Genomic DNA, 57,671 nt, shown 5'->3' with positions numbered 1-57,671 from the left:
ACCCATAGGCATTCCGATTTGAAGGGCAGGATCATAGGTTTGACGAGCAGGCTGCTGTTCTGACCCTGATTTAGCACCTACATATCTTACAGCTATGGCGCTTAATCTTGGATCATTGCTGTTTTTAAGGAAATTCACAAAAGGCTCTGTCATATAGAAGTTGGCTGCTTCTGTGGCATTTAAAGTATTTCCGGCAGGATTGACATAGTTTGCATCGTGAACAATGACAGCATTATCATTGTTTGTAAGGATAACTCCTCCCGCAAAGGCCTTGGCTACAGTCTGTTGTGCAAGTGTTGGATTTGCATTACTCAATCTCATGCCTGCCCTAAGAAGTAGGGAATAACCGAATTTTTTCCACTTGGCAATATTTCCTGCATAAAGGATATCAGCAGTTTCCACTCTTCCACTTGCATTAAGTGCTGCAGAGGCCTCTTCCAATTCTTTGATAAGATCTGCATAAATAGACTCCTGTGTATCATATTTGGGATAGAAGACTTGATTGCTATATCCCACACCTGCTTCTGTGTAAGGAATAGAACCATAAGAATCAGTCAGAATCATAAAACCATAAGCCTGGATAATCCTTGTCATCTGCAGAAGATTACTTCTGGTTGGATCATCCTCAATTCTTGAGATGATATCTTTTGTGTTTTTGATTACGTTCCTGTAATACTTCTGCCAGTTGTCTTGTGTAGAAGCCCTGTTGTCCTGATTAAAATTAGCACCTGTCAAAACCCCCGAGTTAGGAGAAATGATTTGCTGAACAATACCCATTTCGTAAACCAACATTCCAAATGAATTTGGCGAAGCATTTACTGTAGCATTGTTTAATTGAAAAGCAGGATCAATTGAAGTAGCGGCAACTTTGTTGGTATTAAGCTCATCAAAGTTTTGATCACATGATGTGCTGTAGCCTAGCATCAGCACAAGGAGGATAAAATTATATATCTTTTTCATGGTAGCTCTGATTAAAATTTAACATTAAGATTGAAGCCGAGACCTCTTGTAGTAGGAAGTCCTGTAGATTCCATTCCGACAAGGTTATCTGAGGTATACCCAAATGATTCTGGGTCAATGTTATCCACCCACTTTTTGATCATGAAAACGTTGTTGGCTACAAGATTAAGTCTGACAGCGCTAACCGGGAAGTTTTTAGGGATGAATTTGGTAAAATCGTAACCCATTGTGATTTGTCTCAGTTTCCAGAATCCAGAATTGTAGATAACTGGTTCAACCAATGCCTGAGACCTTACAATTTCCCAATAAGACTGAACCGGCGCAGCGACAGTGTTTGTTTCACCTGCAAGGTTGACACCATCTCCTACGACTCCGCCTTCACGACCTTCTAGGGTCATTTTGTGCAAACCGTGTCTTACAGCGTTGAAGTTGGTCCCTGAAAGCATTTTTCCACCCAATCTAAAGTCTATGAGGAATGAAAGCGATACTCCTTTATAATTAAAGGAGTTGTTGATACCTCCAATCCATTTTGGGAGGGCACTGCCAAAATTTACAAGATCAAGGGTTCTCAATGGCAAACCATTACCCCCGAAAATCTGTCTTCCCTGTTCGTCCCTTCTGTAGCCGAATCCTGCTATCTGTCCCATTTCTTCTCCTACGATCTGTCTCAGTTCACCATTGAAAACGTGGGTACCTACAGTGATTCTTTCACCAGGAGTGTCAGTCAATAAGCTCAATACTTTGGTCTTGTTGTAGGCACCGTTGAAGGAAGCTTCCCAAGTAAAGTTTTCATTTTCTACAGGGACAACAGTCAAGAGCATTTCAATACCTTTATTTGAACTTTGGCCACTATTGATAGAGGTGTTTACAAAACCAGATGCATCAGAAATCTGGGCACTTACTATCTGATCACTTGTGATTTTGCTGTAAGCAGCAAGATCTAAAGAAACCCTTCCCTGGAACATCTTCGTTTCTAATCCAATTTCAGTTTCTGCTACACGCATTGGCTTCAAATTTGGGTTCGGAAGAGTTCCGCCTAGAGGACCACCGACAGGTTGGTTATTAAACAAGTTAGCATTGACACCATAGAACAATACGTTGGAATATGGTCCCACATCTGAATCAGAACCAACTTCAGCATATGCTACTCTTAACTTTCCAAAATTAAACCAATCAGATGTACCTGTATTTTCTGTAAAAATCCAACTGGTAGAAATAGAAGGATAAAGAATACTTCTGTTTTCAGGAGAAAGGGTCGAGAACCAGTCGTTTCTGATGGTACCATTGATAAACAGAAACTTTTTATAAGAAAACTCTGCAAATGCAAATAATGAATTCACAGCTCTTTCATACCTGTCAAAAATCGGATCTTTAACCCTTCCGTTTTGGACGGTATAAAGATCTCTCACTACAAAATCCCTGGCTTGAACACTGTTGACATCAGAAGTCCTGTACATATGGTTTCCACCTATATTTGCATTGATGCCATAATCACCAAATTCTTTGGTAGCAGACAATATGAAATCAGCATTGACTTCTCTAAATCTCCTTGATTCCTGTGTATAAAGTCCGTTTACAAATCCTGCAGGTGCAGCGGCTAATGAAGCCTGACCTGTAGGGAAGTTGTTGTAATCTTGATCTCTTGACCAATAATCCTGACCTATACGTCCTTGGATATACAACCAAGGAGTGAGATCATATTTTACTGCTACGTTTCCAAAGATCCTGTCTCTTTTGATATTTTGAAACTGCTGAGAAAGCGTAAAGTATGGATTTGTTCTGTTTCTAAATCTTGAATAAACAGCCTCGTTGCCATTAGCATCAAATTTATTTTCATCAAGCACACTTAATGGCATGGAGTTGGCCATATTATAAAGGGCTGTTGGAATAGAGTTGTCTTGGTTGGCAACGTTTGGTGGGTTTTTGTTGTCTTCAACAGAGTAATTGATATTTCCTTTGAAGTTTAATCTTTTACTAAGTTGGTAGCCAAATCCTAAATAAATTGTCTTTCTGTTGAAAGAGTTGTTTGGAACAATACCCTTACTATTAAGGTCGGAGAAAGAAAAGCTCAATCCACCTTTATCGCTTGAGGTAGAAACCATAATGGAATTGGTCACATTCTGTCCATTCCTGAAGAAGTCATTGATGATTCCTCTTTGCGGAACGTAGGGTACAGTCACGCCATTAAATAAGACTTGGGTCATACCGGGTGCGAATTTTTCACCAAATGACCACTGTCCCGAAGTTGGGTTTGGAGTTGTAGGCCTCACACCTTGTTCACCCTGACCGTATTCATACTGATAATCCGTAAAATCTAATGGTGCTTCGTTGGTGTAATTCAGGTTATAAGTCACGCCTATTCCTTTTGATTCACCTCTTGATTTGGTGTTGATCATGATGACTCCATCTTTGGCTCTTGATCCATAAAGTGCAGATGCTGCAGCACCTTTTAGGACGGTCATGCTTTCGATATCGTCGGGGTTGATACTGCTGAGACCATCACCACCATCTGATGTCACACCACCACCTCTTACTCCTATGGAGTTGTCAGCACCGCTATTTCCTGGATTAGTACCAAAGTTGGTATTGTCAATTGGGATACCGTTAACAACTATGAGTGGGTTGTTTTGACCGGAAATGGAAGATTGACCCCTGATCCTGATTTTGGTTGTTCCGCCCGGACCGGTTCCCATTGGAGAGATAGCCACACCTGCAATTTTTCCCTGCAAGGCATTCATGAAATTAGGCGTTCTGTTGATGGTTACTTCATCTGAACCAACATTTGTAGCTGCATATCCAATACTTCTTGAAGTCTTTTGGATGCCCAAAGCTGCAATGACCACTTCTTCAAGTGCTCTGGCCTCTTGAGCCAAGACTACGTCGATGACGGATTGGTTTCCGATTTCGATTCTTTGGGTAGCAAATCCAATATAAGAAAACACAAGGGTAGAACCCTCAGGCACGGAGATTTTGTACTTTCCATCGATATCAGACACCGTTCCCAAAGTGGTGCCGGATATTGAAATGGCTACACCCGGAAGTGTCTCTCCTGATTCACTTGTAATGGTTCCTGAAATTTCCACATCTCGATCTTCAATTTCAATAACAATTTTCTTTGAAGAAATATCAGGCGAAAGAGATTTCACACTGATGACATTGTTGACTTGCTTAAAGTGAAGTTGCTTTTTATTTGCAATCTCTGTAAGAACATCAGCCACAGTACCATTTGAAGTGGATAGCTCAATGTTGGAGTTGTTTTTTAAATTCTTTTCAGTGTAAAAAAAGCTGTAATCTGTTTTGCTTTCGATTGCGTTAAGGATGTTTTCCAAACTTCCTTTCCTGATATCAAGTTTGATGTAAACTTCATCAATACTTTTAATCTGGTCCAATTTGCTGTTGGCAAAGACGGCATTAAGTGCTATGGTCATGAGAAACGTACTCAGAATAGCACGCTTGAAGACCATAATCGTTGTTTTTTGTAGTGATTGTGACATATTTTGGGTTGTGTTAGTGTCAATCATTGAATTATCATTCTGATTTATCCTAAAATCCAATTCAGATTGGATCGGAAGCAATCTCCTTTATTTTTAAAGGAAAATTGTATGGTGTTCTCTGTTTTTTTGTTTCATAGGCTTGTTTAATTGAATTCAAGAGTTACTTCATTTCCACTAATTTTATATTCAAATTCCACTGAATAGCTAAGTACTTTCAAGACATTGGATAAGTATTCATGTGGCTTGAATGTACCGGAACATTTGTATTCAGGTAATTTTTTGTCTCCCGTGACTTTTATTTCTACACCGTACCATCTTTCCAAATCTTCGATGATCAAGTTGAAGGGGGTTTTTTCAAATTGGAGAATACCTTCCTTCCAGCTCAATACGTGGGAAAGGTTTACATTTTGTTTTTCAAAAGTATTGCTGTCCTCTGAGTAATAAACAGCCTCTCCGGGGGTGATTTCAAGAAGGTTTTGGTCAATGTTATTTTCTACCTTGACCTTGCCGGAGGCCAGGCTTATTTGGATATTTGGATTGCCTTCATATGCCCTGATGTTGAAACTGGTTCCCAAAGCTGTCGTAGCGATGTTATCAGTGATCACTTTAAATGGATGTTCCTCATCTCTGACGACATCAAAAAATCCCTCACCTTCTAAGGTGATGGTTCTATTTTGGATAAAATCACTTGCGTAGGTCAATTTGCTGTCTGCATTTAGGACCACGGTAGAACCGTCAGGAAGGGTGATTATTTTCTTATTTCCTTTTGGAGTAAATCTTTCTATTGTTTTGACCTCCAAGAAGGCAGTCCGCTCTTCAGTTTTATGAGATGGGGAATCAAAATAAAAAATATAGCTGGCTGACAAGAGAAGAACCAAAGTGGCAGCTAATCCTGTCAAAGTCCAAATTGTCTTTGATTTATATTTTGAGTTTTTAACGGGCGAAGAAGAAATGTTTTTTGACTGATTTTCTTTCTTTGAAAAAACAAAAATGTGTGGGTCAGCTTTCTCGGGAGCTTCATCGGTGTTTTTTAATTCATCTGACCACGCATCCTCAATAATGGCATTGTATGTAGATTCACCGGCAGGAGAGTCCAGCCAGTTCAAAAAATCCTTGGCCTCTTTCTTTGAAAGTTTTCCGTCAAAAAATCTATCAATATCTCTTTTGCTGTAACTCATTAAATATCTCTTTCCTACATATAGCAATATCGGAAAGGATTTACTTAGTCAATAATCGAAAATATTTCAATTATTTTCAAAATCAGGAAATATTAAGCGGGATATCCCAATAAGGATGGTTAAAAAAAATAATATATCATCCCTATTGCCAAAGATTTGATGGCAATTAAGTATTTTTTTTGAAGTTTGTTTTTGATTGATTTGGTTGCAACGTAAATATGGCTTTCTACGGTTCTTTTCGAAATCCCTAATTTTTCGGCGATTTCTCCTGAATGAAGGTTTTCATAATTTTTCATTTTGAAAATCTCCTTTTGTGTTTTGGGTAATTTTTCGATTTCTGAAATAGAAATCCTCTCAAATTCTGAATATTCAATCTGTGTTTCAGTTTCGTTGCTTTCAATTTCTTGAGTCGAAAGGGTGTAGACTTCATAGGCTATCCTTCTGGCTTCTTTCTTAGATTTCTTAATGATTAGGGATTTGAGGATGGTAAGAAGGTATGCGTTGAAAGATAATTCCGAGTTGAGGTTTTGTCTGTTTTTCCAGATTATCAAAAAAACTTCCTGTACGATTTCTTCGGCATCTTCAGTGGACAAATTCATTTTTTTTGAAGTGAAAAAAACCTTAGACCTAAAAAAATCATACAATATTGAAAAAGCTTTTTCATCACCTTCCCGGAGCCTAGAGACTGCTGAAGTAATATCAAATGCTTTTTCTTTATACATATCAGGTAAATAAATAATTAAATTAAAGGAACGGATAAATAGTGAGTCTAACAACGATTTATTTACAGAATATTAAATGGTGAAATAATATTCTGTCAATAATTTATAACTCAATATAAATATGCTTTTTAAAAAAATCAATAGCCTCATGAATTTCTGAGATGATTTGATAGATCTGAGGTAGAATAGTATGGTTAAATGGAAAAAAAATTCAAAAAACCTGAGCAAATTTCGATGTATTCCTAAAAAAAATAAGTCCTGAAGTTTTTCAGGACTTTGGAAAAATCAATCTTCAGGATATGGAATGTATACAAAACTGGTAAAAACCCCATCCATTACAAAAAGGCAACAAAACTCGTCCGGGTCTTTATAAGCAGCTTTGAATTCATCCAACAATTCCTCGGCGATAAGTTTCCTTTGGATAAATTCGTCTACGTAAGTGATGAAATAATTCCAGTCCAAGTCTTTTTCCACTTTTCCTAGAAGCAGCTTTCCGATTGGCTGCACTTCTTTGGAGATCGGGAAAATCGGAAAATCAGAAAACTTTCTACTTCTGACCTGATAAGAAGCTTCCTTGAGGATATCCGAAACTTTGACAAAGTCTTTGGTAATGGTTCCTAGATATTTTCCGCTCAGTTCGGGATCATTGAAATCTGAAATCATGGTTTTAGAGTTAATCGTACAACATTTTCTACATGATAGGTCTGTGGAAACATGTCCACAGGCTGGATTTTATCCACCGAATATTTCTCTGAAAGCCAAGCAACATCCCTGGCTTGGGTGGCAGGGTTGCAACTTACATAGACAATCTTCGGAGCTTCCAACTTCAGAAGCATTTTGACGACATCTTCGTGCATTCCTGCTCTAGGTGGGTCGGTGATGACCACATCGGGTTTGGGATGATTCCTTACAAAATCCTCAGTCAAAATATCCTTTAGATCCCCGGCATAAAATTGGGTGTTCTCAATGCTGTTAACTTTGGCGTTCAACTTCGCATCTTCGATGGCAGCCTCTACATATTCAATCCCAATGACCATTTTTGCATTTTTAGCTACAAAATTTGCAATCGTACCTGTGCCCGTATAAAGATCAAATACCACTTCATCTCCCTGTAGGTCAGCAAATTCTCTTGCTACTTTATAAAGCTCGTAAGCTTGTTCGGAATTGGTCTGGTAAAATGACTTTGGTCCAATCCGAAAATTTAGCCCTTCCATTTCTTCCTCTATAAAGTCTTTACCAGAAAAGGTAATCACATCAAGATCATTGAATGTTTCGTTCTTTTTTAGGTTGATAATGTAAAGTAAGGAAGTGATTTGAGGAAATTTTTCGTTTAAAAATCTCATCACTTTCTCGATATTTTCAGAGTTCTCTTCTCCAAATTGGACAATCACCATTGATTCACCTGTACTAGTTGTCCTGATGATCAGATTTCGCAATAGGCCCACCTGATTTCGGATGTCATAAAAACTCAGGTTTTCAGCCCTTGCAAAATCTCTTAAAGCAATACGTACTTCATTGGAAATATTACCCTGAAGGTAACAATGGTCGACATCGATGATTTTGTCAAACATTTTTGGGATATGAAAACCCAAAGCATTCCTTTCAAATTGCTCACCGGAATTGATTTCTTCTCTTGTCAGCCACCTGTTGTTCGAAAAAGTATAGTCAAGTTTGTTACGGTAATATTGGGTTTTTGCCGAACCAAGAATCGGAAATACTTCAGGTATTTCTACTTTGGCTATCCTTTCAAACTGATCGACTACCTGTTGCCTTTTGTAATTTTTCTGTAAATCATAATTGATATGCTGCCATTTACAGCCCCCGCAAGTGCCAAAATGAGAGCAAAAAGGTTCAATCCTGTCTTTTGAATATTCATGAAATCTGATGGCCTCTCCCTCCATAAAGGAGCTTTTTCCTCTATTGATGCGTACATCTACGAGATCGCCGGGTGCTGTATTCTGTACAAAAACCACTTTTCCCTCATGATGTGCGACACATTTCCCTTCCGCTGCAATTCTTTCAATCCTCAGGTTAGCGATTACTTTATTTTTCATCTTTCTTGACATGGGCGCAAAAATAAGGGTTTGGATCGGAAGATTGGTCAAATGAAAAATTAAAAATCAGACGGAAAAACCCTTTAAATCCCGAGAAGCCACGGGCGCTTTTATCTTTCCAAAAACATCAAGCCCGATTGCAAGCCTTCAATTCGAATTTTTATCTTTAAGCTTTTAAAACCACATTCATGAAATTAAAGGATAAAGTCGTCATAGTAACTGGAGCTACTTCAGGAATAGGAGAGGCCTGTGCATTGGTTTTTGGGAGGGAAGGATATAAAGTCGTGATCACAGGTAGGTCTCAGGTGAAGTTGGACAATACCTTAGATATACTTAGGAAGGAAGGAGTGGACGCTTATGGAGTGTTGGCTGATGCAGGTTCCGAAACTGATAATAAGAAAATAGCGGAAGAGGCCATCAAACATTTTGGACGGATTGATATCCTGGTCAATAATGCCGGTATTTCTATGAGAGCACTTTTTGAAAACTTGGATATGGAGGTCTTTAGAAAGGTGATGGATACTAATTTTTGGGGAACAGTCTATGCGACAAAATATTGCCTCCCTCAGATTCTTACAAACAAAGGGTCCATTGTTGGGGTATCTTCTATCAACGGATATCGCGGAACTCCTGCAAGAACAGCATATACTGCCAGCAAATATGCTATGAATGGTTTTTTTGAATCGCTCAGGACGGAGGTAATGAAAAGAGGAGTTCATGTCTTAGTAGCCTGCCCGGGATTCACAGCCTCTAATATCCGAAACAATGCATTGACAGCTGATGGGACCGTTCAGGGTGAATCTCCAAGAGAGGAAGAAAAAATGATGACTTCCGAAGAGGTAGCACAGGAAATTTTCCAAGCAACGATAAAAAGAAAGCGAGATATAGTCCTGACAAGACAAGGCAAACTTGCGGTTTTTCTAAATAAATGGATGCCCGGAATCATGGATGGAATCGTTTACAAGCACATGGCAAAAGAAAAAGATTCGCCTTTCAAATAAACTATGCTCAAAGATATCCTTCAGATTTATCTCAATAGGTTATTGGATCTTTCCAGTCGTAACAGGTCTATATACCTGCCTCGATTGATTTCCAATCAGATGATAGATTTGAATGAGTTGGATTTCCTCAACCACCATCCGGCATTCAAGCTTGTTGAATCTCTTTTAGCCAAAGATAAAAAAATAACCCTTATTCCCTTTGCAGACCCGAGAGACAAAAATGTCAATCTTCTTTCCCAAAGACTCAACAGGCTTGACCACTTAGTCAAAGTCGCTGAAACCGAAACAGGGGAAAAAAGTCTTTTTGTAGGTTGGCCATTTGTAGAAGGAAAGTTACTCAATGACCAGGTTATCAGATGTCCATTGATTTTCTTTCCGGTTGAATTAGATAAAATAGAGAATCAGTGGATTTGGTCCCGGTCTACAAGTGATGGTCCTTTCTTCAACAAAGCATTTCTATTGGCCTATGCCTACGCTTACGGCAAAGACCATCAATATTTTGGAGAAGAAAATCCTCTTGAGAATTTTTCAACCGACCCGATCGGATTTCGTAATGACCTTTACGCATTGCTCAAAAACGAGTTTTTTTTAGATTTCAATTCCGAATTATATGAAAATAAAGTTTTGACTTTCCCAGAATCGGCAAAATCTCTCGATGAATCACAACTTAAAACCGGCAAACTTCAATTAAAACCTTATGCCGTACTTGGCCAGTTTTCCCAAAAGGCAAGTTTTTTGATCCAAGATTATGAGAAACTTATAGGAGGTGAAGAGTTTAATGACCTTGAATCCTTATTCCAAAATCGGTTTGCTCCTGAAGAGGACCAGCCTACGCCAGTCCGAGAAGACCAGCTTTACACAATCTTTCCTGTAGATGCCAGTCAGGAAGAAGTGATCAAATCGGTAAGAGAAGGAAGGTCATGTGTAGTGGAGGGACCTCCGGGTACAGGAAAATCCCAACTCATCAGTAACCTTGCCATTGATTTTATTTCTAGGGGAAAAAAAGTCCTTATCGTTTCCCAAAAGCGGGCTGCTTTGGATGTCGTGTATAAAAGATTGGAGAAGGAAGGTTTTGGTTCATTTTTGTCATTGGTTCATGATTTCCGTGCAGACAGGAAAGCTTTGTATAAAAAAATACATGACCAAATCCTGTCTCTGGATAGGTATCAGGAACTGAACTTTGGAATAGATGCCATTCAACTGGAAAGGCAATTTTCCCAATATTCAAGACTTATAGATTATCATAGCGATTATTTTTCAAGTTTAAAAAAGGCGCTATTTAATACTGAGGAATGCGGTGTTCCGGTAAAAGAACTGTATCTAAGCTCCAAATTGTCTGATGAGGCATTTGACATGACCCAATTTTACAGGAGGTTCCATGCCGGAAGGCTAAATGATTTTTTGAGGGATTTTAAGGCATATTCGGGTTATTTTGAAAATTATCAAAACCCAAAGTCATTTTGGCTCCATAGGGTGGATTTCAGCAGTTTTGAACCTGGGGTATCAAGGAGAATCCGGGAAGTCATGTCAGAAATTTACCATTTAAAGCAGGGTTTTGAAGATGATTTTTTAGATCTTGAATCATTTGAATCGTCTTTTCTTTTTTCATTTTTTGAGCAAAAACAGAAAATTCAAGAATTATTAAAAATTTTGAAAAATGGGGAAAATCTCCAGCTCTTCTGGGAACTGAAAAGCCTGCCCAAAAATGAAGTGGACCTTCTTTGGCTTGACCATAAGCTAGATGCCATTAAGTCACTGTTATCGGAAGAAGGTGTAGAATGGCACAGCAAAGATGAAGAAGTCGAAAGGTTGCTTGAGTTGTCTTTGGAGTTTTTGGAAAGAAAAAAAGGATGGAGGAGGAATATCCCATTGTTTTGGAAAAAGAAAAGATTCCAAAGTATTTACCACCTTTTGATTGAAAACAAGTTGCAAAACAATGTATTTGGGGTGAAGACTTTGATCAAAAAACTTGAAAACCGATTGAATCTCAACCATCAATACGCATTGCTGAATGAGAAAAAGTGGATAAAACTTCCGGAAAAACCTTTTGACTTTATATCATTCAACCATTTTGCGGAACTGTATAAGAATACTTGCCAAGCTAAAAACCTTTTTCATGAATTTGGTTCTTTAGCGGACGTGTTGAAAGAAAAACTGGATTCAGGGCCCGAATTTATCTCTAGGTTAAATTTGATTTTGAAAAACATAGAGGACCTGGAAGCAAAAATTCCTTATTGGAATTTATACCTCAGTAAAATACAGATTCAACATCTCATCACAGAACGGACAGGAGAGGGGATTATCTCTCTCAAATCTCAGGTTGATGTAGTATTTCATGACTTAGTGACTTTTGACAGGCTTCGAAACCGGCTCAAAGACCAAGATATCCTGGTCATGGAAAAGATACTTTTGACACATCCAAAGAGGGATTTTCAGGACTTGAAAAACCTGTTTTTGGCAGGATTAAAACTAAGCTGGATAGGCCATATCGAAACCAAATACCCTTTGCTTCAAGATGTGGTAACTCCAAAAACAAATCAGAACCAAGAGGAATTGATGGAGGCTGTTTTGGAAAAATGGAAATTGTCCAAATATATCGCTGAAATCAGGTTAAGGGAAAATACTTATAAAAACCTTGAATTCAACAGGCTCGGGAATCTATTGACTTACAGGGAACTTTCCCATCAGGTGAGTAAGCAAAAGAGAATTTGGAGTATCAAAAAATTGGTAGAGAATTTTGAAAAGGAAATATTCCAATTGGTACCTTGTTGGTTGGCTTCACCGGAGACGGTATCAGCGCTTTTTCCCCTAAAACAATCTTTTGATTTGGTTATTTTTGATGAATCTTCACAATGTTATGTGGAGCGGGGACTTCCTGCTATGCTGAGGGGGAAGCAGACGGTTATTGCCGGAGATTCCAATCAACTCCGTCCTTTTGACCTGTATCAGGTGAGGATAGAAACTGATGAAGAAGGAATCGAGGCAGAAACAGAGTCTCTTCTTGAGCTTGCTTCTTCTTATTTTCCCAAGTTTTGGCTGCAAGGGCATTATAGAAGTGAACAGTTGCCACTCATCCATTTTTCAAATCAAAATTTCTATGAAAACAGGTTAAAAATGTTGACTAGAATGGATTTGGTCAATGAATCGGATAATCCATTTAAATGGGTATTTGTCAATGGCATATGGGACAATCAGACCAATAAGGAAGAAGCACTTGCTGTAATACAAGAAATCAGGTCAATTCAGGAAAGCAACCAAGGACTAAGCATTGGGGTGATTACTTTCAATTTTTTCCAAATGGAATATATCAGGGAGATGGTAACCAAAGATGATAAAATCCAACTTGAAAACCTTTCTATAAAGAACATTGAAAATGTGCAGGGGGATGAATTTGATTGGGTTATATTTTGTGTAGGCTATGCAAAAAACAATAAAGGAAAATTGATAGCCAATTTTGGTATGCTTTCTAAAAAAGGAGGAATAAACAGACTAAACGTGGCAGTCACCCGAGCAAAGAAGAAAATCACTTTGATAAGCAGCATCAAACCAACAGATTTCAGTTCAGACCAACTGAAGAATGAAGGTATCAGAATGCTTAGGGATTACCTCAGTTTTGTGATCGATATCTCCAATGGAAAAGAAATAGAAACTGCAGTTCAAATTCCTTACAGATTCGAATCAGGATGGTCATTGAGGGACAAAATTCAGGGCACCTACCAAGGTTTTTCATTAGATAGGTTCCCTGCTTCAACTTGGATGGATTTGGCAATCAAAGCTGAAGATAAATACGGAGAAGCACTGCTGACAGATGATCAAAGGTTGTATGATGCTTTGGGGGCCAAGGAGGCTTTTGTTTACCACCCTTTACAATTAAAGGAAAAAGGATGGTCCTACAGGTTTTTCTACAGTAGGCAATATTGGATGGATAAGCCAATTCTAGGAGACTGAGCTTATTTTTTCACTACTTTTACGCCTACAGTTTCAATTCCGGAAAGTTTTTCTACCCTCATATATTGTAATAGGTGAATACTGTAATATTGATTTTCAATAGGCAGCGTGTCGTATTTGGTAAAAGTACTGCCGTATCCTTCTCCGAGTGGCTTTCCATTTTTGCTGTCAAACAGTGGAATGTCCAATAATTTGGACTCCACCGTTTGATCAAGGCTGTCTTTTAGGATATATCTCAAATAGAGATTTCTAAACTCATAATCTTTGTTGTATTTTATTCCTATAAGGGTTCTATTTGGGATTGAAAGTTGATTGACTTCAAAGGAAACTGTGTCAGCAACATCCCAATTGCCGGTCTTTAACCCCTGATACTCTTCATAAATTCTATCTCCATTACAACTTGTTATCAATGAGACAAGAGCAATGATGATTCCTACAAATCTTTGGTTCATGTTATTGTCCTGAGTTTTGATCACCTTTGTTTTGTTCTCCCTTGTTCCTGTTATTAAACCGCCTCTTGTTGTTTTTCTTCTTTTTAGGGACTTGGTCGGGATTTATTTCTCTTGGAATTGCTGCTGCTTTTTCTTGGTTTTCGATAGGCTTTGGCCTATTCTCTACATTTTTTCTTGGGGGATTCTGCCTGTTCTGATTAGGCTTTTCCGGAGATTGCCTGTTGGGTCGGCCTTCAGGTTTAGGACCAGCTGGCCTTGCTTCAGGTGCAGAAGTATCTTTAACCATCACCTGATTTTCACCCTGATTTCTCGGTTTCTTTTTCTTCTTGGTTTTCTTGTTTTTGCTGAATTTCTTATCAAGCGCATCAAGTTCCATGTTGGATTTAGAAATCAAATCCTCTTGTTCCTTACCATGGTTTGTTTTGAGATCAAATGGAATTACTGCTTTTGAATTCAATTCAAGTATTTCAGAAACCCTTTCGCAGGTGATTGAATGCCAGTTGTTATCATTGTTATAACTGAACCACATCAATTTTCTGAAAATATCCGTTTTTTGAAGTTTTGCCGATCCCGCTTCTGTCTGCAAAGGTTTGTCCACTTCAGGAATATCACTCAAAGCCGCCATATAGGTATCCAGCTCATAGTTAAGACAACATTTCAACCTGCCGCATTGGCCTGAAAGTTTGGTAGGATTTAATGAAAGGTTTTGATACCTAGCTGCGGAAGTATTGACGCTTTTGAAATCATAAATCCAAGTGGAGCAACATAGTTCCCTACCACAGACACCGATTCCTCCAAGTCTTCCCGCTTCTTGTCTGAGACTAATCTGACGCATTTCTACCCGGATTTTAAACTCAGAAGCAAGGGATTTGATCAGTTCCCTGAAGTCCACGCGGTCATCCGCAGAATAGTAAAAAGTAGCTTTGGAATTATCAGATTGAAACTCCACATCTGAGAGTTTCATGTCCATCTTCATTTCATCGATGATCTGTTTTGCCCGATATAGGGTTGGAATTTCTCTGTTTTTGGCCTCTTCCCATTTTTCAAGGTCTTTTTGAGTAGCTACCCTGTAAATTCGAAGGATGTTATCATCATCTTTGATTTTTCTTTTTTGCATCTGCAATCGGACAAGCTCGCCTTGTAGTGAAACATATCCTATGTGGTGGCCATTGGGCACATCTACCACGACGGGATCTCCTGTCGTGAGGGAAATACGGTCTATATTTCTATAATATTCTTTTCTTCCACCTTTGAATTTGATCTCTACTATATCAAATTTATCAATGGTCGGAATTCCCATGTGGGTAAGCCAATCAAAGGAATTCATTTTATTGCAATCGCTTGTACCACAGGTGCCGTTATTTTGGCAGCCTCCGCTAGATCCGGAGGTGGTTGAGCAGCTAGTACATCCTGACATAATATTTATATATAATGGGAGAAATGTTCTCCTCTTTGTTTTGGATTTATTTAATCAATTTCAAAATGTCTTGACCAATGTCTTTTCGGAAATATAATCCTTCCCAACATACTTCTGAGGCCCTACTATACGCATTTTCTAATGCAGATTCAATATCATTCCCCTTTCCAGTGATGGCTAGAACCCTTCCGCCGTTGGTAAGGATTTCCCCTGAATCTGTGATTTTTGTTCCGGCATGAAAGACTATAGAATCCTGAGAGTTTTCAATGTTATCAAGACCTATAATTTTATGACCCTTTTCGTAATCTCCGGGATATCCACCCGCGACCAATACCACAGTTGTACAGGTATATGAAGCGATCTCCAATTGATAGGAGTCTAATTTGCCTGTTCCCATTGCATATAAAAGATCCACAAAGTCACTTTTGATCCGGGGCAATACAGCTTCTGTCTCAGGGTCACCCATTCTGACATTGTATTCTATGACATAAGGATCGCCACCGTCATTCATAAGACCAATAAAAAGAAAACCCACGTAGGGGATATTTTCTTGGATCAATCCCTTAATGGTTGGTTTGACAACCCTTTCTTCGACTTTTTTTATAAATGCTTCATCTGCAAAAGGTACCGGACTGACGGCACCCATACCGCCAGTATTCAAACCTGTATCTCCTTCACCGATTCTTTTATAATCCTTTGCTTCCGGAAGGATTTTGTAATGACTCCCATCTGTCGCCACAAAAACAGAAAGTTCAATCCCTTTTAAAAACTGTTCTATGACAACTTTGTCAGAAGCGTTTCCGAATTTGCTTTCCAAGAGCATTTCTCTCAGTGAATTTTCTGCTTCATCATGACTAAGGCAAATCAATACACCCTTACCCGCTGCAAGACCATCTGCTTTTAGAACAATCGGTAGGGACTGTTTGCGGATAAATGCCAGCCCATCTTCAAAGGTTTCTTTCGTGAAAGTTTCATATGCAGCTGTGGGTACTCCGTATTTCTGCATGAATTGCTTTGAAAAATCTTTTGATCCTTCTAATTCAGCACCGGCCATAGACGGCCCTATGATGGGCACACCATTTAAAGTAGGATGTTTCTTGAAAAAATCGGTAACTCCTTTTACCAAGGGTTCTTCAGGACCTACCACAACCATATCTATTTGATTTTCAATACAAAAATCAGAAAGAGCCTTGAAATCAGTAGGGGAGATGTTGATATTTTTAGCAATAGAAGCAGTTCCGGCATTTCCGGGTGCAACGAAAAGCTGCTTACATTTTGGGCTGTTTACAATTTTCCAGGCAAAAGCATGCTCCCTGCCGCCACTTCCTAATAATAATATATTCATTAATAAAATTCGTTTTAGTTGGCATGCTCTGAAATGAACTTGATTCTGTAGACCCTGATTTCCTCCTCAGCAAAGTCTTCTTCTTCAAGTTCTGCCAGCGCAGCTTTAATATTGTCAGATTCTGCAGTCATGAAATACTCATGGAGCATGTCTTCCCTTTCCTCATCCATGATGTTTTCAATGTAATAGTTGATGTTCAGCTTGGTACCGCTGTAGATAATCTGCTCTATTTCACCTATCAATTCTGACATGGAGAGATTCAGGTTTTCTGCAATTTCATCCAAATCCACTTTTCTATCAACTTGTTGGATGATGGAAATTTTGACTTTGGATCGGTTACCTGCTGTTTTGACTACTACATCAGACGCAGTAATGATATCATTTTCTTCAACATATGTTTCAATAAGTTTTAGAAAAGGAGCCCCAAATTTAGTTACTTTCCCCATTCCCACCCCATTGATCTGGGCAAGTTCTTCTTTGGTAGTAGGGTAAACTGTTGCCATCTCTTCCAAAGATGGATCCTGGAAAATCACATATGGAGGAAGCCCTTTTAATTTGGCAACTTTTTTTCTTTCGGCTTTGAGAAGTTCAAACAACTTTTCATCATATGCTTTTCCTCCTGCTGCAACTTCCTCATTAGAATTGTCTGCCGGCACTTCATCAAAGTTAAAGTCTTTACTTAGAGTAATGGAATATGGGTCTTCTAAATAACTTTCACCTTTTTCGGTAATCTTGATGATGCCATAGTTTTCAATGTCCTTATCAAGAAAACCAAGGATGAGGGCTTGTCTGACTACAGTTCTCCAAAGTTTTTCATCATCTTCTTTTCCTTTGCCAAAGACCGAAATTTGATCATGGCCATAACTTGCGATATAATCATCTTTTTCACCTCTTATGACTTTGACAATGTGGGCAAGATTAAACCTGTTATTGGTTTCTTTGACAGCAGAAATCGCGGATAGGAGGTAATCCATCCCTTCAAATTTTTCTTTTTGCTTTTTGCAGTTGTCACAATTACCGCAATCGTGGTCCATTGACTCTCCGAAATAATGCAAAAGCACACGTCTTCTGCACATGGTACTTTCAGCATAGGCAGCCATTTCCTCAAGAAGAATTTTGGCGTTTTCTCTTTCGGTGACAGGTTTGTCTTTATTGAACTTTTCTAGCTTGATGATATCGTCATACCTATAAAACATCAGGCAATGACCTTCCAGGCCATCACGTCCCGCTCTTCCTGTCTCTTGGTAATAGCCTTCCAAGGATTTTGGAACATCATAGTGAATTACATACCGCACATCAGGCTTGTCAATTCCCATCCCAAAAGCAATTGTAGCAACAATGACATCGGTTTCTTCATTGAGGAAATCGTCCTGATTTTTAATTCGGACATGTTGGTCAAGTCCTGCATGATATGGAGCGGCATTGATACCATTTACCTTGAGCAGTTCAGCTATTTCCTCGACTTTTTTACGGCTGAGGCAATAGATGATTCCCGACTTTCCTTTTTGGGATTTGATGTATTTGATGATCTGCTTCTTGGTTTCATTTTTAACCTTTGGACGGACTTCATAATACAGGTTTGACCTGTTAAAGGAAGATTTGAAAATATCAGCCTCTTCCATCTGAAGATTCCTCTGTATGTCTACCTGAACTTTGGGAGTTGCGGTAGCTGTCAGTGCCACAATCGGAAGGTGGGAACCAACCTGTGCGATGATTGATTTGATTTTTCTGTATTCCGGCCTAAAATCATGACCCCATTCAGAGATACAGTGGGCTTCATCTATGGCGACAAAACTCAACTTTGCTTCTTTGAGAAAAAGCATGTTTTCCTCTTTTGTCAAGGATTCGGGAGCCACATATAACAGTTTGGTTTTTCCTGAAAGGACTTCCTTTTTTACTTTGTTGGTCTCAGATTTATTAAGGGTTGAATTGAGAAAATAGGCATTGACTCCAAATGCATTCAATTGGTCTACCTGGTTTTTCATCAATGCAATAAGGGGAGAAATGACGATGGCAGTTCCTTCACTGACAACGGCCGGAAACTGGTAACACAATGATTTTCCAGCTCCTGTGGGCATGATCACGAAGGTGTTTTTACCCTTCAATACGTTCTCCACAATAGCTTCTTGGGTTCCTCTGAACTGGTTGAAACCGAAAATAAGTTTAAGTTTTTCTTTTGCGCTTTGATCCACAATTAATTGAAATTACCATGCTGCCACAATTGGCCCACATTAAAATTTTGAAGGATTTCTTTTATACCTTTGTTACAAATCTAATGAATAACAACAGCAGTTTTGAAGTTAACAAAAAATATTAAAAGTTGTGCCATCAAATTCCTTCAAACAAAAGCAAATGCTGTTCAAAATCCCGGAAATTACATAAACGTTGAATTTGAGTCTTGGGAAGATGTTGTTTTGATTCCAATATGAGGCAGCTTCACCAAATTAAACAGGAAACTTGGAACTATTGCCGATAAATTTAAATCCAAGTTTAACCCAATTTGCCATTCAATGGTCCATTTGGAGACAGCAAACACCTGATGTGTTTATATTCACAGGATTTGAAATCATGGCTGTTTTGGATGTTTCCAAAAGTTGATCTCCGTTCAAAATCAAATTAATTGGTTTTGAATGAAAGGTGAAGACCCGAAAAGCATAATTGATGAAATGAAAAATATTTTCAGGAATTTCTGTTGCCGATGTCTTGAAAATCAACCCTAAAGTCCATTTAGGAAGGAGTTGACATATTTGCATTGAATCAAAAAAGGAAATTCAAAATTACATAACCGGTAGCGATGAATGTCGATAAAGTGGCCGGTTTTAACCATATTCATAAATTGAATTAAGAAGGAAAAGTATAATAAAAATTGATGGAAGACAGACCATACATTGTAATCATGGCCGGTGGAATCGGTTCCCGATTTTGGCCATACAGCAGAAACAATAGGCCCAAACAATTTTTGGATATACTTGGCACAGGCCGCACTTTATTGCAGATGACTTACGACAGGTTTGCAAGAATTTCTGACAAATCACATTTTTTTGTAGTCACCAATTCCAAATACGAAGATCTGGTAAAGGAACAACTTCCTGAAATCCCTGAAAACCAGATTTTGACTGAACCTTTAAGAAGAAATACTGCGACATGCATCGCATATGCGAGTTATAGGATTTTGAATAAAAATCCCAAGGCTAAAATAATTGTCACACCTGCTGACCACCTTATTGTGCAGGAAGATAATTTTTTTAAAACGATGGAAATAGCAATTGCAGCTGCAGACATAGAAGACAGGTTGATCACACTCGGTATCAGGCCCAACCGTCCTGAAACAGGATATGGCTATATCCAATATATCAGCAACCAAGGCAATCCGGTAAAAAAGGTTAAAACATTCACTGAGAAGCCCAATTCAAAATTGGCCAAGACCTTTATCGAAAGTGGGGATTTTGTGTGGAATTCCGGGATGTTTGTCTGGAAAGTTAGGAGCATTATCAGGGCATTTGAAAAATACATGCCTGACGTTTCAGAGGTATTTGAAGAAGGTGGAGATCATTTTACCAGGGAAAGTGAAGAGGCATTTATCAAAAAAGCGTACTCCTTGGTAAAAAACATCTCCATCGATTATGGCATCATGGAAAAAGCCGATGAAGTTTTTGTCGTCCTTGGTGATTTTGGATGGTCAGATTTAGGTTCTTGGTCAAGCCTTCATGAAGTGCATGAAAAGGACAGTGAAAATAATGTCATAGAAGCGAATGCATTATTGTATGATACCAAAAACTGTTACATCAAAGTAAGTCCCCAAAAATTGGTTGTAGTCGAAGGTTTGGACAATTACTTGATCAATGAAACAGAAAATGTGTTGATCGTATGTAAGTTGGATGGTGATAAGAAGTTCAGAGAATTTGTCAATGCAGCCAAAGCAAAAGGGGAGGATTTTGTCTGATGAAAAAGGAAGTCACGATATCAGAAGCCCAAGAGTTGGTGGATCATTGGATCAAAACTGTCGGTGTCCGCTATTTTAATGAATTGACCAATACTGCCATTCTGATGGAAGAGGTGGGCGAACTCGCACGAATCATGGCCCGCAAATATGGCGAGCAATCCTTTAAAGAATCGGACAAGGATGTGAACATGGCTGATGAAATGGCTGATATTCTTTGGGTTTTGATTTGTTTGGCCAACCAAACAGGTGTAGATCTGACAGAAGCACTTCAAAAGAATTTTGATAAAAAAAATATCCGGGATAAGGATAGGCACAAAGGAAATAAGAAACTTCAGTGATTTTTTTTTTTCTTGGATGACTTCCGATTTTTCTTTTTAATCCAATTGATAGGAGAATATCTTATAAACAGTTTGGCCAATCAGAATGGATTTTTCTCATGAATAATTTTTTATGACATTTTCTGACAGCATTTTGGAATGGACAGGAATTTCAAGGGTATTTTCTTAAACTTGTCTGTCCAAAAAATCCCATGAAATACGTCATCGTAGATATAGAAACTACAGGAGGAAACCCAACGCAAGGGGGAATCACGGAAATTGCCGCAATCCTTTATGACGGTGAGCGTGTAGTGGACAGATTTCATTCGCTGATCGATCCTGAAAGGATGATCCCTGGTTTTATAACGGGATTGACTGGGATAGATAGTGATATGTTGGATGGGGCGCCTACCTTTTCTGAAATTGCTGAGGAGCTTTATGACTTTTTGAAAGGAAATGTATTTGTTGCTCACAATGTCAATTTCGATTATTCATTTATCCGTGAAGCCTTAAAGGTTACAGGTATCGAATACAATTCTCCAAAACTATGTACTGTCAGACTGAGTAGAAAAGCATTTCCCGGTTTTGGTTCTTATAGTTTGGGAAGGATTTGTGGTCAATTATCCATTTCCATCAAAGACCGCCACCGCGCGATGGGAGATGCGGAAGCAACGGTTGAGTTATTCGACAGGATTTTCAAGAACAGCCCTGACGTCATATTCCAGTCTTTGAAAAAATCGAATGGAGAAACCTTTTTGCCTCCTCATATTTCCCGAGAGCGGTTTTTGCAAATTCCTGAAAGTACAGGTATCTATTATTTTCATGACAAAAACGGACAGGTAATCTATGTCGGCAAAGCAAACGACATCAGAAGCAGGTTCAAAGGCCATTTCTCCTCAAGTTCCAAAGACAAAATGCAACTGTCAAATGAAATCCATGACATCAGTTGGGAGCTTACAGGAAATGAATTCTTGGCATTTTTGCTTGAGTGTTTGGAAATCAAACGGTTATGGCCGAAATACAATAAAGCACTTAAATATAATTCCTGGAATTGGGGATTGTATCGATATGAAGATGGACATGGATATGTGCGTTTTCAGATTGGGAAGAATTCCGGGAATTTAAAACCCCTCATTGAATTTGAAAGCCATTCTGAAGGCTGGAAATACCTCCTGGATCATGTAGCAGTTTTTAACCTTTGTCCAAAACTGGCAGGTATCCAAAAGACTACCGGTGCTTGTTATGACTTTCAAATCCAAAAATGTCAAGGGGCATGTTGCCATCAAGAATCTCCCGAAGTTTATAACCAAAAGGCAAATGATTTTTTGACTTCCATCACAGGGCAGGAGGGTGCGGTGATAATCAAAGAAAAAGGTATGCATCCCAATGAAACGGCTTTTCTTTATTTTGAAAAAGGGGTTTTTTCTGCCTATGGATTTTTGGATAAAGAAGACAGTTATTCGGATGAATTTGAAATTCTTGGAAGTCTAAAAAAAGTCAAACACTTGCCCGAAACCAAATATATCCTACGCTCTTTTTTTCCAAAACTTTCCCTCAATCAAATCTTAGTGGTAAAATAGCTGATGATCACAACAGCAAGGTGGCTACAGCACCTGCTTCCAATGCAATATCTCCCGACCATTCTTTGTTTTGTACCGAAAAGATTTTGGATTCTTTGGATTCATTCAACATAAGTAAAACCAAACGACCATCGGGTCTTTTGAAAGCTACATTAGGCAATCCTTCAGGTTCATTGCTGTCTATCCTGATGGATCCCGGCAGTACATATTTGGATGCATGTGCGATAACATAGTAAGCAGGATTCCGCAAAACTTTGTCAATTTTAATCGTAATGGCACCCAAACATTGGTCACATCCACCCCTGTCAGTATGGGGTTTGAGGTCGGGGGCGGAACTGAGATTCCATTCCAATACTGTTTTGGCCCAGTTTCTTGATGCACCTATTGTCAAGTTTTTTGTATGCCAAGCGAGGTCTCCGGGTAAATTTCCCGGTGCTCCAACCCATTGTTCGGTGAAATACAGGTTTTTGTCCGGATGAGCTTTATGAACTTCTGAAAGGGCTTCTATTTTCCCGCCATAAAGGTGAAATGCGGAACCATCGATGTATTTCTTTGCCTCTGGATCATCCAATATGCTGATGGGATAATCAGGTCTGTCTGCATTGTGGTCATAGATGAGGATTTTGGTTTTGATTTGATTTTCTTCAAATTTTGGACCTAGATAAAACTTTATAAAATCCCGTTGTTCCTCGGCAAGCATAAGCAGACTTGGGTTGTTTCCGGGATGTAGCGGTTCATTTTGGATAGTAAGTGCGTCAATTACAAACCCTTCTTCAGCCATTTGTTGGATGTATTTGACAAGATAAAGGGCATACCTATCATAATATTCCGGAAGTAGTTTTCCTCCTCTTGTATCTTTGTTGTCCTTCATCCAAGACGGAGGAGACCAAGGTGAGGCCATCAACTTGATGCTGGGATTGATGGTAAATATTTCTTTCAAGACAGGTATGACATCATTCCTATCCGGGCCTAGGTCAAAGTTTACCAAAAGGGTATCTTTTTCACCTTCTTCTATATCATGATAAGAAAATGGATATTGATTCAAGTCAGAAGCAGCAACAGAAAGCCTGAGATAACTCACTCCAATGCTGTTTTCTCCTTTTCCAAAAAGTTCTTCTAAAATTTCATTTCTTGGTTCCGGCCTCATACCCAAAAGATGTATGGCACTTCCCTGTGAAAGTGTAAAACCAAAGCCATCCATTACTTGATAGGTAGCCGATTCGTCCAAACGGATGACCACATCCTGAGGTGCTGATTTTGAAAATACGACTGAAGGTTGCTTTTCAAACAAGACCCCCTTTTTTGGATCGGTCAACAGAAATTCAGCTTCAATCTTTGGTTGGTTACAGCTGATTAAAAACAAGAGAATGAAATATGGAAAATGCTTCATGGATGGGTTTAAATAAGAAAGCCGTGGAATTTACAGGAAATTCCACGGCTTAGAAAATGATTGCTATTCCTTTTTATAAAATAATTAATCCTATTCTGATTAGAATAGTAAAGAGGCCAAACCTAATTTGCTTTTGAATGGTTTGATCAATCCATTGATTTTTTTTGTGTACTTTCCTAAAAGGTCATTTCCTAAAAGACTTGTCAAAAACTTTTGTCTTTCACCACCCAAGTTATTCAGAAGACCCTTTTTGGCATCGTCTGAACCGCTTCCACCTAGGATTTTGAAAATCTCTCCTGCAAAGGTTTTGTTATTAGCCTTTAATTTGGATGTTTGATCAGCTGAAAGGCCTAATCCTTCCACACTATCCAATGCTCCTAATAATTGCTTTTGAAGGTCTGCAGTGGGAATTTCTGCTTTTGGTACTTTTAATGCCTGTGCTTCTGCCTTATAAGTGAATAAGGCCATGATTAAAATGGCGAAAAGAAAGGTTGATTTTTTCATAATGGTTTTTTCTTTAAAGTTAAAAATATTGAAATTATTTGTTGGGTATTTGGGTAAGATTTTAACTTTTTGAATTGTTTCTATCAGTATTCTGCAATGGGATCCGGTATTTAGGATAATTTCATTGGTTATTTTCCTTTTTGATCCAATTTTTTTTAATCACAAGGGATTCCTCATTTTTGTAAATTGATCTTGTAGGCCTTGACTAAATTAAGAGCAAGATTTTTAATTCTTTTTTTGAGGCCTTGCATATCGGATTGGGGCTTTTGGCTCAGGCTTCAATTCTACACCTTGGGTCTCAAATAGTCTTAATGTTTCTTTAACAGCCCTCTCCAATTGTGGATCTTTACCGTTAATGACCTCTTTTGGAGTTTGTTCAACAGCAATGTCAGGCGAAATTCCCACTCCTTCTACTGCCCATTCACCATTGACATCAAAGAAACCTCCCCTAGGTGCCACCATTCTTCCACCATCTATGAATGGCGGTGTATCCCATGTACCAACTAATCCGCCCCAGGTTTTGGTACCGATAAGCGGACCTATTTCCATTTTGTGAAATAAGTAGGGGAGGAGGTCTCCGCCTGAACCGGCCCTTTCATTGATCAGCATCACTTTTGGTCCCCAAATTCCTGCCATTGGCGTGGTAAATGGCCTTCGGTCACCGGCACGGCTATTGAAATAACCGTGGAGTTCGCGTGCCATAATGTCTACCATGTAATCAGCAGCGGAACCACCGCCATTGTTCCTTTCATCAATTACAGCTCCTTTTTTATCCTGTTGGGAAAAATAGTAGCGATTGAAATAAGTGTAACCGGGATTTCCGGTATTTGGAATGTAGACATAGGCTAATTTACCTCCGGACAATTCATCTACTTTTCTCCTCTTGCTTTCTACCCAATCCATCATCCTCAATTGGTTTTCATTTTCTACGGGAACGACGGTAATCAATCGTGAACCTTCGCTGTCCGGTTTACTGTTTACCCTGATTTTTATCTGCCTTCCTCCAGTACCTTCAAAATATTTGTACAGGTTTTCTGAGGCTTCTATTTCTTGTCCATTAACCTCAAGGATATAGTCTCCTACCTTGACATCTATGCCCGGTATGGCTAATGGCGCCTTGAGGTTAGGGTTCCAGCTTTCAGCATTGTAGATTTTGGAGATTCTGTATCTTCCCTGGTTAACCTCATAGTCTGCACCCAATAAACCGATATTGACCGACTTGACATCAGGAAAATCTCCGCCTGAAGTATAGCTGTGTCCGACCGCTACCTCTCCGCCAAGTATGTCAATGATATAATTCAAATCACTTCTGTGCCTGACATGCGACACCCAAGGCTTATACCAACTGAAAATGTCATCCCAAGGTGCTCCGTGTACATTATCCACATAAAGGAAATCACGTTGGTACCTCCATCCTTCTTTAAAAATCTGTTCCCATTCTTGTTTAGGGTTGATTTTGATTTTGAAATTTGCAAGGGCTTTCAGGTTACCGTCTCCTGCTTTTTTTGGACCTCCGTTGGTTTCAACGATTCCCCAATTGCCATTTGCTTGATAGAGTAATGTTTTTCTATCATTTGAAACAGTCGCAAAGCTGATTCCTGAGAGGTATTGTTCAGTTTTTCTTTCTTTGAAATTGTACCTGTGCAGCAATACTCCCGGTTGGTTAGGTAAAGATTCTGTATAGAACAAATAGTTTTCAGGTCCTCCGACCAAACCAATATAATCTCTTGCAGGGACATCCACCGCAATGATCCTTTTCCATATACCTTCCTCATCAATTGTCACAAGTTTGGTATCGGTCTTCTTTTCGCCTTCTTTTTTCTCTGTTTCCTTCTGCTTTTCTTCGTCACTTTGAGGTAAGAAAGGGGACTTCCCGTTTTTATTCAAAACAGCCACATACAAGCTTCTGGTAATTGGTCTTTCGTAAGAGCTCATGTCCAACCAACCTGAATTCAATCCAAAATTGGTACTGGCTAAGAAGTAAAGGTATTCAGAATTGACATCCCAAACAGGACTGATGGCATCTGCCAATCCATCCGTTACCTGTATTTTTTTGCCGGTTTCAATTTGATAGACAAATATGGCTTTGAATTGATTGTCCAAAAGTCTTGCGTAAGCGACCCATTTGGAATCCGGTGACCATACAGGATTCAGACTTCTGTTTGGGTGTGCAAAACGTTCTGTGTCAGCAATTTTTGCAGTTCCACTAGTCACATTGACTATCCATAGGTTGTAATCTGTATCGGTAAAAGCTATGTGCTTTCCATCAGGTGCCCAATCGGGTTTGAAGTAAAAAGATTTGTTGGGAAGGGAGATAGTTTTTGGTTTGGTAAGTCCTTCTTGGTCTCCAATCATGAGTTGGTATTCTCCTGAGGCATCTGAAAACCAAGCAATCTGCTGACCGTCAGGAGACCAAATCGGCGACCTGTCTGCGATGCCGGAGGTATTGGTCAGGTTACGTGCATCTCCATTTTCCTTTGGAACTGTGATGATTTCTCCCCTGAATTCAAAAAGCGCTCTTTGCCCTGTAGGAGACAAAGAAGCATTTGTCAGGCTTCTTCCATTTACATCTTGCCATCTTTCTCTTGCCCAATGGAAATCTCCGTTGATATTTATTGTCAACTGATTGGTAACTCCTGTGGCAGGATCCAGAATATGGAGGTAGCCTCCTTGTTCATAAACTACCTCAGATCCATTGGAATCAAGGTTTTTGATGTCAAAATCTGTATGGAAAGTTTCTTGCTTCAATGTTTCTGACTTTGGGTCAAATGACCAGATATTGCCTGCATAATCCCTTTCAGAAAGAAAAAATACCCGTTCCCCATGCCATATGGGTTGGGTATGCCGCTCGTTGTCTGTTTGTAAAGTCATTTTTAAGGAGTGGTTTTTCATATCCACAATCCAAATTGGTTTAGCCTGCCCTCCACGGTAATTCCTCCATTCGGGATCCCAAAAAGCGATTTGCTGATAGGCTATGGATTTTCCATCTGGAGAAATTCTTCCATTTACTGCTCTTGGAATATCCAATGGTTCTTCCATTCCACCTTCCTTGGCAACTTGGAAAAATTTAGATTCCTTGGTAGGAACTCCCATTCTTGAAGAAGTGAAAAGCACATGTCTGCCATCCGGAGTCCAACCTGTAACCAAATCAGCTCCAGGATGCCACGTAAGCCGCAGGGGTTCTCCACCTTCCACTGGAATCAAATAAACATCCGTGTTACCGTCATATTGACCTGTAAATGCAATGGATTTGCCATCAGGTGAGAATCTTGGTAAGGTTTCAGCGCCTTCATTGCTGGTCAGGCGAACAGCATCTCCTCCTGATTTATTTACCTTCCACAAGTCATTGGCATGGACAAACACAATGTGTTCCTTGCTGATTGTAGGTTCGCGGAGTAATCTTGTGCCTTGGGCATTTGCAAATTGGAAGGCAATAGACAGAGTAAAAAGAGTAAGTAAATTTTTCATGGCATATTTGGGTAAGAATGATAGCTAAATCTAATCAATTGGTTATGTAATCGAAAGCCGTTCAATAAATGGAACAGGTTTATGTATTTGATCCGGTAATTGAATTCCCTTCGCTCTCAGCTCCTGATTTATCTTCAGTTTCCTCCAATTCATCTCCTTCAGTAATTTTACCTACTTCGATGTTTGGATTTTCTGCGTTTCCTGTGATTTTGATCGGAATGCCGAATAGCCCCAAAGGAGGAAGTCCAAGCCTGAAAGCAATGCTCATATCCCCATCCAAACTGACCTGACCTTCAAATCTTGGTCTAAATCCTGCTATGCGCATCCTTGTCCTTTCGATGGTCATCAGGTTGTTGGCAATGTTGCTTTTGATCTGTACTCCTGCTAGTTCAGGGTCTGCCAATTCCTTGTTTTCGGTATCTTTGGCGATACTGTTCATCAGTTTGAATCCTTTGAGTTTGACTTTGTCCAAAGCAAAAATCCCTTCTCCTTTGATAGAAGGAAGCACAGGGTTCATATTGGCATCCAATCTACCGGACAACTTATAGTCCAAAGAAGCTATGCCCTGTGCGTATTCTGCAGCGGAAACCATTTCCTGAAACAAAGGAATTTCGTCATAGGCACGTTTTATGTCAAAACCTTTTGCCCGAATATGATAATCAAAGGTTGCGTTGAATGGATTTAAAGGAACATAATTTCCTGTCATTTGAAATGTAGAACCCACTAGATTGAATCCGGTATTTTCCATCAAAAGACTGCCGTTTTTAATCCCTATTTTCCCATTGAATTTTTCCAGTCTAACCTGATCAAAAATGACCGTATCTAGTGATGCTACCAGGCTGAAATCAACATTGGGCGGAATCATGACTACACCCTGAACAGATCCCAAAGTGTCTACTTCCACCGCACCATCCTCCGAATAAAACATAAAGTCATTCAGATTTAGCTTTTGGCTGCTTAACGTCAAATTTCCCTTAACAGGAGCAACTTCATCCGCATAATAAGCTATCAAGTTGAACAGATAGCCGTCAGCTATCAGGGTATTTTCGGCATATTGTGCATGAAGTTTTTCAAGAAAAAGTTTGTCCTTGTCTACCCTGATTTTTCCAGAATGGATGTCAAAAGGCAGGGGAAACAAATCTGACCGTACCCTGATTTTTTCCATTTCAATGGTACCTCTGTTGTCTAGCTGCTGAAGCCTTCCTTTTGTGGCGTCACTTTGAAGGCCTTTGAGATTGATGTCTGTGATAAGGTACCCATCCAATTCATAACCATCTACCCCAAATGTCTGATAGAGTTTTCCTAGGTCTATCCTTCCTTGGGATTGGATTTCATATTTGATGTCATCCAGATTTTCAACATTGGCTTTTAATGAAAATGGACTCCCTGCAAATGTGAATGCTATAGGCTGAAGGTCAATTTTCAAATCATTGTAAGATCCTTTTTCACTTATGATATTTAATACAAATGAAATATTTTCTATTGCCTGATCGGAATATGGAGTTTTGATAAAGCCTTCATTGACAGAAATTTGGGAGTTGATGATTGGAAAAAGCTTTTTGTCTTGTTGGTAACTCCCTTTGGCTTTTACATCCATTTTTAGTTTTCCGTTCAGTACAATCCCTGAATCAAGGGGGTAGAATTTTTCAATCTGAGCAAGGTCAAAATCTGTTGTGAGATCAGCATCAACGTCCATTATTTTGAGACCTGCCACTTTCATACTTCCTTTTGTCTGATTGTCAAGAACTTTGAATCTGAAGTCTTGAAGGTCGATTCCGATATTTTGGAGGATGCTGTCAGGAGAATTTATACTAAGATTCCAAGAGATGTCCTGAATGGCCTCAGGCAATGCAGTCCATTTTAAATATCCTTCTTTAAGTGAGGAACTGAAATTAAACTTGGGTATGCTGATGACTTCTTTTTCATCTCCCCTGAATTGGTTTGGAAGCGGCCGGGTCAAGTAGTTTCCTTTAGCCTGCAATTTCATTTCCATCAATCCTTTTAAATCGAAGGGAATTATTCCCAATGCTTTATCAAGAAGGTCCAAGTCTACATTGATAGCCAAATCAATGTTAATAATTGCCGGATCAAGCCCTTCAATATTGAGATGTCCATAGACGAAACCATCTCCAAGAGTCATCGAAACGCTGTCCAAGGCAATGATGGTTTTGTCTACATTGAGTTCGGGTACAGTAAGGTCAAGGTCGAGGTATAATTTTTCGAGAGGAGTCGAAGAACCTGTGTGGCTGATAAATCCATTGTAGATAAAAAGATTCATCAGGATGTTTGGCATCTGGTTTTGCTCGGGAAGGTAAAGACCCTGCAGCGAACCCCTGAGTTCTCCTTTTCCTCTGACAGTTGTATTGTCTAGCCAAGTGCCCAATTCATCCGGAATGAGGGTAAGCATGTCTTTAAAATCCGTATCGACGGATTCAAGGATGAAATTCATATCATAACCTCCATTCAAAAATTCCAGTTTCCCTATAAAATCTACAGGGAGTTCATTGATCATGAGGTGGTTTCTCTCGAAAGTCAAAGCTGTCGATTCTGTATCGATTTTGGTTTGGAGGCTTGCGCTGACTCTTTTTTTGGATAAATAGGTGACATTTTCATAAGTAAGCTCAAATGTCTGAATGTTTAATTCACTGCTGAGGTCCACGATGGCATCCTTCAAATTTCCTTTTCCGGAGTAGTCAAAATTCTCTGCGAGGCAAGAAAAATCTAAATCCGTATCCCGATAGAAAAAATCACTGTTGCTGAATTTGATATTGTTGATTTCCAAACTCAGATCTGAGGGTTCTTGTTCTGATTTGATGCTATCAGTTTCGGAAAGGAAAATATCAAAATTGGCATGGCCTTGTGTATCACGGAGGATATTGATCTTAGCTTCATTGAAGTAAATACCTGAAACTTCAATCTTATCATTGAAAACAGAAAGAAGATTGACACCGAAGGACACATCTTTGGCATAAAGCAAAGTGTCAGGGACAAAACCTTCGGCACCCTTTACAAAAACTTCATCCAAAGAAACAGTCAAGTTTGGAAAATGCCTGAAAAAAGTAAGGTTGATTTCATTGAACCGGAGTTCTGAAGTAACCTGGCTGTTGATGTATTCTTTGACTTTTGTATTGACTTTGTCTTTGAAAAAAAGAGGAAAGATGGCCATGATTGCCAGTATCAACCCAAATCCTAGTCCTGAATATTTTAATATTTTCAGTGCAGGTCTTTTATTCCATTCCATGGGTGAAAGTGATATTTTAAAAGTGGGTTAAATTTTCTATTTCAGCTTTGGAAAGGTACAGGATGCTCACCTTGAGGGTCACGGGGATTACCGGTTCGTCTTTGCTGTTTCTTTTCTGATATACGATAGCATCTACGATATCCATTCCTTTGATTACCTGGCCAAATACCGTGTAATCATTATCAAGCCTGTGTAAGCCATCTTTGTTTTGGACAATATAAAATTGGCACCTTGCTGAAAGCTTTCCGGGATTATCATCTCTTCCTGCACCAACAGCGCCATAGATGTGGGTTAGCCCTTTGACAAACTCTGGTTCAAGCAAGTACTCAGGGTCCTTGAATCCTTCTTCGGTATCGGGACAGCCACCTTGCGCTACAAAATTGGGGATGACCCTATTAAATGTCAGCGAGTCCCAATATCCTTCCTCTGCCAGCTCGATAAAGCTTTGTTGGTGGTTTGGTGTTTCATCAAAAAGTTGGATATAAATTTTTCCTTTTGGGGTTTCGATCAATCCTATCGGGTTCTTTTCCTGGGCAAATGAACAAATGGAGAAAAGGCAAGCAATGACAAAGAATCCTGTTTTTTTCATTTTAATACTATTGGTTTCATGAAAATAGGAAAAAGCAATTTTGGGTCTTTAAATGTAGTAACAATTGAAATAAAGAATGCAGAATTTGAAAAGAAGATAGGATTTTTAGAGCGTTACAAAAAGTCAGTTTTCATTTTTGGAAGGAGCTTGAAACGTAGCTCAAGGATAGATTACACGTAACTCAGGGTCAGAGTATCTATGGACAGAGTAGGGAAATCAGTAAGGGGACTGGGGGAAGGTGATCTCTAGATGATATAATGGTGGGATATGTTTCCACCATTACTCCTTTTCAAGAAAATCAGATCACATTTTTGAGTTTTGTTATCTATAATGCTTTAATTACCAAGTCAATATTCTCTTTTTATCTCAATCCAATAGAGAATTTCGCTCTTTTTGTAGTTTTGGTTTCTTAATCAGGGTTTGACCTTGTATTTCTTCAAAACCAATTAAATTAATTTCCATGAATATAATCATTGCCATTTCAAATCAATAACATGAAATATCCATCGGGGGTAAATTTCATGACTCGAATGTATCAGGTTTCATTAGGGTAAAAAATATAATACTGCCCATTCCTTCATTTGAAATGATCTTGATCTTACCTTGGTGGTTCTCTACAATTTTTTTGCAGTTGGCCAAGCCAAGCCCGGTGCCTTCATATTCTTGTCTGGTATGTAGTCTTTGAAAAATCTGAAAAATCTTGTCATGGTATTCCGGGGCTACGCCGATTCCATTGTCTTTGACACTAAACTTCCAATATTTGGGACATTCTTGATAAGCAATATGAATTTTGGGTTTAGATCCAGGTGTAGTGAATTTCAAAGAATTGTTTATGAGATTTTGTAGTAATTGTCTTATTTGAACCTTAACTGCATAAATATTAGGTAAGGGATCATGTGTTAAAACTGCCCCAAGCCGTTTGATGTGGTTTTTTTCTAATATGACGACCTCGTTTAATATTTCTTGAATCGAGAATTCTTCTGGCTGAATAGAATTTCCTGCACGGCTGTATTCCAACAAGTCCGTAATAATTTGTCTCATCCTAATAGATCCATCCATGGCAAAGTGAATGAATTGTTTCCCTTTTTCATCCAGAATTGGGTTATATTTTTTTTCAATGAGTTTTAGAAAGCTAGTGATCATCCTCAAGGGTTCCTGAAGGTCATGGGAAGCGACATAGGCAAATTGCTCCAATTCTGCATTAGAAGCTTCCAGTTCCGCAGCCCTAGCCTTAAGATCCTCGCTCATTTTGGTCAAGTCCTTGTCTTTTTTTCTCTTTTCTGTGATGTCCAACATGACAACGACAGCTCCAATTATTCTGCCGTCAGTTGTTTTAATTTGTTCTCCTGAACAAAGAACTATTTTGTTTTGACCATTATTTGAGCGGATAACCAATTCTTGTTGGGAAACTCGCTCACCGCCTAATGCTTTATAAAGTGGCGTTTCATTTTCATTAACCAAGGTAACACCGTCGGGTTGATAACATTTATAGTAGTCTTTCCATTTTGATATTTCGAATTCTCCTTTCGAAAATCCAAACATTTCTCTTGTCGTCTTGTTTAGGACGGTTATATGGCCGTTGTGGTCACATGCAATGATACCTTCCGAAAGATTTTCCATCATAGCTTTGAGGAATTCCTTCTCTTTTTCTATTGCAAACTCTGTCGCTTTGATTTTGGAGATATCCTGAGTTGCACCGATGAGTCTGATTGCTTTTCCATTTTCATTTCGAATGATGATACCTTTATCCACTACATAAGCATATGTACCATCCTTTTTCAAAAACCGAAATTCTTGTTCCCAATATTCTTGCTTTGATTCTAAAGTATTTTCAAGTTCAATTTTTGAATTTTGAAAATCTTCAGAATGGATATGCCTGTTCCAAAAATCAGGGTGTTTGCTAAAATCCTCAGAAGTGTATCCAAAGAGTTTTTCAAAATTTTCTGAACGATACACTTTATTGGTAACCAAATCCCAATCCCAAATTGCATCAGAAGTAGCCAAGGTTGCATATTCAAACCTTTCGTTACTTTTCTTCAATTGTTTTGATTGCTTGTTTACTTTGGCTTGCAGTATGGAGGGTTGAATTGCAAGATACCAAGCTGCCATTCCCAATACCACCGAAAATATAATCCTCAACCAGAAGGCTTTTTTATTTTTACTGAATGCCTGGGACTCTTTAAGCTGTACGGTTAGTTTCCAATCTCCTAGCGGAATTGGAATAGAGTGAGTGTATCCGGAGAAAGTGTTTTTCTGATGGGGCAAAAACAATTCTTCTTCCCCTGAATCAGGGTTAATTTTGGAAAATTGAACAGCAAAAAGGTCTTGGTCTAAATTTTCAATTCCAATGATCTCATAAAATGTTTCAAGCCTAACCACAACAGCAGCAAAGCCCCAGAATATATTTTCTTTGTAAATAGGCAATCGGCCAACGATACCTGAACCTCCTTGCCTTAGTTCAAATGGTCCTGCAAAAAATAATGTATTACTTTCTATTGCCTTGATTGCTTCCTTTGACCTGAGAGAGTCAGAAAAAATATCATAGCCAATTACCATTTCGTTTCCAACGAGGGGATAATTATATTTTATCGTTCCGTTTTCGAGTAACTGGATGGCATCTAGATTAGGATTGTTACGAAGAATTTCATGAGCTATATGATTAAAATCATCTCCAACCCCATATTTCCTTTCGATGTAAGCTAGCGTTTTGGTGGCTGACAAAGCATTGCTCAATCCGGCCATGATTTTCTTTTCAATAAGATTGGTTCTTTCGATTACAGACTCTTTCTCATATGATTTGATCAATAGGAAATCTTTATAAGTTAAAAATTGAGTTAGGCCAAGCGAAATAAAAAAAACTGCAATTCCTGTCAGTATGGGTCTTTTGTTGAAATTTTTTAGCAGTGATTTAATTTTACTTCTCATCATCAAATTTGGTAATAACAATATGTTTTGAATGGACGTCCAAACTCGGATGGAGCTTTTCACACTATTTTAAGACTGAAAAGCCATCTGTTTTTGAATAAAATGAACGGAGATTACCTGCCCTTCAAATTGCTGAATGGGACGGATTCTGGAAAATGATTGAGGTTTCTATGATTTTATGTTGGGTGATTCAGAATGCGAGATAGAGTAGAGGATAATAGTAGAAACATGCAGGCTGCTTTCTTACCATTATTAGTTTTTAGAGATATGGGTTTAAAGCATATTCAGAGAACAAAGATTGTATTTTTATTTTAAATAAAACAATCAATTATGTAAATAAAAAAAGTTTGGAAAGATAAAAAATCATTATAACATAGTATAAAAAGTAATATTCAGAGTATTTATGGTATTTTTTACATTAAATTAATGATCAAATTCAATTATTATAAAAAATGCTATTTAGCGGGGAAAGAGCATTTTTTTTAGATTTATTATATAAATGGACTCCTATTTTCTCTTTTTTCTAAAAGTCGGTATGGATTGGGCAAATTCAAAACAACCTTATTCTATTTTGAAGAAGTTATTTTTAAGAAAAAATGAGATAAACTAAAATCAGTTTGACGTCTTTTTTAAAATTTCCATTTGATTCATTACGGGATTGGCATACATGGTCAAGAAACTATTTACCGCCATCGGGTCTTTTTGATCTACTCCTTTTTTAAACCGCCTTTCAAATAATTCCTTTTCCTCTGTTGTGTATTTGTCTGCAAATTGACTTGAACGATGGAGTAGGTCATAGGCAATGTACTTAGTTGGCCATAATTTATACCCTAAAATAATTTGTCTGTCTATCAATTCTGCCAATTCCTGCATTTGCTTTACGCTACCTGAAACTGATTTTGAGATATTGTCGATTTGATCCGTCAAAAGATCACCAATATGGATATGAATACCTCTCTTTTGTCCGATGATGCCGTTTAGAAGGGTGTGAAAGTCTTCATTTTCTCCTTTGACATAGGCTTCAGACCTGGCTTTTGCCAATAACTCAGGCATTTTGAGCACATCGGTTGGGTCATATTCATAGGAGATACTCACGGGAACGACATTTATTTTTTTAAGATAATCCAGAATATTTTCCCCCGTGTCTGCAGCCATTCCGATCATTTTGAGCACCCCTTTGTGGGTCATGTCATTGCCGTCCTTTGTCCGTCCCTCTCTTTGTGCTATCCAAACTGACCTGTTTTCTCTTAGAATGGATTGTCTGATAAACGCAGAAATCGTTTTGGAACTTTCTAACAGTTCACGTGAAGGAATCCCCCTTTTAATAATGAAACTTCTTGTCAACCTTGCCAAGGTTTTTAAAAAAGGTTTTTTGACCAAATTGTCTCCGATGGCTGAAGTGGTCATGCGGAGTCCATGTTCGTAAAGAGAGGCGTTGAGCAGGGATGTGTCCAAAATGATATCCCTATGGTTTGAGATAAAGAGGTAAGCCGTGTTCTTTTCTAATTTTTCAAAACCTGAAGTCGTCAACCCGCTTGAGCTTTTTTCAATGACCTTTTGGATAGCAGGGTAGATGAAGTTGATCTGAAAATCCCTAATAGAATGGCAATGAAGCATCAGGTTTTTCCAATAATCATCTTGGTGTTCAGTGAAAGTGAAATTCATCATAGCCTTCAACATAGGATGGTCAATGATTTCCTTGATGGCATCATTTACTTCTGTATCGTAATAGGGTCTGATATCGTCGAACGCTGACATCTTAATGGATTTGATGGTTTTGCAAATAAAGTGAATTTTAGGGAAAGCGGGAAGTCTGTTTTTACGAAATAAAACCTGAGAAAGAAGAGGAAGAAAATAAAAAAAGCAGCCTTTTGAGCTGCTTTTCCGTTGGCCGACCAGGTTTCGAACCTGGACTCTTCTGAACCAAAATCAGACGTGTTGCCAGTTACACCATCGGCCAATTATTTGTTAAAATTCCCTCTTTTTCAAAAGGTGTCACAAATGTAGGGGTACTTTCCTTTTTATGCAAGCAGGGGAGTGAAGATTTTTAAATGATGCAATTTAAATGCTTTAATGTCAGCCCAAAAAGATTAAATGTTGTCCGTCAATATCATGTTCATGATCGCAATAAAATGGAGAATTGTACCTGCCAATACAAAAAGATGCCAAATTGTATGGCCATATCGCATTTGAGGTCTTGTATAAAAAATAGTACCAAGTGTGTAGCTAAGCCCTCCGGCAGCGATAAGAGAAAGGGTAGGGGTACTTAAGGCAGTCAACAGGGGTTTGATTAAAAAAACCGCCATCCAACCCATTCCAAGATAAAGAATCAAAGAAGCCCTTTTAAATCGATGCGTAAAGAAAATTTTGAAAACAATACCGAATAAGGTCAATGCCCAGATAATTCCAAAAAAGACCCACCCCTTGGTACCTTTTACAGCCAAAAGCAAAAATGGCGTATAAGTCCCCGCAATCAGAAAATAGATGCCAATATGGTCAAAGGTTCTCAACCAAGTTTTGATGGGGCTTTGGGGTGTTGCATGATAAAGGGTAGAGAAAGTATATAAGAGTAGGATGGAGGCACCAAAAAGGCTGCAACTGACAATATGGATCCCGGTTCCGTTGAGTACAGAAAATGTGACCAACAAAGCAATGGCTACTATACTGAATAATATTCCAAAACCATGGGTAATACTATTGGCAAATTCTTCCTCCAGTGATTGTTTCCTATCCATACATTTCCTATTTCGGATAAATATAGTGACAAGAAACAAAAATATGGCTCGAACATTTCTTTGGAAATCGATTGAATTTTAAATTAATGTTACTAAAAGGCTGATTATTTTGCATTTACAGAAAATTATGTATTGTTTTGCAGCGAAATTTGAAAAAAGCATTTACATTATTTAACAAAACAATTATAATCATGTCAGTAAAAATCTCTGAAAAAACCATTGTTTCAACCTTGGAAAAACTAGAAAAATTAAACTTGGATGAGAAGCTTCATGCTGAGTTATCTTGGTGTTGGAACAGTTTCCAATATGACAACAATCCAGTTGGTGTAATTGAAAAAAGCAAGAAAGCTTTGGAGTTGCTAAAAGCCAAAAGAGAGGAAAACAGTAAAGCAGTTGCCAAAAAGCTGGTAGAAGATCTTGAGAAGATTGCTTTGAACTAATCAAAACCAAACAAAAAAGGCTTTCATTTGAAAGCCTTTTTTGTTTTGGTATTTTGAAGGTAATGCTTACTCAGCTACTACCACAAATTTTACTGAACTTTTAACTTCTCTGTGAAGGTCAACTTCAGCCTCAAATTCTCCGGCACCCTGAACCGGTACGTTGATAGAGATTTTCTTTCTGTCTATATCCACTCCTTTGGTAGCCAAAGCATCAGAAATCTGTAAGGTTGTTACTTTTCCGAATATTTTACCTGATTCACCGATTTTTGCTTTGATTTCCAAAGTCATTTCAGCAAGTTTTGAAGCCAATTCCTCGGCAGCAGTTTTGATTTTTTCAGCTTTGTGGGCTGCTTGCTTTACGTTTTCGGCAAGGATTTTTTTGTTGGAACCTGTAGCCAATACCGCAAATCCCTGAGGGATGAGGTAGTTTCTACCATAACCTGGTTTTACTTCAACCATGTCATTCTTGTATCCAAGTCCTTTTATGTCTGTTTTTAGAATAACTTCCATTGTAATACTATTTAAAGATAAATGAACAAAGATGTACTATTTCAAACCGTCAGTTACAAATGGCATCAATGCCAAGTGTCTTGCCTTCTTGATGGCATTAGACACTTTTCTTTGAAACTTAGCTGAATTTCCTGTCAATCTTCTTGGAAGGATTTTTCCCTGCTCATTGACAAACTTCAAAAGGAAGTTAGGGTCTTTGTAATCGATATACTTGATACCGCTTTTTTTGAATCTGCAGTATTTTTTTCTGTTATCGTTTCTGTTGATTGGTTCGTTTTTGAGTGTCATGCTACAGGCTCCTCCTTCGCTTCAGTTTTTTTGTTAAATTCCCCTTTTCTTCTTTTGTCTCCATAAGCAATTCCATGCTTGTCAAGAACAGTGGTCAGGAATCGAAGAATTTTCTCGTCTCTTCTGATTTCAATTTCCAATTTCTTGATTACAGTAGGATCTGCTTTGTACTCGATCAATACGTAGAAACCGGTGCTTTTTTTCTGAATAGGGTAAGCCAATTTTTTTAGACCCCAATTCTCAACATTAATGATTTCTGCTCCCTCAGTTTTTAACAAATTTACAAACTTGTCTACGGTATCCTTCATCTGAACTTCAGACAAAACGGGAGTAAGTATGAATACCGTTTCATAATTTTTTTGGAACATGATTTTTTTATTTAAGCTTATTTTTGATAAACAGACCGCAAAAGTAGTTGTTTGTCCTGTTTATTCCAAATATAAGAGAGAAAATACCGGATTATTTCACCTCAAATGTCTTTGTTCCAATCTGATATCCATCAGAATAAATTCTCACTTCATATACACCGGGATTGTATTTGGTACCTTTTTCATAGAAGTAAGTCAAAGTCTGCTTGGAATTATCAAAGATGATATCTTGGTGAACGGTATAGAATTCTTCTCTGCCATCGATAGAGAATGTACCTGAACCTTTAGCCACATCAAAAATAGGCTGGTTATTTGGTGCCATGATTTGTACATAAATATCTCTGGGACCCTTTTCAGCCACTTTGTTGTCTGCAAGGTTGAAAGTCACTCGAAGTTTTTCCAATTGTCTGTTTTTGAAACCGTCTTCCCTTTCCTTTCCTCTGGAGTTCACCGCTGCAATGCTGATATTTTCCGCTCTTAACCTTGCTGCAATATCAACTTTCTCCTGAAGTTCTTTTTGCTTCACATTTAATTGGGCGACTTCTTCCTGAATTTGAGCTTGGGTGGTCTTCAAATCGGTATTTTCTGAGAAAAGCTGCTCATTGGCTTCTCTGAGCCTGATGATTTCCTGATCTTTTTCTTCTATGGTTTTGGAGAATGCTGCTATTCTCTTGTTCAAGGAAGCGATTTCATCAGAGGAACGCTTTCTGTCCAGGTTCCTTTCACGTGTAAGCTGTTCTTTAATTTCCTCTAGGGCAGCGATGTCTCCGCCTAGTTTGCTGATCTCTTGGATTCTGAGATCAAGCTGATAAGTCATGGAATCAATCCTTCTGTTCAGTTCATTGTTTTCTTCTGAGAGCATGAGGATTTCTTCTGATTTTCTTGTTTTGTCAAGGTGGTCTGTGTAAAGCTTGATGCCACTGGCAACAATCAAAATCAATAAGACAATGATCAGGATGTTTTTTCCATTGTCACTTTTAGCGTTCTTTTGCGGAGTAGTTTCCATAGATGAATAAATGTAGAAATTATTAAATTAATGAATTATATGTCAAATATCCTTGGTGAAGATTACTGGACTTCAAGATATCAACAAAATTCCATTGGTTGGGATGTAGGTGAAGTTACAAAACCATTAAAGCAATATTTAGACCAAATTGATAATTATTGGTTAAAAATACTTATTCCTGGCTCAGGAAATGCATATGAAGCACAATACGCGCTAAATAAGGGGTTTTTGAACACTAATATATTAGATATTTCTCTTTTACCTTTGGAAAAATTTCAACTAATCAACCCTGATTTTCCTGAAAGCCAAATCCATCATGGAGATTTTTTTGCCCATGAGGATCAGTACGACCTGATCATTGAACAGACTTTTTTTTGCGCATTGCTACCCTGTAGAAGGTCTGATTATGTAAAAAAAATGAAAAACCTTCTCAAACCGGGTGGGAAATTGGTGGGATTGTTGTTCAACAGGCATTTTGAAAAGTCAGGCCCTCCCTTTGGTGGAAGTGAGGAGGAATATAAGGAGTTGTTTGAAAAGGAATTAAAGATTCTTAAAATGGAAACTTGCTACAATTCAATTTCTCCAAGACAGGGACAGGAGTTGTTTTTTATCTTACAAAAAAATCAATAATGTAGGATGTAATGGGATTTGGTAAGGGTTTTATCAAAAAACAAGATACCACACTCATAAAAATCCAAGCTGATGACTACTTCAGGGTGTGCTTTGATCTTTTCCCAAGCCCTGTTCATCTCTTTTGACCAATGAATGTCGGCAATTGCGATGATACTTGTTTCCCGGATTTTTGGAAGCAATAATTCAAAATAATCAAAAGTGGCCTGATAAGTATGATTGGCATCCAAAAGCGCAAAATCAACTGTTTGATTTTTCTCCAATAGGTAAGGAAGGGAGTTTTTTAAATCACCCAAAACAAAATGAGTATTTTCTGGCTTGGGGTTTTCTTGGGATTTTTGCCAAAGGGCTTGAGAACCTTCAAAAGTATATAAATTGCCTTTGGTAGATTTGGATAAATATCGCGTATTGACTCCAACGCATGTTCCCAACTCAAAAACAACATTTGCCTGTGTTTTTAAACAGAAAAACTGATACAGTTGGGAGAATTTCCTTGGACTTGTACTGTATTTAGTGACTGAGGAAATCTTTCGTTTTGATTTTCTTAATTTAATTGAGCCTGCCCCAAAATCCTCTATTTCGCAGATTTCATCGCATGAGAGTAATTTTTTCCTAAATTCCTCTATGTCTAAGTCTTTTTCTTTGGACTGCTGTATATGTCCAAGAAGTCCATTGTAAACGTCAAAAACAAAAGGAGATTGGATGGCATATTGGTCTTCTTTGACAAGCCAATAGCGTAAATAGGATAGAAGTGGAAAAAAGTGTCGCTTCAAGTTTAATTGTCGAAGATATCAGCAATCAACTGAAATTCAGGGATTTTAACCTCCAAAACTTTTCCGTCGAATAATTTCTCCATAAAAAATGAACCCCTCATTTTACCCAAACCTGACTTCAGGTTGCATCCTGATACATATTCATGCAGATATCCAGGTTCGAGAACCGGCTGCTGCCCCACGACACCATCACCTTCAACAGTCTTGGTAGCATCTCCTGCATCAAAAATTTCCCATTTCCTTCTCAGAAGTTGGATAGTATTGGGGCTGTTGTTTTCTATATTTACTTTATAGGTAAATACATAATGATGCTGATGTGGACTTGAAAATTCTGCTTGGTAGGTGACTTGAACAGTGACTTTAATTCCTTGTGTAACAGCTGTAACCATTTCTTTTTTACAATTGGGATTTAAAAATTCGAAAACTTTGTCTTATTTCCAAATTATCTACGAAATACAATACAAAAATGGATGTTAAAATCGAATCAGGGTGGAAAAATCTCCTGGAAGAGGAATTTTCAAAACCATATTTTGGTGATCTGGCAGGATTTATCAAATCAGAATACCAAAATCAGGTAGTATATCCAAAGGGGAAAGAAATATTCAATGCCTTTGCACATTGTACGGTGGATAAGCTAAAAGTTGTCATTCTTGGACAAGACCCATATCATGGTCCTGGTCAGGCGCATGGTCTTTCATTTTCGGTAAGGGAAGGGATTCCTTTTCCACCGAGTTTGCTCAATATTTTTAAAGAAATTAACAGGGACTTAGGTCATTCCATGCCCCCGAATGGAGATTTGACCAAATGGGCAGATCAAGGAGTTTTACTTTTAAATGCTACCCTGACGGTCCGTGCGCATCAGGCAGGGTCACACCAAAACAAAGGATGGGAAATTTTTACAGATGCAGTAATCCATAAAATCGCAACAACGAAGGAAAATGTTGTCTTTATGCTTTGGGGTGCCTATGCCCAGAAAAAAGCATCGTTTATTGACGAGGGACGACACCTGAAATTACATGCCCCACATCCTAGCCCTCTCTCGGCGCATAGGGGATTTTTGGGATGCGGACATTTTTCCAAAGCCAATGCTTATTTAAAGGAAAAGGATAAAGGGGAGATTAGGTGGTAGTAGTCCACAGTGGACAGTCGACTGTCCACTGTGGTCAAATTCAGGGATTATACAATTTTTCAATTTTACAACCTAAAAATCCTTTTCACCAAACCCCTCTGACTTTCATTTCCAAGGTATAAACTGCGTCCATAGCAGTTATAAATAAAGTTTTACGTTCAGTTCCTCCAAATACCACGTTGGAAGTCCATCCTTCCTTCATCGGGATATGGGCAATTTGTTCACCTTTTGGATTAAAAACAGTAACTCCCTTGCCTGTAATGTAGACGTTGCCTTTGTTATCAATGGTCATTCCATCAGAGCCCATTTCACAGAAAACCTTTCTGTTTTTGAGGTAACCGTCCTCCTCGATATCGTAGACGTAGGTTTTTTTATCTCCGATATCTGCCACATAGAGTTTTTTTCCGTCAGGTGTTCCGACCAAACCATTAGGTTTTACAAGTTTTTCGTCAACCCTGAAAAATTGGATCTTATCCGGGGCTAAATAATAAAGGTGTTCACCATCTTGTTCCATTTCTTGGCTTCTTCCCGTCCACCAAGGCCTTTTGTACAATGGGTCGGTGAGGTACATCCCGCCGTTTGGTGCTATCCACACATCATTTGGCCCATTTAGTTTCTTTCCTTTATAGTTTTCTATCAGGATTTTCATTTCTCCTTTATCATCGATGGCAATCAATTGATTTTCTTCATCGGCACATGAAATCAGGATGTCTTTTCTGTCAAAATACATTCCATTTGATCGCTTTCCACCTTCTTTGAAAAGAGTCACCTCATCTCTTGTTGCGGACCATTTGAAAATTTTGTCATTGGGTTGATCTGTGAAATAAATGTCACCGTTGCGGTGGACAGCCGGGCCTTCAGTAAATGTGTAGCCTTCCCCGACTTTTTTCAGTTCTGCATTTTTGGCAACGACACTTCCTCTATCCAATTCTTGGGATAGGCCGTTGAATGCGAAAATAACAGCAATTATTGCCGTGAGGCCGTATTTTTTTAAGGTTATCATAGGTATTTTTATTGGGTAATAAATTCAGTCCAAAGTGGAAAATGATCAGAAAGGCGGAAAGATAATTGAGAAATTGTATAGTTCCTATCCTTGAGTACATGGTCTCGAAAATCCACAATGCCTCCCTGTACATACTTCAGGTTGATGTTGTTTTCAAACCACGCCACTTGGTCGTAGAATGTATTGGTTTTTTTGAAAACAGTTCTGTCCTGTTCCTGAAGGTCATTTGGGATAAAAAGTCCGGTAGAAATGAAGGCATCAAAGGTCGGATCTCCCTTTCGCATCAGGTTAAAATCTCCCAATGTCAGCAGACTGTGGTTCCAGGAAGCCATCTCCTTTGACCAGTCAAAAATCCAGTCAGCAATAGCTTGGATCTCTCCAACCCGATCTTGAGATTTTGACCCAAAGAGCACATGAAGAGTCAATAACACAAAAGTACTTTTGCCGGCTTTGAAACTCACCCCATAGGGAGTCCTCGCAAATTGGCGCTTCAGTGCATCGGTATGGATTTCCTTGTTTTTCTCCAAAATTTCATCGGGAATGACGATCTCGCAGGCAAGTCCAGACAATTTGACTTTACGGGTATCAAAGATAAAGGCAAGTCTTTCATTGTTTCCCTTGGATCCTACGGTGACATCAGTCATCAAAAAACTCCAATCCGAACCCAACAGGTGCATAGTTTCCCTCAATCCTTTGAAATTGCCCCGCACTTCCTGAACGGCAATGATGTCAAACCTCTTAATAATCTCAACAATACAAAGTAGGGCATGGGCATCTCTTTTTGGAGAGTCATTTTCTCCTGATTCCCATTTCATGGTGATATCACCAAACATCCGGATATTCCATGTACAGATCAGGACATTTTTATCGAGTTTTTTTGCAGGAATGGTGGAATCCAAGAAACTTTTGAAAGCTTCAAGTTCGTCCTGAACTTCTTTGGGAGGGGAAAACAGATTGATTGACATCGCAATAAGAGAAAGAATGAAATGAATGATATGAAAATTAGAAAAGCTTGCTATTTTTATCAAAACCCAATTTAATCCTTTATGAACAATATTGAGAAAAAACCCAGAACCTTTTTGGACAGATTTTTGGATTTTATAGAAAAGGCAGGAAACAAACTTCCTGATCCGGCTATACTTTTTCTGATATTGATGGTTTTTACTTGGGTGCTGTCAGCCATACTTTCTCCCATCGACTTTGGGGCCATTGACCCTAGAAACGGAGGAGCGCTAAAGATCCAAAACCTGTTGACAGGAACACAATTTGCGGCATTCTTCGCCAATATGACCGGGGTTTTTATCAATTTTCCACCTTTAGGTGTAGTGTTGTTGGCGATGTTGGGAGTTGGGGTTGCTGAGCATTCAGGATTTATCAATACAGGTTTGAAGTTTTTATTGGGAGTGACCCCAAGAATGCTGCTGACTCCGATTTTGGTTTTGGTGGCGATAGTCAGTCATACCGCTGCCGACGCCGGCTATGTGTTGGTTATACCTTTGGGTGGCGTGATTTTTTATGCGGCAGGCAGACACCCCTTAGCAGGGATAGCAGCTGCTTTTGCCGGTGTTTCGGGAGGATTCGGTGCCAACTTTATCCCATCAAGTATTGATCCATTGATCCAGAGTTTTACTCAATCAGCTGCCCAGATCATCGATCCGGAGATTGTTCTTAATCCTCTGAACAATATCTTTTTTACCGGTCTTTCAAGCTTGGTTGTGGTTATTGTCGTTTGGTACCTGACAGATAAGGTGGTGGAACCAAGATTGAATAAAAATGTGAAAGTGGATGAAAATCTTGACGACATTCCTAAAATTGATATCCTGAATGCCAAAGAGAAAAAAGCATTTTGGATGGCATTTGGAGTTATGTTCCTTTGTGTCTTGGGACTCTTTTTATGGGTATTTCCGCAAGATTCCGCATGGAGGGATGCAGCAGGAGAGATCACTTCAAGGGATGCACCATTGATGAAATCCATTGTACCGCTAATTTTTGCCTTGTTTTGGATTCCTGGATTGATTTATGGCTTTGCTGCAGGAACGTACAAGAGTATGAAAGACATGGTTGCCTCCATGAGCAAAGCAATGGGAAGTATGGCATATTATATTGTGATGGCCTTTTTCTGTGCCCTGTTTATAGATGCTTTTGGAAAATCCAATATCGGTGCATTGACTGCGCTGAAAGGGGCCAATTTCCTTCAGTCCTTAGCCCTGCCTTCTCAAATCACCATCATAGGTATAGTCATTTTGACTTCATTGGTCAATCTTCTGGTAGGTTCGGCTTCCGCTAAGTGGGCATTGATCAGTCCTATATTTGTGCCCATGCTGATGCAGTTGGGGATATCTCCTGATCTGACCCAAGCAGCTTACAGGGTAGGAGATTCCGTTTCCAATATAATCACGCCCTTGTTGCCCTATTTTCCTTTAATTGTGGTTTTCTGCCAACGGTATGTCAAGTCTACGGGAATCGGAACCTTGGTTTCGATGATGTTGCCTTATTCCATGATCTTGCTGGTGACATGGACTTTGTTTTTGTTGCTTTATTGGACTTTGGGTATTCCTTTGGGATTGCAGAGCACTTATGAGTATGTGATGGCGGTGCCGTGATTTATTGGGGATTATATGGATTGAAGGTAGCTGATGGCTTCATAGGGTGAATCTTTATCAAATCCGATTTTATTGATATTGGATATTTATTGATATGGGTATCTGATATGTTGCACTTTGGGCCTGGAAGTGACTTTATCGGATACAGATACTTAATTTGAGTTTGGGCAAATTGTACCCGATAAAATAAAAAAATGACTTTTACAAATACCTCAAAAATGCCTCAGGGTTGTTGAGGAAGTTTTTCATGATCGTAAAATGCTCGGTGTCCTCATAGTTCACTTTCTGAATTGAATCTGAAAACTGGTAGATCGTCGCATTGGGCAAAGTCATCAGAATGGGAGAGTGGGTGGCTATGATAAACTGGCAACCGTGGTTTTCTGAAAGGTTTTTGATCAAAGAAAAAAGTGCCAATTGACGCTGAGGAGATAGCGCAGCTTCAGGTTCGTCGATCAGGTAAATCCCTTCAGCCTGCAACCTCCCTTGTAAAACTTTCAAAAATCCTTCTCCATGTGACACCTCTGTCAAATCTCCATATTTTCTGAGCAGTGCTTCTTTTTGGCCATACACTGCACCTACCGCCAATTTCAAGCCTGTTCCACTCAGACGCTTTTCAAAATCAACAATGTCACCTTTGAATTCCTGATCGATGTTTTTGAGGCGCTTCACGAATCCAAAATAATCCTCAGCCCTAAAGAAAAACCCCCGAAAAGCCTTTTTCTTCCATGAAGTGATGATGGCTTCACCGAAAGACTTAACCCCTTCCAATGTCTCATCCGATTCCAAATCGTTGCTTCCAATGGCAGGAAGGTTAAGCTTGATTGCCAAGGCTTTAAGCAGGGTAGATTTGCCAGATCCATTTTCACCAACAAAGACTGTCACCGGTGTTTCAAATGACATGCTTTCCAATTCCCTGAATGCCTGCAAAGTAAATGGGAATTGGGTTTGAGGACCTTTTGGAAGGGATATGCGTGATAGGTAGTACATGGCTTTGAAGGATTCTGGTCACTACGGGGATACCGTTTTCTTTGTTTTAGTTGTTGTTTTGTTATAGAGGTTGTAGTGGTTCCGCCACAGCGGACAGGTGTGATTGTTGTTGGGGAATCAAGTCTTGAATCTTGTGTCTTTTTTTGTTGTCTGCTTCGTGTTGTCGAGTTATCAGCTTCGCGTTATCGGGTTATCATATATCATTGTTTTAAACGAATCAAGTCTTGCATCTTGTGTCTTTCATCTTGTGTCTTATTTAGACAAGTTACTTTTTTAACCAAAATCACCGAAGGATTCGAAGGTTTCTTTTTTTCTTTTAAAAGGAGCTGGATTCCATTTTAGATGAAAATCAGTGAACTTTCCAAAGAAATAATAGGTAAAAGTGATTTTCAATAAAATAAAAAATCACCATGGTTTAAATCAATTATTTAAAATTTGGAACACCCGATCCAAGTAATGCCCACTTTTTAATTTTACAAAGAAATCAAACGGCATGAAATATGGAACCGAAACTAAATATTCTCTTCCTTTTTTTGGGGTTTTATTTGATGTCCTGTACCAGATATGAGGACTTATCAAAGACTTACAATTTACCCCAAAACGTCTCTTTTTCGAATTTTGACACCTTGGTTACTTTTCAGGAAAACGAGGAATATTATATCCGGTTGGCGGATGATTCAGAATGCTACATCCTTATCGATAAAAGATCAAATCAGACAATTTCCGGCTACATCACTCAAAGTCCTCCTTTTTTGGAGTTTCCAAAAGCCAAATACCAAGAGATTAAATTACAACAAATTGCCCATGCAAAAATAAGGGTAATAGATGCGCTCAAAACTTCTGCTTTGGTGGCTTTCCTTGTTGGGATATTGATCCTATCGGGTGTTTGCGTACTGATTATCCTTGCAGATCCCGGGAATGAATCCCAAGATTACTGGCTGTTTTGAAAATTTCAATTCGCTTAAAAACATCACAGAAACCAATCATTCTTAAATAGATCGCAATGAAATACCTCACTTTAATTTTAATATCATTTGGGCTGTCATCTTGCATAGTGACCAAAGATTTTTCAAAAGTCTACAAAATGGATAAACCTCTTGATTTTTCAAACACTGAAATAAACAAGAATTTTGAAGTAAATTCAATTTACCTTGTAATGCTAAAAGATGGCAGAGAGCTTAGTTTTAAAGTGAAGAATTCGACTGCTTCATCACTTTTTGGATTCATTACCAACACTAAAAACAAGACAAATAAATTAGAGGAAAATTTCATAGAAATCCCTTTTGAGAGGATCGAAAATGCTAAAAAAGTTTACTATGATCCATGGCTGACATTTGCAATTTTCGGCCTTCCTCCTTTAATAGTTTTATATTTAATAGTTCAGCATGGATATATAGGAGTGGGATTCTGAGAGTATCTCAATTTCATTCTTCCTCTTGTTTTGGAAATTCAAAAATTCTAAATCCATTACCACTTACTTCTTACCAATTACTTTTCCATTCCTCTACCTTCGCTCATTTCCTCTCCATCACCACCACCAACTTCTTCAAATCAGCCGAATAGGCCATTCGGGTAATGTTCTGATAGCCTTCCAGGATGATGGAACCTGCTTTTTCCCAATCCGTTTTTTCCGCTTTTCTGACATACAAGTCATTTCCTTTACCCATCAGGAGAAGCTGATTGTCCAACCAAATGAAGTCTTCCGAACCGGGAAAAGTATAACCATAATCGAAATAGGTTCTTTTTTCAATATCAAATCCTTTGATGGCATAGGATTTCATACCGTCCACATCTTTGCTGACGTTTTTGTCGATATAAGTGATGATGCTGGTTTTTGGTTTTTTCTTCACCGATCTACCGACATTTTCACTGATGGTATGCAACTCAGATTTGCTGTAAGGATAGACGAGTTTATTGGGTTGGCCAAGGACAAACATCGCAGCTTTATTGTCATACCAATCGTAATAGCCCACTGGTTCGATGTCGTCATACAGCAACTCCGGTTCCCCAAAATTGGTAGGGTAGAGCCACAGTCTTTGCTTGCCATCCGGTTCGACGGTCACTGCCGACACATACAGACCACAATCCGTCAGGGAAGGTGAAAATTCATTCCTGTCCGCAGTTTTGGTGAGGTTGGTAAACTTGTCTTTTTCAAAGTTGTAAATGATGATGTCGTTGTTTCCCTTTTCGTCAACCGCCGAAAAAGCCATCTGAATGTCATTGATAAATGCAGGTTGGTTGTCATACAATGGCCGGTCCGTAATCAACTTGATGGAATTATAATCCAGAACCAACTTCCCGCTTGATTTTTTGCCATCGATCGCAATCAGGTCAAAATTTCCCTGAGCAAAAGCATTGAATGACAGCGAGATAAATAGGGTGACTAAAGCAATTTGAAATTTTGGATACATATACTTTACATTTCGGAAACTAAAATACAAAATGGCAGTTAGACAAACGTGGGAAAATTAACTTTATATACCAATAAAAATCTCGAAAGTCTCAGGAAAGTAGGGGACAGCTTGGCTGATGATGCAGTACTTTTTTTGATTGGTGAAGCTGCATGGTGCGAAAAAATCAATAGCTGGAAAGCTTTGCCTTCCAAAAAGGAGTTGGCTTCATTTCCTGCCGAATTGAAAAGCTTCTTTCTTTTCTTCCACCAAGCACCGGATTTCATTGTTCCCGGAAAAGTCAAGACCGCTCAGGAATTTTTTGACAAAGAAGGAAATCTCTACCTTTCCCTCTTGGGTTTTTATTCTTTGCCTTATTGCTATGCTTTCGCAGACGGTGCCCAAGTCCTGGTACGCTCCAAAAGAATAACAGATGAGGTGGGCATGCGGCTTTCGGAGACTGCCTTGTTCCTGTTGGATTGTTTTGTTCCCGGAACATTTATCGAAGAGAATAAGTCGTTGTTGACCATTGCGAAGGTGCGGTTGATCCATGCCTTCAGCCGGTATTTTGTTTCCAAGTATGCCAAAGACTGGAATTCGGATTGGGGATTGCCCATCAATCAGGAAGATATGATCGGTACCAATCTTGCCTTTAGCCTGATGGTAATGCGGGGAATGGAGAAGCTTAACCGTTTTCCTGGTATAGAAACCCATGAGGCAGTTTTGCATTATTGGAAAGTCATCGGCCATTATCTGGGAATTGACATAGCCTTTTGGCCGGAAACAGCCAAGGAATCTTTTGAATTGGAAAAACTCATCCGCAAACGCCACGTCCGACCTTCGGAAGCCGGAAATACTTTAATCAGGCCTTTGCTCGGTTTTTATGAAAAGTCCATTCCCGACACTACTTTGTCCTCACTCTCAGAAACCTTGGTAGCCTATTTTGTAGGAAAGGAAGTGGCGGGCGTATTGGGGATCAAAGAAAAAGCAAAACTCCCCAAAAGTGTCTATGCTTTGGTGTTGGATTTCAACTTTTTGAAACAAAACGGAGGAAATCCCTCGTATCTCAAAACCAGAACCCAATTTTTGGAACAAAGTAAAACCCAATTCGGCAAGGAACTCAGTTTGAATATCCCGGTTCCCAAGCGTCCATAACCGAACACTTTTTTGTCCGTGTGCGTGTCAGGACATTTTTGGAACACGTTAATTTAGGTTAAAATCGCACTTTTTACCTTATGGCATTCTTTTCGTACTTTGAGTTCCAAATGAAAAGAATCGGCAACTTCATCCGCACATTCCCTTTGGAATTGGTCTTTTGGATCGGGGCCCTTATCGGGATCCTTCTTATCGACCCTTATGGCGCGCAACATTTCACCCTTTGCCCTTTGGAGAACCTAGGCTTCCATTGGTGTCCGGGATGTGGATTGGGACGGGCCATGAGTCTGTTGACCAAGGGGGATTTTCAGGCATCATGGTCCATGCACCCGCTAGCCATGTTTGCCTTCGGCGCGATCGGTTTCCGGATTTTCGAATTAATCAGACACTTAAAAACTACTAACTACTATGGCTAATGTATTGAGACACCTTCCTGAGCTTGAAGGTATGGAATTGGGTTACATTCAGGGCATCCTGAAAAACATGGATGACGATCAGGCAAATCTTTTTGCCCAAGTATATCGCGCCAGAAGAAAAGACAACCAAATGGTATTGATCCTTTGTTTGCTCGGTTTCTTCGGATTTGCCGGACTCCACCGCTTTATTCTCGGACAGATCGGATTGGGTATCCTCTACATCCTGACCCTGGGATTGTGTTTTATCGGTACCATTGTAGACTTGGTCAATTACAAAAGTCTTGCTTACGAATACAACATCAAAGTGGCACATGAGACTTTGTCCATGATGTCAAACAACAGCAATTTCTATCCAAACGTCAATACCAATCCAAATGACAAAGCATAAGTTGGGATTACAAATGGGAATGCTTTTGGTTTCAGGTTTTCTCTTGACGTCTTGTTTTACGTCAGAGAAAACCATTACCAAAGACTACGAAGAAACCTTTGAAGGTATCAAAGAAATCGAACTGGACGGGAAGTTTTTGGAAGTCAGTTATGAAGGTAAATCTGGAGAGGCGGAAGTTTATTTGGACGGTTTCCTGGAGGCTTCCGAAAGTTCAGGCATGGAAATCAGCTACAGAAAATCAGGTTCCAAACTGAAGATCGAAGTGACCGGAGAGAATGAAATCAGTTGGAATTTTTCCAACCACACCAAAGGCTATATCAGCCTTACCGGGCCTGAAGACATCAAACTCAACCTGACCAACGGTTCGGGCTCTATCGATGTCCTCAATGTGGTCCATAAAAATATCAACCTCAAAGTCAACTCCGGAAGCATCAAAGCCACCTCCCTCGAAGTAGGCGACATCCAATTGAACGCTTCCTCAGGAAGCATCAGCGGAGAAGCATTGACCGGCAAAATCAATTGCAAGGTCAATTCAGGCAGTATCAGCCTAAAAGATGTTGTCGGCAATGTCGATGCAGTCGCTTCTTCAGGCAGCTTGAAAATTGAGGAAGTAAAAGGAGCGGTCAATGCCCAGGTCAATTCTGGAAATATCAGGTTGGTCAATGTGGAAGAATTGGGAGAATTGTCTGCGAGTTCAGGCAGCATCAAAGCCGAGAATTCCGGTTTGGGAAGCAATACAAGCTTGGAAGCCAATTCCGGCAGCATCAGCATCCAAACACCCTCAGACCTCAAAACCTTTAACTTCGACCTCAAAGCCAACAGCGGCAGCGTCAGCGTAGGCGAGCAAAATTCCGGCAAAGAACTCGATCTTGATAACGGTGCTTCAAATACCATACGGGGAAAAGTGAGCAGCGGGAGTATTAAGATTGTGAATTAGGGATTGAAAGATTTGAACATTGAAAAATTGGAAGATTTCTAAGGAAGTTTCAAGGTTTTAATGTTTCAATTTGAAAGGATTGGAGGATTGGAAAATTAGAGATTCCGAAGATTTATAAATGAAGAAAAGCCATTGGCCTAAGAGGGTCAATGGCTTTTTTTTGGTTTTTGGTGGAAATCTTCTCCAAGAATCCAATTTCTGCCTGGACCTTTCTTAGAATCCCTCTGACGGTATATTCAAAGTCAACCTTTCCCAACCAAATACTGAATCCATATTTACGATACCATGGGCAAACCTATCTTCCATCAACAATTCCAAACCCAAGAAACCTTTATCGAACTATTCAGATTCCCTTCCGGGATATACTTTTTACAGGCTTGGAATGGAAGGGAAGTGGTAGGGAAGAAGGTGGTGGTGGAGAGATAGGGAGATAGGTTATAGGGTTTGGAGGTTCCAAAGTTGGAAGGTTGGGGATGATATGAGGGTTTTCTTTCAGGTTCAAGCTGAGAAGGGTTCAATATTTACTAATAAAATATTGGAAATGATAAAAGGGTGAAATCAGAAATTTCACCCCGTCCTAAAATCCACCGTTTGGCTACGCCTAAAGGGGACTCAGATTAAAATTTATCTAGAGCAAGTTGTTACACAGGAATTTTTATTTATCGCTAGAATTTATATTGTAGCCTACACCGATTCCTACATACCAACTTTTTGACCAGACTTTTTGGATAAGGTCCAGCTCGCTAAAATTTGGAATATTATTAAGGTTGGTATCGCGATAACGTTCATTGATACTGTTTATTTTTCCAAATGCAAATCCATAAGAAAAATTGAGGCTAACTTTACTGTCAATAATAGATAATGCAGGGCCTAATGCAAAAAAAGGTGTAATTTCCTCATCAAATGGAACAAAAAACCCAATGTTTATTGCAGGTCTAAATATTGATCCGGTTCTGTATGTAACTTCGGAATTAATACCAACTCCAACAGATAGTTGGTCATCTTCATCAATCACCGCTCTTAATTCATCTGCTTGACCAGACACAATTACAGGTTCAGTATATACTTTGTTATTTTTTAAACCCGTTAAGTATATTGCAGAGCCAACATTTACGGAGAGTGCACCAGTTGTTTTAAAAGTTCCGGATGAAATGGAATTTGGTTGGATTCCTTTGTATTTTACCTCAGTAGAAATAGTAACTTCATCATTATTTGGAATAGTTAGAGGGAAACTCGTTAGATTTATGTATTTTGGAGTAAAGGATACTATTTTGCTGACCATTACAATTGAAGTAGGATCAAGTCGTATTCCCTTTATTGAATCAAGAAGCAAAGATTGGTATTGTTGCAATGTCTGAAAATCTTCGATTGACAATTCATTTATATCATTCAGATGATTTTGAATTGAACTAAAATATTCCTGAGCAATTCTGTTTTGTTTTTCATTTTCTGTTTTGATTTCCTCGCTAGTCAGGCCTTCTAAATTTTTAAGTTCTTCCTCCGGGTCTAAAGCAGATGCTAATTCTAATAAATTACTGACCCCAGCATTAAATGTGTAGTCGCTTCCGTTTACTGAAACTCTTATATAGTCTAGATTTCTTAAACCTATATTTTTAGTGAAAACACTTAAACTCTTCCCCGTTACAAGTGCATTAACATCTTTTAATAATAGATTAGTAGAATCTTTCTTATCTCCTTTTTTTAGACTGAACCCTCTGTTAAGATTATTTCTTGAAGTTCCATCTATTATTAATATTCGATGGTGTTTATTGAAAGTTGTTTGATCAAAAGAATTGGAAAAAATTGGGAAAGGAAAAGGAGTAAAATCTTTGGGCGCAGATTTTGTATTATTTACAGGTTTACTACTAGAATTTATACTGAATTTAAATATATTATTTTGTAAGGTTCCACTTCCGTTGTTGACAATAAATTCTACATAATTTACATTACTACCTAAATTTGAAAAACTAAGCTTTCCATCATTTAATAGCAAATCTTGAATGTTATCACTTAAATTGGTTTTTATTTTAAAACTTGGGTTAGGTATAGCTGAAATAATTAGTTTCGGATCAATTTCGATTTTTTTTAGTTCATCGATATTTGGAATTTTATCAAACGATCGTGGATTTCCTTTATATCCCGTTAAAATTGGATCCGCATCATGCTCAACAGTGGCAGGGTCACTACCTAGTCTTAATGTTAATTTTTGGGAAAAAGATAAATGAATAGTTCCTGTAAAAAGGAAAAATAGAATTGAAAGGAAGTTAAGAGTTTTCATGGCTTTCTAATTTTAACGTTAAAATAATTTAGTGGAAAATTGATATTCATAGCATAGGTGAATTGATTGGACTTTGCGAAAACAATACCTAAGGCAAACCCATTATCGTCATATAATAAATTTCCTGAGTCTCCAAAATCTTGAATTGGAGATTGGTTTTGTTTATTCCAAACTTTAATCAAATCATACATTTGAAATGGATTTGTGTCACCCGGAAAATCAAGTTCAAATGAACATGAATGACTTAATAATTCTCCTTTTTGATTTGAGTTTTTTTTCCTGCTAAACATAAAAGCATCTTGACTCAAATCTTTTTTATCCAACACCCGAGGTTCTTTTATAACCATATTTATCAAATTTTGAAGAGGTGAAATTGAATTGAATTCATCCACCTCAATTAATGCGCATTCCCAAACACTTGATCTTAAAGCATTAATTACTGTTCCATTATCTTTACCCCCTGAGCCTATTATTACACGATTATCTAAAGGGTTATTTGATAATTGACCACTCCAATTATGGTTAGGGTGCTTGACAACATGGAAGCATGTTAACAAATATTTAATATTAGGTTTGTCTTCTTTATACACCTCGATCGCAATAGAACCTTTATTTTTTGGTGTGGAAGCATTTTCAATACTATCTTTAAAACTGATTCCACTTGTTAATTCAACTTTTCCAACATTGCTTTCAAATTGTATAGGTATCTCAAAATCCCGAATTATACTTCTAACCTTTTCCTCGAAGCTGCCGTTGTGGTTTCCCTCCAATGAAATCATCAAATAATCAACCCACCTGTTTACTAACTCCTTCCTTTGAATAGAAACTCCCATGATACCCGGTTCATTTAGTAAGAGGGATTTGTATTTGTGGTAGGTTTTCTCAACATTATAGCTTTCGACAAATTCGGACACTTTTGCAGCACTTGTTTGATTTAGAATCTCAGGATCGTTAAGGGCTTGATTTGCTTTTTTTGCATAGTATAGTCTGTCCAACAGGTCATGAAAGAATTTTGAACCGAAGGAAAGGAAAAAGCCTGTCAAGAAAATCCCAATCAAAAAGATGGGATCGAAAGTCCATGATTCTTCAAAATATGGTTTTTGATTTGAAAAAATGTTTTTTAATGGAAACTCCCCTTCTTCCCACCCGATTGTGATTTTTTGGGAATTTTTTTCGAAATCCTTTATCAGTTTAAAAAAATTGGCTTTGAATGCAAATGCAATAACAACTCCAATCAAAATACTTAGCACTGTTATTTCATTTTCTTTTTTTTCTTTATCCTCAACTTCTTTCCTAACAACAAAATCCTTTTTTATTCTCTTGAAAAACTTGAGGTCGACTCGTTTTGAACCAATAGATATAGTATCATGCCTCATTCCCAGACTAATCAGCGAAGAAAAAAGAATTATCCCCCCGACAAATGGGTAAAGCGAATATGCTGATTCGCAAAGCGCCCAAATTAGAATGAGTATCCAAGCTACAATGAATAAAAAACGGCTAAGTTTCGTTCCATAAATCCAGTTCCACCTATGGGCGCTGAGAAAAACGAAACTAAATGCCAAAAGCGTGAGATTCAAAATATAAATTATCAATAAATCAAATACACTATTTCCAAAAACATAACTAAAAAGAATAATCGCCCGGTAAAAGAAAAAGGCAGCAATAGCGATTAAAATTATTGAAAATGTATGTGGGTACGACCGAATAAGTTGAATGAACTTTTCAGATACTATGCTAAGTACAAAAAGAATTACTGTTAGAGCAATAGCTGAATCAAGCATGGCTACAATATTGGTTTGATGTGAGTTTTTTCCTTCACAACCAGAATTGGTGGTGTTTATTTTCTTTTTGAAATAATACTTGGCTTTTTTCCGAGGCCTTATTTATATCGGAGTACGATGTTGATTAGATAGTGAACTTATCAATTCTTCAAAGAAATTGGAGGGAAAAACAGGTTGAAAAAAGGTTGATTTATACTTATTTATGTAAAAAACACCTATTTCAAGGCCAATACGATCTCTTTTCGGGAATTGAATCCGAGCTTTTTGTAGATGTGGTTGATATGGGACTTGAGTGTGCTGTGTTCTATAAAGAGGGTAGCGCAGATTTCCTTGTTGCTTTTACCGGCAAGGATATGGTTGAGTACTTCTTTTTCCTTGAAGGAAAGTTGATTGAGTCGGTGTTGGAGAGAGGTTTCTTTGTTTTTTTCTGCTGTTTGGAGTTTGTCCATCAGGACACGGACCTTGGAGTATTCTATCCTCGCCCAAGCGAAGGAGATCCCAAAGGAAGCTGCCATGATCAACACTAGCACATACACGGTTTCATTCCACTCGAGTTTGTCTGCGACTTCTCCGAAGAGGATGTATGCAGCACCTATAAATAGGAGGGCATAGGAGGGGAGGAGGATTTTTTGGAACCTGAATAAGGCATCAGGATTGGCTAATAATGTTCTCATCTAAGAAAAATTAAAAAGGAATAATTAGTGTGGTTCCGCCGAAGCGGATAAGTTTAAAGGGCAGGATCTGTGCTGTTTGGCTAATCACAAAAAACTACCAAGATTTTTATCCTTTTCAGGATGTTTAGAGACTTGAATACAAAAATCTATTTGGCTAATACTTTGATTTCAAGTACTTTAAAATTAGGAAATACTTTTTAGAATTAAAAACACTTTATAAATATTTCTACAAAAATTAGAAATTGGCGGAGATTGGGGAGAATTTGGTAGGGGGGAGGGGGAATTTGGTGTTGACTAGACATAAGATATAAGACACAAGACTTAAGACTTTGAAAATTCAGAATTAAGAATGAAGAATTATTAATGTCGGATTTCGACAACTTGGTAAAAATGACAACCCATAGCACACAACAAAAAAAGATACACGATGCTAGGCATAAGTTTCAAGACTTAAAAATAGCCACTGGATACAGGACCCAAGATTTAAGACTTTCAAAAATAGACGCAAGATCTGTGTTCATCTTTTTTATCTGTGGTTAAAAAAACTAGATCTGTTTTGGCGGAAACTATACTTACAATTTCCCATCAAATTAGCCAAAACCAAATTCAATCTCACGCTTCATTTTATTCTATAAAAATGTTACCCCTTCGG

General features: G+C 38.6%; 47 protein-coding genes and 1 tRNA gene (1 of these 48 running past the window's edge). 16 read left to right on the top strand and 32 right to left on the bottom strand.

The features are described 5' to 3' along the window. The 6 genes from NU887_RS09505 to rlmD form a co-directional block, all read right to left on the bottom strand. Positions 1–960, bottom strand: the 5' portion of a protein-coding gene (locus NU887_RS09505; RefSeq protein WP_258423127.1) for a SusD/RagB family nutrient-binding outer membrane lipoprotein. It extends 561 nt beyond the left edge of the window; 960 of the gene's 1,521 nt are visible here — the first part of the coding sequence; its start codon is at positions 958–960; its stop codon lies beyond the left edge, outside the window. An 11-nt stretch (positions 961–971) separates the two neighbouring features. Continuing rightward, the gene (locus NU887_RS09500; protein ID WP_258423126.1) at positions 972–4,454 is read right to left on the bottom strand and encodes a SusC/RagA family TonB-linked outer membrane protein; all 3,483 of its coding nucleotides are present in this window, start codon (positions 4,452–4,454) and stop codon (positions 972–974) included. Positions 4,455–4,597: 143 nt separating this feature from the next. Further along, entirely contained in the window at positions 4,598–5,632 is a 1,035-nt protein-coding gene (locus NU887_RS09495) for a FecR family protein (RefSeq protein WP_258423125.1), read from the bottom strand. 119 nt (positions 5,633–5,751) lie between these two features. Continuing rightward, positions 5,752–6,354 (bottom strand): sigma-70 family RNA polymerase sigma factor, encoded by a 603-nt coding sequence (locus NU887_RS09490; RefSeq protein ID WP_258423124.1) that lies wholly within the window; start codon positions 6,352–6,354, stop codon positions 5,752–5,754. Positions 6,355–6,639: 285 nt separating this feature from the next. Continuing rightward, positions 6,640–7,017 carry a hypothetical protein gene (locus tag NU887_RS09485; protein WP_113924765.1) on the bottom strand — a complete coding sequence of 126 codons (378 nt, stop codon included), beginning with the start codon at positions 7,015–7,017 and terminating at the stop codon, positions 6,640–6,642. Beyond that, the gene (rlmD, locus tag NU887_RS09480; RefSeq protein WP_258423123.1) at positions 7,014–8,420 is read right to left on the bottom strand and encodes a 23S rRNA (uracil(1939)-C(5))-methyltransferase RlmD; all 1,407 of its coding nucleotides are present in this window, start codon (positions 8,418–8,420) and stop codon (positions 7,014–7,016) included. Before rlmD ends, NU887_RS09485 begins: the two co-directional genes overlap by 4 nt. Before the next feature lie 176 nt (positions 8,421–8,596). Between rlmD and NU887_RS09475 the strand changes: the two genes are divergently transcribed. Beyond that, positions 8,597–9,409 (top strand): SDR family oxidoreductase, encoded by an 813-nt coding sequence (locus NU887_RS09475; RefSeq protein WP_258423122.1) that lies wholly within the window; start codon positions 8,597–8,599, stop codon positions 9,407–9,409. Between the two features lie 3 nt (positions 9,410–9,412). Further along, positions 9,413–13,357 (top strand): AAA domain-containing protein, encoded by a 3,945-nt coding sequence (locus tag NU887_RS09470; protein WP_258423121.1) that lies wholly within the window; start codon positions 9,413–9,415, stop codon positions 13,355–13,357. A gap of 2 nt (positions 13,358–13,359) precedes the next feature. Here NU887_RS09470 and NU887_RS09465 read toward each other — a convergent pair whose 3' ends face one another. From NU887_RS09465 to recQ, 4 genes are all read right to left on the bottom strand, one after another. Continuing rightward, on the bottom strand, positions 13,360–13,809 hold the full coding sequence (locus tag NU887_RS09465; RefSeq protein WP_258423120.1) for a gliding motility lipoprotein GldH: 450 nt from the start codon (positions 13,807–13,809) through the stop codon (positions 13,360–13,362). A 1-nt stretch (position 13,810) separates the two neighbouring features. Beyond that, entirely contained in the window at positions 13,811–15,136 is a 1,326-nt protein-coding gene (locus NU887_RS09460; protein WP_258423119.1) for a PSP1 domain-containing protein, read from the bottom strand. 136 nt (positions 15,137–15,272) lie between these two features. Next, positions 15,273–16,571: a phosphoribosylamine--glycine ligase gene (gene purD / locus NU887_RS09455; protein ID WP_258423118.1), complete on the bottom strand. Its 1,299-nt coding sequence runs from the start codon at positions 16,569–16,571 to the stop codon at positions 15,273–15,275. 14 nt (positions 16,572–16,585) lie between these two features. After that, positions 16,586–18,763: a DNA helicase RecQ gene (gene recQ, locus NU887_RS09450; RefSeq protein ID WP_258423117.1), complete on the bottom strand. Its 2,178-nt coding sequence runs from the start codon at positions 18,761–18,763 to the stop codon at positions 16,586–16,588. A gap of 677 nt (positions 18,764–19,440) precedes the next feature. On the opposite strand from recQ, the gene NU887_RS09445 reads away from it, so the two are divergent. From NU887_RS09445 to NU887_RS09435, 3 genes are all read left to right on the top strand, one after another. Continuing rightward, on the top strand, positions 19,441–20,514 hold the full coding sequence (locus NU887_RS09445) for a mannose-1-phosphate guanylyltransferase (RefSeq protein WP_258423116.1): 1,074 nt from the start codon (positions 19,441–19,443) through the stop codon (positions 20,512–20,514). Next, on the top strand, positions 20,514–20,852 hold the full coding sequence (locus NU887_RS09440; protein ID WP_258423115.1) for a nucleotide pyrophosphohydrolase: 339 nt from the start codon (positions 20,514–20,516) through the stop codon (positions 20,850–20,852). The genes NU887_RS09445 and NU887_RS09440 overlap by 1 nt, the downstream gene beginning before the upstream one ends. Before the next feature lie 191 nt (positions 20,853–21,043). After that, positions 21,044–22,411 carry an exonuclease domain-containing protein gene (locus tag NU887_RS09435; protein ID WP_258423114.1) on the top strand — a complete coding sequence of 456 codons (1,368 nt, stop codon included), beginning with the start codon at positions 21,044–21,046 and terminating at the stop codon, positions 22,409–22,411. Between the two features lie 7 nt (positions 22,412–22,418). Here the strand turns inward: NU887_RS09435 and NU887_RS09430 are convergent, their stop codons facing one another. The 9 genes from NU887_RS09430 to trhA form a co-directional block, all read right to left on the bottom strand. After that, positions 22,419–23,801, bottom strand: a complete 1,383-nt coding sequence (locus tag NU887_RS09430) for a glycoside hydrolase family 30 protein (RefSeq protein WP_258423113.1) — start codon at positions 23,799–23,801, stop codon at positions 22,419–22,421. A gap of 99 nt (positions 23,802–23,900) precedes the next feature. Continuing rightward, complete coding sequence (locus NU887_RS09425; protein ID WP_258423112.1) at positions 23,901–24,305, bottom strand: hypothetical protein; 405 nt, start codon at positions 24,303–24,305, stop codon at positions 23,901–23,903. Positions 24,306–24,530: 225 nt separating this feature from the next. Beyond that, positions 24,531–27,773 carry a S41 family peptidase gene (locus tag NU887_RS09420; RefSeq protein ID WP_258423111.1) on the bottom strand — a complete coding sequence of 1,081 codons (3,243 nt, stop codon included), beginning with the start codon at positions 27,771–27,773 and terminating at the stop codon, positions 24,531–24,533. Positions 27,774–27,852: 79 nt separating this feature from the next. Beyond that, positions 27,853–31,014 carry an AsmA family protein gene (locus NU887_RS09415; protein WP_258423110.1) on the bottom strand — a complete coding sequence of 1,054 codons (3,162 nt, stop codon included), beginning with the start codon at positions 31,012–31,014 and terminating at the stop codon, positions 27,853–27,855. Between the two features lie 16 nt (positions 31,015–31,030). Continuing rightward, a complete protein-coding gene (locus NU887_RS09410; protein WP_258423109.1) occupies positions 31,031–31,603 on the bottom strand; it encodes a peptidylprolyl isomerase in 573 nt (190 codons plus the stop codon). Between the two features lie 519 nt (positions 31,604–32,122). Beyond that, the gene (locus NU887_RS09405; RefSeq protein ID WP_258423108.1) at positions 32,123–34,408 is read right to left on the bottom strand and encodes a PAS domain-containing protein; all 2,286 of its coding nucleotides are present in this window, start codon (positions 34,406–34,408) and stop codon (positions 32,123–32,125) included. Between the two features lie 732 nt (positions 34,409–35,140). Next, complete coding sequence (locus tag NU887_RS09400) at positions 35,141–36,286, bottom strand: 1-acyl-sn-glycerol-3-phosphate acyltransferase (protein WP_258423107.1); 1,146 nt, start codon at positions 36,284–36,286, stop codon at positions 35,141–35,143. A 129-nt stretch (positions 36,287–36,415) separates the two neighbouring features. Further along, positions 36,416–36,488, bottom strand: a tRNA-Gln gene (locus NU887_RS09395). Positions 36,489–36,618: 130 nt separating this feature from the next. Further along, the gene (gene trhA / locus NU887_RS09390) at positions 36,619–37,263 is read right to left on the bottom strand and encodes a PAQR family membrane homeostasis protein TrhA (RefSeq protein WP_258423106.1); all 645 of its coding nucleotides are present in this window, start codon (positions 37,261–37,263) and stop codon (positions 36,619–36,621) included. 191 nt (positions 37,264–37,454) lie between these two features. Between trhA and NU887_RS09385 the strand changes: the two genes are divergently transcribed. Next, positions 37,455–37,703 (top strand): hypothetical protein, encoded by a 249-nt coding sequence (locus tag NU887_RS09385; RefSeq protein WP_258423105.1) that lies wholly within the window; start codon positions 37,455–37,457, stop codon positions 37,701–37,703. 66 nt (positions 37,704–37,769) lie between these two features. Here the strand turns inward: NU887_RS09385 and rplI are convergent, their stop codons facing one another. From rplI to NU887_RS09365, 4 genes are all read right to left on the bottom strand, one after another. Beyond that, positions 37,770–38,213, bottom strand: a complete 444-nt coding sequence (gene rplI, locus NU887_RS09380) for a 50S ribosomal protein L9 (RefSeq protein ID WP_241125842.1) — start codon at positions 38,211–38,213, stop codon at positions 37,770–37,772. 36 nt (positions 38,214–38,249) lie between these two features. Next, the gene (gene rpsR / locus NU887_RS09375; protein ID WP_113924785.1) at positions 38,250–38,501 is read right to left on the bottom strand and encodes a 30S ribosomal protein S18; all 252 of its coding nucleotides are present in this window, start codon (positions 38,499–38,501) and stop codon (positions 38,250–38,252) included. Then, entirely contained in the window at positions 38,498–38,869 is a 372-nt protein-coding gene (rpsF, locus tag NU887_RS09370; RefSeq protein WP_258423104.1) for a 30S ribosomal protein S6, read from the bottom strand. The genes rpsR and rpsF overlap by 4 nt, the downstream gene beginning before the upstream one ends. Before the next feature lie 91 nt (positions 38,870–38,960). Next, on the bottom strand, positions 38,961–39,875 hold the full coding sequence (locus NU887_RS09365) for a hypothetical protein (RefSeq protein WP_258423103.1): 915 nt from the start codon (positions 39,873–39,875) through the stop codon (positions 38,961–38,963). 39 nt (positions 39,876–39,914) lie between these two features. Between NU887_RS09365 and NU887_RS09360 the strand changes: the two genes are divergently transcribed. After that, a complete protein-coding gene (locus tag NU887_RS09360) occupies positions 39,915–40,505 on the top strand; it encodes a TPMT family class I SAM-dependent methyltransferase (protein ID WP_258423102.1) in 591 nt (196 codons plus the stop codon). On the opposite strand, the gene NU887_RS09355 is transcribed toward NU887_RS09360, so the two are convergent. Beyond that, positions 40,499–41,278, bottom strand: a complete 780-nt coding sequence (locus NU887_RS09355) for an O-methyltransferase (RefSeq protein ID WP_258423101.1) — start codon at positions 41,276–41,278, stop codon at positions 40,499–40,501. The genes NU887_RS09360 and NU887_RS09355 overlap by 7 nt on opposite strands. A 2-nt stretch (positions 41,279–41,280) precedes the next feature. After that, on the bottom strand, positions 41,281–41,667 hold the full coding sequence (gene apaG, locus NU887_RS09350; RefSeq protein ID WP_258423100.1) for a Co2+/Mg2+ efflux protein ApaG: 387 nt from the start codon (positions 41,665–41,667) through the stop codon (positions 41,281–41,283). 77 nt (positions 41,668–41,744) lie between these two features. On the opposite strand from apaG, the gene ung reads away from it, so the two are divergent. Continuing rightward, entirely contained in the window at positions 41,745–42,407 is a 663-nt protein-coding gene (gene ung, locus NU887_RS09345; RefSeq protein ID WP_258423099.1) for a uracil-DNA glycosylase, read from the top strand. An 85-nt stretch (positions 42,408–42,492) separates the two neighbouring features. Here ung and NU887_RS09340 read toward each other — a convergent pair whose 3' ends face one another. Both NU887_RS09340 and NU887_RS09335 read right to left on the bottom strand, forming a co-directional pair. Then, positions 42,493–43,410, bottom strand: a complete 918-nt coding sequence (locus tag NU887_RS09340; RefSeq protein ID WP_258423098.1) for an SMP-30/gluconolactonase/LRE family protein — start codon at positions 43,408–43,410, stop codon at positions 42,493–42,495. Positions 43,411–43,418: 8 nt separating this feature from the next. Then, on the bottom strand, positions 43,419–44,375 hold the full coding sequence (locus NU887_RS09335; protein ID WP_258423097.1) for an endonuclease/exonuclease/phosphatase family protein: 957 nt from the start codon (positions 44,373–44,375) through the stop codon (positions 43,419–43,421). An 81-nt stretch (positions 44,376–44,456) separates the two neighbouring features. Between NU887_RS09335 and NU887_RS09330 the strand changes: the two genes are divergently transcribed. Continuing rightward, on the top strand, positions 44,457–46,013 hold the full coding sequence (locus NU887_RS09330; RefSeq protein WP_258423096.1) for an AbgT family transporter: 1,557 nt from the start codon (positions 44,457–44,459) through the stop codon (positions 46,011–46,013). A 201-nt stretch (positions 46,014–46,214) separates the two neighbouring features. On the opposite strand, the gene NU887_RS09325 is transcribed toward NU887_RS09330, so the two are convergent. Beyond that, entirely contained in the window at positions 46,215–47,000 is a 786-nt protein-coding gene (locus NU887_RS09325) for an AAA family ATPase (RefSeq protein ID WP_258423095.1), read from the bottom strand. A 500-nt stretch (positions 47,001–47,500) separates the two neighbouring features. On the opposite strand from NU887_RS09325, the gene NU887_RS09320 reads away from it, so the two are divergent. Then, positions 47,501–47,947 carry a hypothetical protein gene (locus NU887_RS09320; RefSeq protein WP_258423094.1) on the top strand — a complete coding sequence of 149 codons (447 nt, stop codon included), beginning with the start codon at positions 47,501–47,503 and terminating at the stop codon, positions 47,945–47,947. Positions 47,948–48,084: 137 nt separating this feature from the next. Beyond that, on the top strand, positions 48,085–48,411 hold the full coding sequence (locus tag NU887_RS09315) for a hypothetical protein (protein ID WP_258423093.1): 327 nt from the start codon (positions 48,085–48,087) through the stop codon (positions 48,409–48,411). A 103-nt stretch (positions 48,412–48,514) separates the two neighbouring features. Here the strand turns inward: NU887_RS09315 and NU887_RS09310 are convergent, their stop codons facing one another. Continuing rightward, positions 48,515–49,411 carry a hypothetical protein gene (locus NU887_RS09310; protein WP_258423092.1) on the bottom strand — a complete coding sequence of 299 codons (897 nt, stop codon included), beginning with the start codon at positions 49,409–49,411 and terminating at the stop codon, positions 48,515–48,517. A gap of 48 nt (positions 49,412–49,459) precedes the next feature. Here NU887_RS09310 and NU887_RS09305 point away from each other — a divergent pair, with 48 nt between their 5' ends. The 5 genes from NU887_RS09305 (at position 49,460) to NU887_RS21250 (ending at position 52,712) form a co-directional block, all read left to right on the top strand. Further along, positions 49,460–50,545: an oxygenase MpaB family protein gene (locus tag NU887_RS09305; RefSeq protein WP_258423091.1), complete on the top strand. Its 1,086-nt coding sequence runs from the start codon at positions 49,460–49,462 to the stop codon at positions 50,543–50,545. A gap of 80 nt (positions 50,546–50,625) precedes the next feature. Further along, on the top strand, positions 50,626–50,961 hold the full coding sequence (locus NU887_RS09300; RefSeq protein WP_258423090.1) for a DUF2752 domain-containing protein: 336 nt from the start codon (positions 50,626–50,628) through the stop codon (positions 50,959–50,961). Continuing rightward, positions 50,954–51,349 carry a TM2 domain-containing protein gene (locus NU887_RS09295; protein WP_258423089.1) on the top strand — a complete coding sequence of 132 codons (396 nt, stop codon included), beginning with the start codon at positions 50,954–50,956 and terminating at the stop codon, positions 51,347–51,349. The genes NU887_RS09300 and NU887_RS09295 overlap by 8 nt, the downstream gene beginning before the upstream one ends. Further along, a complete protein-coding gene (locus NU887_RS09290) occupies positions 51,336–52,286 on the top strand; it encodes a DUF4097 family beta strand repeat-containing protein (RefSeq protein ID WP_258423088.1) in 951 nt (316 codons plus the stop codon). Before NU887_RS09295 ends, NU887_RS09290 begins: the two co-directional genes overlap by 14 nt. A gap of 267 nt (positions 52,287–52,553) precedes the next feature. After that, positions 52,554–52,712, top strand: a complete 159-nt coding sequence (locus NU887_RS21250; protein WP_420839745.1) for a T9SS type A sorting domain-containing protein — start codon at positions 52,554–52,556, stop codon at positions 52,710–52,712. Positions 52,713–52,941: 229 nt separating this feature from the next. On the opposite strand, the gene NU887_RS09285 is transcribed toward NU887_RS21250, so the two are convergent. From NU887_RS09285 to NU887_RS09275, 3 genes are all read right to left on the bottom strand, one after another. After that, a complete protein-coding gene (locus NU887_RS09285; protein WP_258423087.1) occupies positions 52,942–54,564 on the bottom strand; it encodes a hypothetical protein in 1,623 nt (540 codons plus the stop codon). Next, on the bottom strand, positions 54,561–56,345 hold the full coding sequence (locus NU887_RS09280; RefSeq protein WP_258423086.1) for a hypothetical protein: 1,785 nt from the start codon (positions 56,343–56,345) through the stop codon (positions 54,561–54,563). The genes NU887_RS09285 and NU887_RS09280 overlap by 4 nt, the downstream gene beginning before the upstream one ends. 215 nt (positions 56,346–56,560) lie before the next feature. Next, the gene (locus tag NU887_RS09275) at positions 56,561–57,019 is read right to left on the bottom strand and encodes a response regulator transcription factor (RefSeq protein WP_258423085.1); all 459 of its coding nucleotides are present in this window, start codon (positions 57,017–57,019) and stop codon (positions 56,561–56,563) included. Positions 57,020–57,671 lie beyond the last annotated feature (652 nt).

The sequence above is a fragment of the Aquiflexum gelatinilyticum genome (assembly GCF_024741135.1).
Taxonomy (GTDB): Bacteria; Bacteroidota; Bacteroidia; order Cytophagales; family Cyclobacteriaceae; genus Cognataquiflexum; species Cognataquiflexum gelatinilyticum.
The sequence above is the reverse complement of the archived record's forward strand: the minus strand, read 5'-3'. Positions and strand labels throughout refer to the sequence as shown.

Coding starts and splice junctions, on each gene's coding strand:
- NU887_RS09485 (WP_113924765.1), bottom strand. CDS start 7,017: ATGATTTCAGATTTCAATGATCCCGAACTGAGCGGAAAATATCTAGGA.
- NU887_RS09435 (WP_258423114.1), top strand. CDS start 21,044: ATGAAATACGTCATCGTAGATATAGAAACTACAGGAGGAAACCCAACG.
- NU887_RS09285 (WP_258423087.1), bottom strand. CDS start 54,564: ATGAAAACTCTTAACTTCCTTTCAATTCTATTTTTCCTTTTTACAGGA.
- NU887_RS09490 (WP_258423124.1), bottom strand. CDS start 6,354: ATGTATAAAGAAAAAGCATTTGATATTACTTCAGCAGTCTCTAGGCTC.
- trhA (WP_258423106.1), bottom strand. CDS start 37,263: ATGGATAGGAAACAATCACTGGAGGAAGAATTTGCCAATAGTATTACC.
- NU887_RS09310 (WP_258423092.1), bottom strand. CDS start 49,411: ATGTATCCAAAATTTCAAATTGCTTTAGTCACCCTATTTATCTCGCTG.
- NU887_RS09325 (WP_258423095.1), bottom strand. CDS start 47,000: ATGTACTACCTATCACGCATATCCCTTCCAAAAGGTCCTCAAACCCAA.
- NU887_RS09330 (WP_258423096.1), top strand. CDS start 44,457: ATGAACAATATTGAGAAAAAACCCAGAACCTTTTTGGACAGATTTTTG.
- NU887_RS09440 (WP_258423115.1), top strand. CDS start 20,514: ATGAAAAAGGAAGTCACGATATCAGAAGCCCAAGAGTTGGTGGATCAT.
- NU887_RS09300 (WP_258423090.1), top strand. CDS start 50,626: ATGGCATTCTTTTCGTACTTTGAGTTCCAAATGAAAAGAATCGGCAAC.
- NU887_RS09280 (WP_258423086.1), bottom strand. CDS start 56,345: ATGCTTGATTCAGCTATTGCTCTAACAGTAATTCTTTTTGTACTTAGC.
- NU887_RS09290 (WP_258423088.1), top strand. CDS start 51,336: ATGACAAAGCATAAGTTGGGATTACAAATGGGAATGCTTTTGGTTTCA.
- NU887_RS09400 (WP_258423107.1), bottom strand. CDS start 36,286: ATGTCAGCGTTCGACGATATCAGACCCTATTACGATACAGAAGTAAAT.
- NU887_RS09385 (WP_258423105.1), top strand. CDS start 37,455: ATGTCAGTAAAAATCTCTGAAAAAACCATTGTTTCAACCTTGGAAAAA.
- NU887_RS09275 (WP_258423085.1), bottom strand. CDS start 57,019: ATGAGAACATTATTAGCCAATCCTGATGCCTTATTCAGGTTCCAAAAA.
- ung (WP_258423099.1), top strand. CDS start 41,745: ATGGATGTTAAAATCGAATCAGGGTGGAAAAATCTCCTGGAAGAGGAA.
- NU887_RS09295 (WP_258423089.1), top strand. CDS start 50,954: ATGGCTAATGTATTGAGACACCTTCCTGAGCTTGAAGGTATGGAATTG.
- rpsF (WP_258423104.1), bottom strand. CDS start 38,869: ATGTTCCAAAAAAATTATGAAACGGTATTCATACTTACTCCCGTTTTG.
- rpsR (WP_113924785.1), bottom strand. CDS start 38,501: ATGACACTCAAAAACGAACCAATCAACAGAAACGATAACAGAAAAAAA.
- apaG (WP_258423100.1), bottom strand. CDS start 41,667: ATGGTTACAGCTGTTACACAAGGAATTAAAGTCACTGTTCAAGTCACC.
- NU887_RS09470 (WP_258423121.1), top strand. CDS start 9,413: ATGCTCAAAGATATCCTTCAGATTTATCTCAATAGGTTATTGGATCTT.
- NU887_RS09430 (WP_258423113.1), bottom strand. CDS start 23,801: ATGAAGCATTTTCCATATTTCATTCTCTTGTTTTTAATCAGCTGTAAC.
- NU887_RS09410 (WP_258423109.1), bottom strand. CDS start 31,603: ATGAAAAAAACAGGATTCTTTGTCATTGCTTGCCTTTTCTCCATTTGT.
- NU887_RS09415 (WP_258423110.1), bottom strand. CDS start 31,014: ATGGAATGGAATAAAAGACCTGCACTGAAAATATTAAAATATTCAGGA.
- NU887_RS09465 (WP_258423120.1), bottom strand. CDS start 13,809: ATGAACCAAAGATTTGTAGGAATCATCATTGCTCTTGTCTCATTGATA.
- NU887_RS09360 (WP_258423102.1), top strand. CDS start 39,915: ATGTCAAATATCCTTGGTGAAGATTACTGGACTTCAAGATATCAACAA.
- NU887_RS09500 (WP_258423126.1), bottom strand. CDS start 4,454: ATGTCACAATCACTACAAAAAACAACGATTATGGTCTTCAAGCGTGCT.
- NU887_RS09460 (WP_258423119.1), bottom strand. CDS start 15,136: ATGAATTCCTTTGATTGGCTTACCCACATGGGAATTCCGACCATTGAT.
- purD (WP_258423118.1), bottom strand. CDS start 16,571: ATGAATATATTATTATTAGGAAGTGGCGGCAGGGAGCATGCTTTTGCC.
- NU887_RS09315 (WP_258423093.1), top strand. CDS start 48,085: ATGGATAAACCTCTTGATTTTTCAAACACTGAAATAAACAAGAATTTT.
- NU887_RS09495 (WP_258423125.1), bottom strand. CDS start 5,632: ATGAGTTACAGCAAAAGAGATATTGATAGATTTTTTGACGGAAAACTT.
- rlmD (WP_258423123.1), bottom strand. CDS start 8,420: ATGTCAAGAAAGATGAAAAATAAAGTAATCGCTAACCTGAGGATTGAA.
- NU887_RS09445 (WP_258423116.1), top strand. CDS start 19,441: ATGGAAGACAGACCATACATTGTAATCATGGCCGGTGGAATCGGTTCC.
- NU887_RS09320 (WP_258423094.1), top strand. CDS start 47,501: ATGGAACCGAAACTAAATATTCTCTTCCTTTTTTTGGGGTTTTATTTG.
- NU887_RS09475 (WP_258423122.1), top strand. CDS start 8,597: ATGAAATTAAAGGATAAAGTCGTCATAGTAACTGGAGCTACTTCAGGA.
- NU887_RS09365 (WP_258423103.1), bottom strand. CDS start 39,875: ATGGAAACTACTCCGCAAAAGAACGCTAAAAGTGACAATGGAAAAAAC.
- rplI (WP_241125842.1), bottom strand. CDS start 38,213: ATGGAAGTTATTCTAAAAACAGACATAAAAGGACTTGGATACAAGAAT.
- NU887_RS09425 (WP_258423112.1), bottom strand. CDS start 24,305: ATGAAAAAATCAACCTTTCTTTTCGCCATTTTAATCATGGCCTTATTC.
- NU887_RS09335 (WP_258423097.1), bottom strand. CDS start 44,375: ATGTCAATCAATCTGTTTTCCCCTCCCAAAGAAGTTCAGGACGAACTT.
- NU887_RS09420 (WP_258423111.1), bottom strand. CDS start 27,773: ATGAAAAATTTACTTACTCTTTTTACTCTGTCTATTGCCTTCCAATTT.
- NU887_RS09340 (WP_258423098.1), bottom strand. CDS start 43,410: ATGATAACCTTAAAAAAATACGGCCTCACGGCAATAATTGCTGTTATT.